Here is a 56,035-nt window from a genome sequence, read left to right as displayed (position 1 = left end):
CGTCGACTAGCAATGGGCGGATCCAGCGTGAAACGGTGCAGACCCGCCTGCGCATCCGGCTGCGCAACGACGCAATAGTGCCACTGCATCGTCTTGATCGCATGACTAGTGGGCTGCTGGCATGTTCGAGCGATCCGGCGACCAGGGGCTTTTACCAGCAACAATTTGCGCAAAGAACAGTGCGCAAGCGCTATCATGCGCTGCTTACCAGGCCACTGGCGGGCTTCGCGGAGTGGCAGACGGTGTCGGTGCCGATGCGGAAGCAGCCTGGTAAAAGGGCAGTCGAGGTGGGGTCTGGCACTATGACGGTGACTCGGGTGCGCACAGTGGGTGGACGGTTGGTGGAATTGGAGCCACAGACCGGGTTCACGCATCAATTGCGGGCGCTGTGTGCATTTCTTGGGGCGCCGATTGAAGGCGATGATACCTATCCGATTGCGGGAAAGCTGCAACTCTATAACTATTCTGAGCAACTCAAACTGTGCGCTTCTCAGCTTGAACTGGGGATTTATCCCAATTACGAGCCTAAGGTGTGGACTATGCCACAGCTTGCCGATCCCGGGTTTTGGCAGGTCGGGTAGTAGGATCTAACGGATATGTCCTGTCCGCCGTGTAAGAAGAGTGACTGTTGAGTAAAAGCGTTCCAGTGTTTCGCGATCGTCTTAAGACGAACACCAGCCAATTCATTAAGTTTGGCATCGTGGGCGGCTCTGGCGTTCCCGTGAACCTGTTGGTAGCAGCGCTTGCCATGAAGATCTCGCTGTGGACGGGCGGGCCCGCATACCACGATGCTGTCATTGACATAGTGGGCACGCCCTTCAATATTCGCGGTTATCACGTGTTCCAGGCCATCGCATTCTTGGTGGCCAATCTCTGGAACTATCAGCTCAACAGGTCGTGGACCTTTGGAAATCTGGAGAAGCGTAGTTGGCTGCGGGGATTCTTCCCGTTTTTAGCCACAGGTTTACTGGCCTTCTTGGTGCAGATGTTTGTTACTACTCTGATGCTCAATCCGACCTCGCCGTTGGCGCTGCCGGAGTTTCTGGACGATTCCTCTGGGCTGAAGAACCGCTTCTACTGGGCGCAGGCGATTTCGATTCTGGTTGCTATGCCGGTGAATTTCATCGTGAACAAGCTGTGGGCATTCCGTACCCGGAAGCCCACACACATTGTGCTGTCTGAAACCCCTAGTTAATCCTCCAGCTCTGCATCCAGGCGGACCTGGTCCCTGTCGTGGAGTTTCTGAGTGATGATTGGAATCAGGAACGCCAACGCCAGTGCCGTGGCCACTGCTCCGACGATGCCACCGACGGCGTAAGCGGCATCGCCTTCGTGGTTAGAAAACAGTGCTGCGAGCCACGCGGTGAGTGCGCCAACCATGAGCGCCCATTCCCAGCGCCACAGGTCCTTAAAGCCCTGGATTTTCGGGCGTACCACACTGCGCTTGAGCCAACTGTTGCTGGTGAAGATCCCCACGTAGCTAGGTAAAAGCGCTAGGAATGACAGGTTTACTAGCTCATCCGGAAGGCTCCATGCCAGGATCGGGGCGACAATTATGCAGGACATTGAGCTCCAGAAGCTGCCCACGGTGGCTGACTTATGGGCTTGGAGCTTTTCAAACTCATCGGCGTAGTACTTCTCTGAACGCTCGATGATGCGATCGTTGAGACTCATTGTGTTAGTTCCCTTCTTGTTCGCGGCCGAAGACGCGCTCGACTGTTTCGTTCAATACGTGGCAGATGTCTAAGGCGAGATGGACGGAAGGGGAGTAGTTCCCCTTTTCGATGTTGGCGATTGTCTGTCTGGAAACCCCGACTTTGTCAGCCAGGTCGCTCTGGGAGAGCTCATTCCAGCGCCTTAGCTTGCGCACCATATTGGCGGTAAGTTCTTCCACCATTATGTAACCAACTCCTTACTATGTAATTAGTGTTGTAGTCATAGTGTAAAGGATAGTTTGCATTATGTCTACTAAAAAGGCCGCCGGTTCCAGTTTTACTGTGGAACCAGCGGCGATTAGCGGGGAACTATTCAGCGGGTAAGGCCCGCTTCTGCCAGGGCGATGCTCCCGCCACCTTTGCGTTGATCAGACTTGCAATGAACAACCCCGTCACCATGATCGCAACGGAGGCGAGCTGGGCGCGTGCATCGGCATTGCTCAACATCAGGGCCGCCAGAACAGCGAGTGCGAGAATAGTTACCCAGGTGAGCACTGGGTAAGCCCACATCCGAACAGACAGCTGGTAGCAGCGCTCGAGTCGCGGGCGTAAACAAAGTTGGGAGACAGCGATGAACGCCCACACGATCAGTAGGGAAGCGCCAGCAGAGTTCAGCATAAAGGTCAGCAACCAGCCAGTGTCCACGAAGTTCAACGCGACCATCACCACGCTCAGGACGATAGAGAGGATGATAGCGGGCAGTGGGACGCCTTGGACTGAAGCGCGAGCAAACACCTTAGGGGCCTCGCCGCGGCGCGCCAAAGAGAAGAGCATTCGGGAACTAGCGAAGATCTGGGCGTTAAAGGCAGATAACAATGCGAGGACGATCACCACTTCCATGGCCGTCGCCACGCCCGGCAAGCCGGCTGTCTCCAGCACGCGGGTGAACGGACTGTCTGCGGCACCTTTAGCTTTGCCCAAGGATGCCCAAGGTAGCACAAAAGTGATCACCAGAACGGAACCGAGATAAAACGCTGAAATGCGCATGATTGTGCTTCGTACTGCACCGATGAGAGAACGTTCAGGATCTTCAGACTCCGCGGCTGCGATGGCCACGACCTCGATGCCGCCAAAGGCGAAAGCGACGGCGAGGATGGCCGTCGCTACGCCGCCGATGCCGTTCGGCATGAAGCCGTCCTGCAGGAAAACGCTCGTGCCCAGCGCGGCATGACCCGGCAACAGCCCAAAGATGAGCAGTGCGCCGATAACAAGGAAGGCGAGAATGACAAAAACCTTGATGAATGCAAACCAAAACTCGAATTCGCCAAAGGTTCCTACCCGCAGCAGATTGACCGCAGCGAAAAACACAACGAAAAGCAGCGCTGGCAGCCAAGGGGCGACATCAAACCAGCCACCGACAAATGTCGCAGCGCCGGTAAGTTCTGCACCGAGCACCGCTACGGTGGCCAGCCAATACAACCAGCCTTGAACGAATCCAGCCCAACGTCCGATGCCCATTTCCGCATACTCGGAGAAACTGCCTGAAGCCGGTACCACGGAGCCAATCTCGCCGAGCATCCGCATGATCAATACCGCGATCGTGCCGGCAAAAAGATACGCTACGAGCACTGCAGGCCCCGCTGCCTTAACTCCGACGCCGGTGCCGAGGAACAGCCCTGCGCCAATGGTGGAGCCGAGTCCCATCATGGTTAGGTGGCGGACTTTCAAGCCGGATCCTAAGTGGGTGGCCTCTTGGGACATAAGTTGCCTTCGCTTTCTTGCGTTAGAGATAACACACAAAGCCTAGTGTGGTCAGGTGCTAAGTGCGAAAGGGTCGGCCGCCAAAGATGCTGGCGCCGACCCTTTCAACTGGGAACTGAGAAGCTAGATCTTTCCCTTGTTCTTGGTGGTGAAGCTGAGGGCTACCAATGCGAGGGTAATCACGGAGACTGAGGTGATCTGGGCACGGGCCGATGCATCGAAAAGCATCAACGCAGTAAGCCCGAGGAGCAGCACCACGGTGAGCCAAGGCAAGAATGGAAAGCCCCACATGCGAACTGAAAGTTCACCATTGGCATCCATCTCGCGGTGCAACTTGATGTGGCTCAGTGAAATCATCACCCAAATCACGATCAGGCAGCCGCCCACGGCATTGAGGAGGAATTCCAGCAGGCCGGCTGGGTTCCAGTAATTCAGTGCCACGGAGAGGAAAGCGAAGACCATTGAGAGGAGGACCGAGTTGTTGGGCACTCTGGCGGAGTTTAGGCGAGCAAAGAAAGCGGGAGCATCGCCCTTGGTGGCCAATGAATAGACGAAACGCGAGGTGCCATAAATCTGGGCGTTGAAGGCCGACAGTAGGGCGAGCACGATCACTATCTCCATGATGGTGGCGACTGCCGGAATGCCGGCATCAGAAAGGATCAACGTGAACGGAGACTCGGCTGCAGACTCGGCGCCACCAATCCGATCAAAAGGCAAGAGGAAAGTGATAGCCAAAACAGAGCCCAGGTAGAACATGGAGATGCGCCAAATCACCGAACGTACCGCAGTTGCGATGGCCTCCGAAGGCTTTTCAGACTCGGCGGCGGCGATGGTGACGATTTCAATACCGCCGAACGCGAAAGCGACGGCGAGGAGGCCTGCCGCGACACCGGCAATGCCATTAGGCATGAAGCCGTGATCTCCGATGAAGTTCTTGGTGCCCACAAAGTCAGTTCCTGGCAGCAAGCCGAAGACCATGAGGAAAGAAATGATCAAGAATGCGATGATGACGAAGACCTTGATGAACGCGAACCAGAACTCAAATTCGCCAAAGCCGCGGACGTTCACCAGGTTGACGAAAGCGAATAACACCACGCACGCAAGGGCGGGGATCCAGGGATCCACGCCAAACCAGCTGCCCATGATTGCGGCAGCGCCGGTCATCTCTGCGCCCATGACCATGATCAGCATGAACCAGTACAACCAGCCCAGTGTGAATCCGGCCCAGTGGCCGAACGCCATTTGAGCGTAGGTGGCAAAAGAACCAGAGGCGGGGCGGGCTGCCGCCATCTCTCCGAGCATTTGCATGACGAAGATGACGATGATGCCAGCGATGATATAGGCGAGAAGAATGGCAGGGCCAGCGAGCTGGATGCCGACGCCCGTTCCTAGAAATAGGCCGGCGCCGATGGCGGAGCCGAGACCCATCATCGTCAGGTGCCGAGTTTTCAGGCCCTGACCCAAGCTTGATTGTGTGCTATCCACGGATGTCATGGCTCAACTATTCCGTGCATGCATAACATTCACCAAGTCAATGCGAAAATCTGGTCCAGAAAATGGGACGACGCGTCCCATTTGCCCCAAAGTGGGGGTGAGGTGACGGCGATTTTATGCAGCGGGATCAATGCTGGCCCGGCGGGCTACCGGTTCCGGATGGCCCGCTTCCTTGGTGACCGCCCAGCGATCCTGGCCCGCGATCGTCTTTGCAGGAGCCAAGGAGTCTGTGTCTGGGAAGTAGAGCAGAGTGTCGGGCTCCAACACGAGGTTCGTGCCGATATGGCAGTAGTCTCCCAGATCTACTCCGATAACTCCGGAGGAGACGCCGAAAGAGCAGCTATCGCCGATGCGGAGGGGGAGCCGGAGACCATGTGGGTCTTGCAATCCCATCAGCACGGCGCTCAAGCCAATCTTGCAGTCTTTTCCCATAACCACGGAGGATGACAAGCGGCCCTCGATTTTTGACGGTCCGAGGCAGCCCGCGTTGAAAGAGACAAAACCCTCCCGTAGGACAGAGGTACCAGGTGCAAGGTAAGCACCGAGACGGACACGTTCTGCCTCGGCAATACGGATGCCAGATGGCACAACGTAATCGACCATGCGGGGGAGTCGGTCTACGGCATAGACGTGGATGAGGCCGCGCGAGCGCAGCGCCTGGCGAACATATTCGAAGTTCGTCGGCAAGCACGGTCCCTTATTCGTCCACACCACGGTGGAAAGCAAAGACAGGATATTGTTCATGTTCATCATGCCTGGCGTTACCTTGCGATGGGAGAGCAAGTGAAGCCGGAGATAGACATCGTGAGCGTCTATGGGAGGCTCCGAAAGATTAGCGATTGTGGTTCGAACTGCCACCTGCTCTACCATGCGGTCTTCGTCCAACCCCACCAGAGAAAGCATCTGCGGGCTCAGATCTTGCGCGCCCAAGCGTACGGTTCCGGTTGGCGGCAGCGTCTCGGCTGTGCGCTCAACTAAAGCAGGTTCCGGGTACCACGTATCCAATACGGTGCCGTCCCCGGCGATATTAGCGATTCCGTCGGCTTGAGCCCCCAAGATTGTCATATAGCCCAGTCTAAGGCTTGGCTGCGGATATCTCGCTTTCGCATCTGTCTCACCGACAAATTCCTACGCCGAGAACTTCGCAGGAGCTATTCGAAGGGCGAATCAGCAAGAAACCGACTAGCGTCGATAGAGCAGTACTTTCATAGTCGGCCAGTCGAGGAAGGTTTATCGTGGCTCCAAGCAGAACCCCAACGGAGGACAAACAGCGCATGCTTCGCGGCCCAGTCCTTCTACGCAATTCCGGTCCTCAAGAGAGCACAACCGACCAGCGTCTGTTGGACCACCAGCACAATCTTGACTGGTTGCACACTGATCCCTGGCGTGTGCTGCGCATCCAAAGTGAGTTTGTTGATGGCTTCGGCGCGCTAGCGGAGTTGCCTTTGGCCGTGACAGTGTTCGGTTCTGCCCGGATACATGAAGGCCATCCCTATTATGAACAGGGGCTCAAAATAGGCCAGGAGTTAGTCCAGGCGGGGTACGCAGTGATCACCGGCGGTGGCCCCGGACTGATGGAAGCCCCCAATCGCGGCGCCTCGGAGGCGGGCGGCCTGTCAGTCGGGCTCGGCATCGAGTTACCTCACGAGCAGCAACTCAACGACTGGGTCGATCTAGGGCTGAACTTCCGGTACTTCTTTGTCCGGAAGACGATGTTCCTGAAGTACTCCCAGGGCTTCGTGTGCCTACCAGGTGGCTTTGGCACCCTGGATGAGCTTTTTGAAGCACTGTGCATGGTGCAGACCGGAAAAATCACGAATTACCCAATCGTGTTGCTTGGCACGCAGTTCTGGTCCGGCCTCATCGATTGGTTGCAAGATCGCTTGGTTGCCGAGGGGATGATCGCGGCGAAGGATACGAAGCTCTTCATGGTCACAGACTCTGTCGACGAAGCAATCGAGTACATCGTGGCTAGCCACAAGCAGATCCGTAGCGAGGGGCGCCTGGCAACCGGTGACCGGCTGGACCCGTCCGAGGTAGCCGCGGGGCGTAGCGACGTCTAGCCCAATGCCAGCACTTCCTTCCAACTTCGCGCACACCGAATACCCCGAGCTCGCCGTGGTGATGGCTATTGTGAATCGCACCCCGGATTCCTTTTATGACAAGGGGGCCACCTTTGCCGAGGAAGCTGCGCTTGCAGCAGTTGCAGATGCGGTGGCGGCTGGGGCACAAATCATTGATATCGGCGGGGTCAAGGCCGGCCCAGGGGAGCACGTCGATGCTGCTGCCGAAATCGATAGGGTGGTGCCGCTCATCGCACAGGCACACCAGCATTTTCCGAATGTGACCCTTTCGGTGGATACCTGGCGCAGCGACGTTGCCGAACAGGCTATCGCTGCCGGAGCCACCCTCATCAATGACACCTGGGCCGGTCACGACCCCGAGCTACTCCACGTCGCTGGCCAACACCGAGTGGGCTACGTCTGTTCCCACACCGGTGGCGCAATCCCGCGCACGCGCCCGTATCGGGTGCATTATGACGATGTGGTAGCAGCAGTCATAGCGGAAACCACTGCACTAGCTGAACGCGCCGTAGCTGCTGGGGTGCCGGAGAATTCAATTCTGATTGACCCAACGCATGACTTCGGGAAAAACACCTTCCATGGCCTCGAACTCTTGCGCCGCGTGGATGAAATTGTTGCGACCGGGTGGCCAGTTTTAATGGCGCTGTCGAATAAAGACTTTGTCGGTGAAGCAGTGGGAAGGAGCGTCGAGCAGCGCGTCGCTGGAACTCTCGCCGCTACTGCCTGGGCTGCAGCCCGCGGAGTGGCGGCCTTTCGTGCGCATCACGTCGCAGAGACCGTCGACGTGATTCGCATGACCGGGGCGATCAGCGGAGCTGCGGCACCGGTGCAATGCGTGAGAGGTTTGGTGTGACGCTGAGTCGGACGAGCGTGATTATCCCGGCGCTCAATGAAGAAGACACAGTAGCCCGCGTGGTAACGCTGGCGCTCGCAGACAACCCACTCGAGGTTATCGTCATCGATTCTGAGTCGACGGATGACACTGCGCGCCGGGCTCGTGAAGCAGGAGCCCGTGTAGTGGATTGGCGGGAAGCGATGCCAATCCACTCGACTCGTCCGGGCAAAGGCGAGGCGCTATGGCGGGGCGTGCATGTAGCGCGCGGAGACTTCGTAGTATTCATCGATGCTGACCTGATTGAACCGCGGCCACATATCGTGCGCGACTTAATCCAACCGTTTCGGAACCCTGGGGTGCACCTGGTTAAAGCGCATTATCGACGCCCCCTCCACAGCAGCCCCACCGGTGGCGGTCGCGTAACTGAGCTGACCGCGAAGCCACTCCTGCGTGCGTTGTTTCCAGAGTTGGCGCAGATCAGGCAACCACTATCGGGTGAGTATGCATTGCGCACATCGGTGGCACGTACTTGCTACTTTGCCGCTGGTTATGGCGTGGAGATCGGACTACTCATTGATGTCTATCTCACCTTTGGTGTTGCTGCGATTGCGCAGGTGGATCTCGGAGTACGCCGGCATCGGAATCGGCCATTAGCTGAACTCGCGCCGATGGCGGAGGTGGTTACGCGCACCGTCCTTGACCGAGTCCCGGGCATCTCGACGGTGGCGCGCGCTCAGGATCGTCCGCCACTTGCTACGCTTTCTTAAGAAAAGCGCGTACCTTTTTCGCATCTATAGGGGGTTCTGGCTGTGACCTGGCTGTTGTACATCATTGGGTTGGTGATCGTAGTTGCCCTGCTCTCCATTGTTTTTGGCAAGCTACTGGGGCGCGGCGAAGTCATGCCACCGTTGGTGGATACATTGCCACTGCAAGAGCTGAATCGTGATGCTATTTCCCATCACAATTTCGCAGCTGTGCGCTTTGACACTGTCATTCGCGGCTATCGCCAAGATCAGGTCGATGCCGTCATCACTCAGCTTGTTGCAGAGCTCGAGGAAGCACGCTCCGCACTGCAGCTGCAGCCAGGCGCGAAGAATTCGCCAACCCCAACTGCCTGATCCTGTTACCTGAGTACCCGGGGCACAGTGATGAACTGCCATTTTGCTGCATTTTCCTTTCGGTCGGCGCAGTTTTGGCCTAGACTGGTTGGTTAAGAACAACAGCATAAGAAAGGGAGCTGACGCATCGTGGCAGCTATGAAGCCAAGGACAGGTAACGGTCCGATGGAAGCAGTCGAAGAAGGCCGCAAGATTGTTATGCGCATCCCCACGGACGGTGGCGGACGACTCGTCGTGGAACTCAATAAGGAAGAAGCCGCAGAACTCGGCGCCTTGCTTGTCGACGTGTCTAGCTAACTAACCACCTACTAGCGGCGCTGCAATCACCAGATTGTGGCGTTCGTTTTCGTTTTAAGCACAAGGAGAATCGCCCATGCTGCAACACGTTATCGATGTCCTCGCAGACCCAGTTGATGGAACTCCGCTCGAGCTTGTCGACGACGGACACCGCATCACCGCAGCCTCTGGACACAGCTATGATGTCGCACGCCAAGGCTATGTCACCCTTGTCGGTGGCGGTGGGCTCAAACACGAGGGCGATGACGTCGCAATGGTGGCTGCCCGAGAAACTTTCCTCGGCCAAGGACACTTTGCCCCCTTCGTGGAGGCGGTTTCCGAACACGTTAACCATGCCTTAGAGCAAAGTGGTGTGAGCGAAGAGCAGCATCCAGTAATTGTGGAAATCGGTGCGGGTACGGGCTACTACCTAGCGCATGCCTTGGATGATGTTGCGGATGCACGTGGTGTCGGCATTGATATCTCCGTACCAGCGGCAAAAATGCTGGCAAAGTGCCACCCTCGGGTTGGGGCAGTGGTTGCCGATGCTTGGCAGCGGTTACCCATCAGAGACGAGTCCGTTGACATTGTGACCGTGATTTTCGCCCCGCGTAATCCGGCGGAGTTTGCCCGAGTCTTGAAGAAGGATGGGCAAGTTGTTGTGCTCACAGCGCACCCAGGTCACTTGGATGAACTTCGAGCACCGCTCGGCATTATTGGGGTAGCAGATGGCAAAGTAGAGCACCTCTTAGAAAAAGCAGAGGGGTACCTCGAGCGAATCGGGAACGACGAGGAAATCGAGTTCCCGATGGAACTGGATCGGGATTCGATCGCCGCCCAAATCGGGATGAGTCCGTCTGCCCGCCACATTCCCGCAGAAGTCCTAGCAGAACGAATTGCGGCGCTACCTGAGAAGATGACCGTCACGGCGAAAGCCCGGATTACGCGACTTCGCCGTAGCGCTCCATCAACTGACTAATCGATCGGGAAAATGGAGGACTGTTGCTCGATGACAGCACTTCCGTAGGCCGTTGCCCGGAACTCCACGATTCGGGACTCGGTGTAGACGCGGCTTGCCATGGTCATTGCTCCACCGTCGGCGAAAACTTCCACAGTCGAGCCGTCCACGATCACGGTAATCGCGTCCGTGTCTGAGGCGATCAGGGGGCCTTCAGCAACGTGATCGCCGGTGTGGTTCGGGTTCATCGAGCGATCCAGAGTCAAAATATCGCCCTGATGAGTTACGAGCGCAGCGACACGACCTTGGTCGTCGATAAGCTCGACGCGGACCTCAGCATCTATTTCAGAGGCATCAATGAGCGCGGTGAACATGCACGCCCGGTCAGACGATCGGATGGCAGCCGAAAGCCCTGCTGCCGGCGTTTGGTAGATCAGGCCGTTTTGTAGCGTGGTTTCTCGGGGGAGGGAAAGGCAATTCACCCAGCCTTCTTCCTTAAGGCTCAAGTGCGCACTCGGGTCATCAAAGCGGCCGATGCCATTCATCAAGCCGAAGATATTTGCGGTGGTGAAGTCCGGCGAATCCGAAGTGTCAGGCAGTGCAATATTGGTATTACGCGGGCGAGTGAAATCGTGGCCGAAGTCAAGTCGTGTGAAGGAAGTCGTCACCTTGAACGTGGTGCCGGTGAGCTGTCCTACCAAGTAACCCGAGATATCGATGCCTTCATGCTCAATAGTGACCAAGAGGATGTCATACACCACGCTATCCACCTCGTCCTGGAGGCGGATGATGCGGGGACTAACCAGCCGCTGTACAGCTTCGAGACCAGACGTGCCGTCGAAACTAAGAGGCCCGCGAAGATTCCATTCACGCCGATCATAAGAATCAAGCACCATCAATCGTGGATGATCTTGGTCGCCACATACGGCGAGCATGAACCAACCTTTAAGCGGCTCACCGCTGACGGCGTCGTGGTCCCAACGTGCCACCACACTAGGGGAACGGAAATCTACGTATTCACCTTGGTCACCCACGACCTGTCCGATGCGACGCACATTTTTGTCCACGGAGAGCGCGTCGTCAGAAATATCGGCCAGGGTTTCATCGATGTCATCAATCGTGGCGACATGGATCGACGTGCCCTCGGGAGTAATCGAGGTGAAATAGAGCTCGACAGCACCACTACGGGTACCGATCACTGCCCCCGCGCGAACCTTTACTTCACCAGCTAGCGGCGCGATGACATCATCGCAGATATCCCAATCAAAAGGCTGTTGATCTGAATATTGGTGTGCCCATCGCGCAGGGGAGTCTAAGGTTGGCTGGTACTGGTGGAATACATGCCAAGTGCCGTGGCTGCGCAAAACTCCTGCGGGAGCGTTAAGAACTCCCTGCTCGGGAGTGATGTGAAGTTCCGGACGATGGGTGAAGTAATTCATAGACTTTCCTTCTGCCAAGCAGCATGCCGTTAGCTCAAATGAGCCGGGCACGCTGCGCTAGCGAGGTCGGGCATATGGACACTTCCAGAGTACCGATTTTCCCTATGCCGGGGTGGTGCCCTCCGCGACTGGAATCGCCTGAGCAGCGGATTCACCACAAGAAACATCTTGCCGTGAGGTGGGTGGAGGAACTACCTCCGCGAACGTGTTCCAGTTTGATACCACCGCTGGGGCTGTCACTTCATAACCCGCGGCAGGGATGCCGGTGCTGCTGAAAGCGCAAGCGCGCCCGGGAATCCCCCGGGCGCGCTGCGATTTAAGGCGACCTGGCTACATCAACGACTGGTACACGTCGACGGTTTGCTGGGCGATAGTTGCCCAAGAGAAGTCTTGGACCGCACGCTGGCGACCAGCCTCACCCATCTTCTTGGCATGTTCGCGGTCAGCAACCATCTTGTTGACGCCTTCGGCGATGCCACGCTCGAAACCCGCCGCGTCGTTTTCGTCATAATGCACCAAGGTGCCGGTAGTGCCATCGACTACTACCTCCGGAATGCCGCCGACATCAGAGGCAACAACGGCAGTGCCACACGCCATGGCCTCAAGGTTTACGATGCCCAGTGGCTCGTAGATCGACGGGCACACGAAGGTATCTGCAGCGGTGAGAATCTCCTGGATCTTGTCCTTGGGCAGGAAGTCCTGCACCCAGAAAACGCCGTCGCGCTGTGCTTGGAGTTCCTCCACCAGCGCCTTGGTTTCCGCAGCAATCTCTGGGGTATCCGGAGCTCCGGCGCACAAGACGAGCTGCACACCGTCGTCGAAAAGCTTGGCGGCCTTGACTAGGTGGCCCACGCCCTTCTGGCGAGTAATGCGCCCAACGAATGCCACGATAGGCCGCGAAGGATCGACGCCTAGCTCGCTAAGCACGGAAGCCGGATTCTCAGCAAAAGTAGCGCGAGGCTGCCACAGTTCGGTGTCAATGCCGTTGAGAACGATGCGGACCTTTTCTGGCTCAATACGCGGATAAGCATCGAGAATTGAATCTTTCATACGCGCTGACACGGCAATAACCGCATCTGCGTACTCCATTGCATTCTTCTCAGACCAAGAAGACACCTCGTAGCCGCCACCGAGCTGCTCCCGCTTCCATGGTCGGTGGGGTTCTAGGGAATGCGCAGTTGCTACATGCGGAATGTCATACAAGCGGGCAGCCAGGTGGCCGCCGAGGCCTGCGTACCACGTATGCGAGTGCACCACGTCCACATTGTTTGCCGCATGAGCCATCCGCAGTCCAGTCGAAAGAGTCTGGATCGAAGGATTAGCGTCCTGCAGCTCAGGATCCACGCCATGAACGTAAACGTTGGCTTCTTCACGCGGTGCACCCATGCAGTGCACATCAACGTCAGTGATTTCGCGCATGTAGCGGGTGAGCTCCGCAATGTGCACACCAGCGCCACCATAGATCTCGGGCGGGTATTCCTTGGTCATCATTCCAACTCGCATACTTCCGAATGTAGCCATTCCCGTGCGTGGGCGCAGACCATGTGGGAAAACGACGATCGGGTGGTGCCAAACGGGGGCGGAAAACAGTCATTGGAAGTTAAGAATTGCTTGCTGTTTATTGGAAAACCGCAGGCAGTTGTGGGGATGACAGTAAAGCGGGATAAAAACATTCACGTGGCTCTGCGCAGCGACTCATTTCCGATTACGTTGGAAGATGTGAGAACTCAACCACATGTCCTAGCAATCGTTCTCGCTGGTGGCGAGGGCAAACGTCTATTTCCGCTGACAGCAGACCGCGCTAAGCCGGCGGTGCCATTTGGCGGCACATACCGTCTGATTGACTTTGTGCTGTCCAACTTGGTCAACGCCGGATTCATGCAGATCTGCGTGCTGACCCAGTACAAGTCGCATTCCCTGGACCGGCACATTTCCCAGTCGTGGCAGCTATCCGGCCTCACTGGGCAGTACATCACTCCGGTTCCTGCTCAGCAGCGCCTGGGCAAGCGGTGGTACACCGGTTCTGCCGATGCCATCTTGCAGTCCCTCAACCTCATCTACGATGAGAACCCTGACTACGTGATCGTTTTTGGCGCAGACCACGTTTACCGCATGGATCCCCGCCAGATGCTGGATGATCACATTAAGTCCGGTAAGTCGGTGACGGTTGCGGGCATTCGCGTTCCGCGTGAGGAAGCAACGGCCTTTGGATGTATCCAATCCGATGCAGACGGCAACATCACTGAGTTCTTGGAAAAGCCGGCAGACCCGCCGGGCACGCCCGATGACCCTGCGGTGACCTATGCCTCGATGGGCAATTACATCTTCACCACGGATGCACTGATCGCGGCATTGACTGCCGATGAGCTCAACGATGACTCCGATCATGACATGGGCGGGGATATCATCCCTTACTTCGTGGACAAGGGGGAAGCGCACGTCTATGACTTCTCTGCCAATGACGTTCCCGGAAGTACGGAGCGGGACAACGGCTACTGGCGTGACGTCGGTACTATCGATGCCTTCTATGAAGCCCACATGGATCTCATTTCCGTGCTACCAGTGTTCAACCTGTACAACCGACGTTGGCCGATCCACTCCACAGAGGATGGAAATTTCCCGCCAGCAAAGTTTGTGCAAGGCGGCATAGCTCAATCCTCGATGGTGGCATCCGGCTGCATCATTTCCGGTGGCACTGTACGCAACTCTGTGTTGTCCAACAACGTGGTGGTAGAAGAAGGCGCAACCGTTGAAGGCGCAGTTCTCATGCCAGGTGTCCGGGTGAGCAAGGGGGCCGTAGTGCGCCATGCAATCCTCGATAAGAACGTGGTCGTCTCCGAAGGAGAATTCATCGGCGTGGACCACGAGCGCGATGCCTCCCGCTTCACCATCTCCGCTGGTGGCGTGGTATGCGTAGGGAAGAATCAGCGCGTATAAAGCTAGGATAGTAACGTAAAAGCCGCGACCTGAATGGTCGCGGCTTTTGTTATGTCGCAGTCAATCTACTTGTGGCAGTAAGCTATTCAGCTTTGTGGACGATAGTTATTCCAGCACCGAGTGGCAGCCGAGTTACCAGTGTCTCGGGGAGATCCCGTAGATAAGCATCCATGTCGCGGGCTGCTGCTGTATCCCGGTCGGTCCGGCTGGTGTCAGATACCGTGCCGTCGAGAAGCGAATCAGCCAGCACCAATACCCCTCCCGCAGAGAGCAGCGGCCAGGCAGAATCGAAGAATGCCCGCTGATCAACTGGTGCAACGTCGCCGTACACCAGCTGATAGGAATCGTTGGCCAGGCGGCCCATAACCTCGAGTGGACGAGAGGGGAGGAAGCGATACTTTGCGGGACGGTAGCCTGCTTCCTGGAAACACGCCTTCGCCTGGCGTTGATGCTCAGACTCGGGGTCGATACACGTCAAGTGTCCCTTTTCGCCAAGGCCTTTGAGCAGGTATAGGCCAACAACTCCAGCGGCAGGGGTAACGGCGATAGCACCAGCGGCTGCAGGGGTGCTGGCGCCCGCTGCCAAGGTGGATAGGAGGGAACCCGTAATCGCATCTGGAATGCGCAAATGAAACTCCTCCGCGTGCTGCAACGCAGTCTCCAAGGCAGGAGAAGTCTCAGTGGTGTCGATGATGTAGGAACGTAGGGTTTCCAGGGCAGTATCAGTCACAAAGCTCAGTTTAGGTCGCTTCCTAGCCAAGGTGGTTGATTTGCGTGCCGTATCGTCGCAAGTTGTGACTGGTGGGCAAGTTGAGATCAATGAGGGAACGTTATCAAGAAGTAACTAGTTACTCAGCTAGTTTTAGGGCAAAGTGGAACAAAGTCTCACCCGCTACAGTTATACATAGTGTTGAGCGCACCGCGGTGAGCTAGCTACAGAAGGCTAGCGAAAGTAAAAGTGGTGCTGAGACAGAAAGATCAGGCACAATACCCTTATGAGTCCATTTGAGTCCACACATGCGCTCGAGCCAGCAGCTGTTGGCCCTGAAGATGCAGTTTTGGGCGAGGAGACAGCACCCCTGACGGGGACTGCAGCCTTCGACGCTGGCCACGCGGATATGCCGACGTGGGCGGAACTCGTGGCGGAGCACGCAGACAGTGTGTACCGCCTGGCGTATCGTCTTTCAGGAAACCAGCACGATGCTGAGGACCTCACGCAAGAAACCTTTATGCGGGTGTTTCGTTCCTTGAAGAACTACCAGCCGGGCACTTTTGAAGGCTGGCTGCACCGCATCACTACCAATCTTTTCTTGGACATGGTGCGCCATCGCAGCAAGATTCGAATGGAAGCTTTGCCAGAGGACTATGACCGCGTTCCGGGAACCGATCTCACCCCAGAGCAGGCATACTCGGTGTCTAACTTGGACCCAGTATTGCAGGAAGCCCTCGATCTACTCAGCCCAGAGTTTCGCGTAGCCGTGGTGCTCTGTGACGTATTGGGGCTGTCTTATGACGAAATCGCCGATACGCTGGGTGTGAAATTGGGAACAGTTCGCTCCCGGATTCACCGTGGACGTTCTCAGATCAGGACATATTTGGAAGCCGCGGCTAAGACGAATGAAGCAGCGCAGCTCCTTCTCCCCACAAGAGGTTAGGCTGGGAAGTACTTGCCAGTAGACCATTCAGAGTGAGGAAGGAGGCGACAACGCAGCATGATTTCCATTCCCCATGGACTTCCCAAAAGGAGTAAGCGCGGGCATCGCGAATTCGCCTCGGTCGAACACCTCAGTTCTGAAGCAGTAGCTGGCTTTGTGGACAATGAGTTGAGCTCCACAGCGATGAACCGTGCCCGCATTCATTTGGTGCACTGTGTAGAGTGTCGCGCCGAGGTCAACCAGCAACGACGCGCATCCGAACAGCTACGCAAGGCTGCCGAGGAAGATATCTCTGTACCTTCGACGCTGATGGCTAAGCTGACATCAATTGCGCAGTCTTGCCCAGAGGGACCCGATGCACAAGAAGTAGCGCACCCTAAAGGGGAAACACTGATTGATCGTGTTGAGGTGTTCTACCGTGCCGTGCGTCGAAATCAAGGTAAATAGCGCGCAGCCGCTGGGCGTGCACGACAACCTCCGCAAAGCAGACTAGAGTAGGAACAGTGTTTAGCGATGTAGGTTGGGGCGAAATCTTCGTCATTTTTGTGGTCGGGCTTATCATCATTGGTCCCGAGCGACTCCCGAAGGTCATTACGGATGTCCGAGCTGCGCTGAATGCTGCCCGGGCCGCCATTAATAATGCGAAAGCTGACCTCAGCGATGAGTTTGGATCGGAGTTTGATGACTTCCGGAAACCCGTTGCGGAGCTAGCCACCTTGACCAAATTGGGGCCGCGAGCTGCGCTGACCAAGACGCTTCTCGACGGCGATGACTCCATTTTCGATGCCTTCGACCCCAAGAAGATCATGTCTGAAGAGGATACGGCCGGACGCACTGAACGCGCTCGAGCTGAGTTGTATGACACTGACCCTGCCACCACGACGTCGCCGGAAACCAATAAGGTAGAACGCCCAGACACTCCGAAGGACGACCGGAAAGATCCGCCAGCTAGCGCCGGATTTTCCTGGGCAGACATCACCTAACCACAAAAATTACGTCGTTTGAGTTGGGTGCTCAAACTGCACTGAAAGCAAATTCGCCTGCATGGGATCCACAATGCAGGCGAATTTGCTTTTAAGTTGCGCCGCTACTCGGCGGTGACCTCCAGGCCGAGGGGTTTGCCTGCGAGGGATTCGCGACGTACCTGTAGCGCCTCCGCAATCGCGAAGATGGCTTTCGCGGTAGGGGAGTCTGGTGCAGAGACTACTACTGGGTCTCCGCTATCGCCGCCCACGCGTAGCGCGGGATCTAGCGGAACCTGACCAAGCAAAGGGACATCCGAGCCGGTCAAAGTGGACAACCGTTCTGCCACCTGTTCGCCTCCGCCACTGCCGAACACATCCATGGTGGATCCGTCGGGGAGCACCATAGCCCCCATATTTTCGATGACGCCTGCCACCTTCTGGTGAGTCTGCAGGGAGGCTGTGCCTGCCCGTTCGGCTACTTCGGCGGCTGCGACCTGCGGAGTAGTTACTACGAGCAACTCAGCTGATGGTAGGAGCTGGCCTACGGCGATAGCGACGTCGCCTGTACCTGGCGGCAAGTCGAGCAGCAAGATATCAAGATCGCCCCAGAAGACGTCGGCGAGGAACTGCTGGATGGCTCGTTGCAGCATAGGGCCACGCCACATCACAGGGGCGTTGCCTTCTGTGAAGTGCGCGATGGAGATCATCTTTACGCCGTGTGCCTGGACCGGCATGATCATGTCGTCGACAGCGGTGGGGCGCTCAGTCGTGCCAAAAAGGCCAGGGATCGAGTGCCCGTAGATGTCGGCATCCAGCACACCCACCTGCAGGCCGCGCTGCGCCAATGCGACCGCGAGATTCGCCGTCATTGAGGACTTACCCACGCCGCCCTTGCCGGAGGCAACGGCGAACACCCGCGTCGTGGACGTAGGCTTTGCGAATGGAATTTCTGGGGTGTCAGCGTGTCCGCGTAGTGAAGTGCGCAGCTCGCGCCGTTGTTCATCACTCATCACGTCAGTGCTGACGCGTACGGCACCGATCCCTTCGATGTCCTTGATAGCGGCTTCTGCGTTGTTCACAATCGTCGTCTTCATAGGACAGCCAGCGATGGTGAGATATATTTCCACTGCAACATCGTTGCCATCGACAGTGATTGATTTCACCATGCCGAGCTCAGTAATTGGTTTCCCGATTTCGGGATCGTCGACGCGGGCGAGGGCCTCGCGGACTTTAGATTCAGCAATCGTTGTACTCACGGAGCCCATCGTACCGCGCGCGGTTACTCGTCCGAACTTGCGTCTGAGGACTTTTCTGCCACATCGCCATGGCGGGGCTCGGAGAGCTCGGAACCATCGGTAAGTGCGGCATCGTGGTCACGCGCGATTCGCGCTGCAGACTCATCATCAAGTTTGGCTTCAATGCGCTCGAGCACGCTGCCGAGTTCCTCCAACTCTCGTCTTAAGTAGTCGCGTGTGACATTGTCACCAATCGCGATACGAACGCTTGCGAGTTCACGCGTGAGGAACTCAGTATCAGCTTTCGTTTCTTCTGCACGTCGCCGATCTTCCGCAAGAACTAAGCGGTCGCGGTCTTCTTGGCGGTTCTGCGCCAGCAGAATCAACGGTGCTGCATAGGCAGCTTGGGTGGAAAAAGCTAGGTTGAGCAGGATAAACGGGTAGGGGTCCCAACTCCACGCCCAACCGCCAATGTTGAGTGCGATCCAGATGATGACAAAAATCGTTTGCCAGAACAGATACTCACCGGTGCCGAAAAGTCGAGCGACTTTTTCGGCGAAGGCGCCCACAGCGTCCGCATCAACGCGCAGGAGACTCCGGCGCTGGCCGACGGCTGGGGTGTCTAGTGTCGCGCGCTTATCAGCCACGGGAGGCCTCCTTTACTGCTGTACAGCGGTGATCGATTCGGAAGAATGTGGGTCTGGTCGCAAACCTACTTCGCGCCAGTCTTCGGGCAGGAGGTGGTCGAGGAGGTCGTCCACGGCGACTGCGCCGAGCAAGTGTTTGTCGTCGTCAAGCACGGGGCCACAGACAAGGTTATACATCGCAAAGTAGCGCGCCGCAGTTTCCTGGGTGTCGTTGGCATAAAGCGGCGGCAGGTCCGGATCTAGAATGCCACCGATGAGTGAACTGGGGGGTTCTCTTAGTAGTTTCTGCAGGTGGACGCAGCCCAGGTACTTGCCGGTTGGGGTGGCTGTTGGCGGCCGGCAGACGAAAATCAATGAGCTGAGGCTAGTGGGCAAATCCGGGTGCCGAGCCATAGCAAGGGCCTCCGCCACCGTCGTTTGTGGGGTGAGGATCAGCGGCTCTGGTGTCATCAGGGCGCCTACGGTGTCGGGGGAGAAAGTCATCAGCCTACGAACAGGGGCCGACTCCTCAGGATCCATCAACTCCAGCAGGACATCTGCTTTAGCATCTGGCAGCTCGCCGAGCAGGTCGGCAGCATCATCCGGGTCCATCTCTTCCAAAATGTCTGCTGCGCGCTCAATGTCCAAGGACTCAATGATCTCTGCTTGGTGATCGTCCGGCATCTCTTGGATGATGTCGGCGAGGCGTTCGTCATCGAGTTCCTCAGCCACTTGATGCCGCTGCAGCGTAGGCATCTCATGCATGACCGTAGCGATGTCCGCTGGGCGCATGTCGTCGAAAGAGGCGATAATCTGCGCGGTAGCATCGGTGGAACCTAGGCCACCCGCAGTAACTCCCAACACATGAGACCACGGAACTACATGCAGGTCGGCTCGACGGCCAAACTTTGGACGCTCGCCAAAAACTGCGAGTCTAGAGATGACCCAGTCCCGCGTGCGCGTGCGCTCCAACTCCACGTCCGCGATTTCCACCGGCTTGCCATGCAGTTGTGGAAGCTCTGGATCATCAATATGAACTTTTGCCCCGATGAGGTCGTTCAAAACGGTGGATTCACCGGAGCGCGGCTTGAACTGGCGCATGGATACCGAACCGGTGGCCAAGGTGATGTCCGCTGGGGCAATATCGGCCACCCGCAACAATGGCACGAAGATGCGCCTTTTGTTGGTCATCTCCACCACCAAGCCGAGGGCGCGGGAGAGATGTGAGGTGGGCCGGATGCTGACCACCACGTCGCGTACCCTGCCGATCGCTTCGGCATCGGGGCCACGGACGATCATTCCATTCAGGCGGCCAGCGTACACGCGGGTAGTAGTGCTCATAACGTGCCATTCTACTTCAGTGCGGCACTGGGGTTGCTTCTTAAGAAGTGGAACCAAAGCCAGGCATTAGGCGTTGTTCCGATGAAGCACAATAAACCCCTGAAGGAATAAACGATGACTACCGCTGGCCCCACACCACTCGATCCCCGCCCGTTGCCGACCGGCTGGCCCGTCGGCAGCTTCACTTCCTACGTGGAAGCCCAAGCGGCCGTGGACATGCTTTCAGATAAGGGTGATTTTCCGGTTAGTGAGCTCACTATCGTAGGCGTCAACCTCATGGAAGTAGAGCGCGTAGTCGGGCGGTTGACATGGAGCCGAGTTCTTGCCGGAGGCGCAGCTTCGGGCGCGTGGATGGGCGTGTTCTTCGGTCTACTCATCGGCTTGTTCAACGACGCATGGCTCGCACCGCTGATTGTTGGCATCATCATGGGCGTGGTCTTTGGCGTAGTCTCTGCTGCCGTTAGTTATGCCAGCACTCAGGGAAAACGAGACTTTAGTTCCCGAACCCAAATTGTGGCGGGGCGTTATGACGTCCTGTGTTCCCCTGAACACGCCCGCGTCGCGCGAGATGTCATCGCCCGCGCGAACCTAGGTGGAAAGCTAGCCGAGTAACTAGAGCCACTTGTTCTTCTTGAAGAACGCCCACATGAATAAAACAGACAGCAACATCAAACCCAGGACGATGAAGTATCCGTACTGGGTCTTCAGTTCTGGCATGTTCTCAAAATTCATGCCATAAATGCCGGCGATCATCGTCGGGACCGCGGCCATACCAACTATGGCGGACAGGCGACGCATATCTGCGTTTTGCTGAATAGATACCTTTGCCACACCCGCGTTAATCAGCGAAGACAGCCGCTCGTCGTGCGAGGCGATGTGATCCATGGCAGCAATTTCATGGTCCAGCACGTCCACGAAGTAGCTACTGATCTGTTCGGAAAGCAACCCGTGTTGGTTTGCGGTCAACGTACGTAGTGCTGGTGCCAGGGGGTCGATGGCATGACGCATCTCTAGGATCTCTCGCTTGAGACGGTAGATCTGTTCAATGTCGAAACTGGAGTCGGGGGAGAAGACCTCGTTCTCCAACTCGTCGACGTCGTTGGAAAGCAGTCGGGCGATGCGGATGTAGTCGTCGACAAGCACGTCCGCAATCAGCCAAGCCACGGCAGAGGGTCCCAGCGCACACTGTTCAGGGTCGCGCTCCAGGCGTTTCTTGAGTCCAGTGATTGTGGACTGTTCACCGTGGCGAACAGTGATAATGAAATCAGGGCCCACAATCATCTGGACCTCGCCAGTTTCGATAATCTCTTTGGCGTTATTAACCATCGCGTCATCGGTGTACTTCACGTTGCGGATGACAAAGAAGAACTGGTCACCGTAGCGTTCCACCTTAGGGCGCTGCCGAGCGCCGACGGCATCCTCAACTATCAAATCGTGGACATCGTAGGCTTGAGAGATTGACACCATCTGGTGTTGGTCCGGCTCGTAGAGTCCCAGCCACACGTAGCCCTCACCAGTACGGCGAACCTCCTCCAACGCTTCGCGGTAGTTGAACGCGCCGCGTACGGGCTTGCCATCGCGATAGACCACACAGCGTTCGATCGCTCTTTCTGCCGGTATCCGCAACCTGCTCAGTGCTTCGGGGGACTCCGATAGCGGCACCGCTAGTGAGCGTGGCCGTTTGGACAGCGGGAAATTATTCGCCATAAAATTCCCTTTCCCCTGACCCAGTGGGTCAAGCGCGATGTGAAACTGCGACTAAAAACAAGAAGACTTTACAACTCTAGGCCACCAAGTGGTCAAGTGACAGCAGCGCGCAATTGCCGAAAGAATTGTGAAAGCAACTGATTCTCGTAAGATGTAGACCTAGTCAATCTTCCCACCCTTCGGAGTGAACAAACAATGCAACAGCCGAGCAGCACCTCCTTAAGTGGCATCATGCCGCTGCGTCAATGGCTGACATTCGGATTAGCAGCGTTGGTGCTGCTGGGGAGTACTGTGACTGGGGGCACGCCCCAGCCTTCCGCTAGGCCACGCGAAGCAGAAACAGATTCGATCACTGTTTCCATCAACGGTGACCGATACCAACAAAAGGCCTTGGGGGAGGTAGTTACCGGGGCCTTTGTGCGCAGTGGCAAGGAAGCATACCTGGAATCAGAAACCGCTTCTGATAGAAAACCGCGCCTCGAGCGTCTCCAAAGCGGAGATGCCGACCTAGTGCTCGGCTGCACTGGGGAGCTGCTGTTCTACCTCGATCCCGCACTGGCGCAGGAGCTGTCAGCGCAGTATCAGCGCGATAAGGAAAAGGGACTTGATCCCAACGATGGCACGTGGCGCGATAAGGTCTACCAGGCGATGGTCGGGTCACTACCTAACACGATGATGGCTACCGACCCTTCGAACGCCACTGGTTGCAATGGCTACGATGGCCCAGAGTTGCCGCAGAATGTTGTGCCAGTATTTCGGGAGACTGCGCTGCAACGTCGGGATCGACTCACACTCAATCAGATCTCCGGTGGTATCACCACCAAAGACCTTGATGAGCTGTTTGCAGGGCCGCGTGATGACGATGCCACGAAGGAGCGGGCGCAGAAGCTGCTCTCCAAGCTTGATTTTTAACTCCAGACTCACAAGTCCAGACCCATAAGTGCGCGGGCGCTTGGCTGGGGAGAGCCATCTGTAGCAGCCATGGGCCTGAGCTTGCTCATAAGTGGTTAAACCCGCGGCGATTGCCAGCAATCTAAGCCCAGTTATGCTGAAAAGCATGCAACGCTGGGTGCTACATATCGATATGGACGCGTTTTTCGCCTCCGTCGAACAATTGACTCGCCCTACGCTGCGTGGCCGACCTGTGCTCGTCGGCGGACTGTCCGGCCGTGGGGTAGTGGCGGGCGCTTCCTATGAGGCAAGGGCATTCGGTGCCAAGAGTGCGATGCCCATGTACCAAGCACGGGCATTGGTCGGTTTTGGGGTAGTCACAGTCCAGCCACGCCACGCGGTATATGCAACAGCTTCGCGCCGGGTATTTGAGATCATTCGGGCGCGGGCAGGGATCGTCGAGCAACTCTCCATTGATGAGGGATTTATGGAGCCAGCGGAGCTGGTCGGGGCGAGCCCAGAAGAGGTACGCGAGTGGTCCGAGGAGCTGCGTGCGTTGATCAAAGCGGAAACAGGGCTACCGGCGTCGATAGGCGCGGGCTCCGGCAAACAATTTGCCAAGATCGGCTCCGGCGAGGCGAAACCAGACGGGGTGTTTGTAGTGCCAGTGGATCGGCAGCATGAGCTGCTTGATCCCCTGCCAGTGCGCAAATTATGGGGGATCGGTCCCGTTGCGGAGGCGAAGCTCAAACAACAAGGCGTGGCGACGATTGCGGACTTTGCGGCCATGAGCCGCAGGGACGTGGAGATTTCGCTGGGCAAGAATGTCGGTGTGGCATTGTGGCATCTTGCCCGCGGAAACGATGACCGACCCGTGGCGCCACGTGCCGAGGCGAAACAAGTATCGGCGGAACACACCTATCCAGAGGACCTCACCACGCGTGCGCAAGTCGATGCCGCCGTAGAACGTTCGGCTCGATCAGCGCACCGGAGGTTGCTTCGCGACGGCCGTGGCGCCCGGACGGTAACAGTGAAGACAAAACTGGCTACCTTCGCGAGCGAATCCCGCTCACTTACGCTGCCTTATGCCACAGACGACCTGAGCACCTTGCATGCAAGCGCGCGCAAGCTAACTCGATACGCAGAGGAAGTAGGTCCGATCCGGCTCATCGGAGTGTCCTTCTCTGGGTTGGAGTCCGAGCGTCAAGACGTGCTGTTTCCTGAATTGGATCAGAATGTCGTGGTAGTGGAGTCGCAGGAATATGAGGCTGGGGTGAGAGACACCAATGCGGGAGGAGTGGTGTCGGTAACTAGTAGTACCTCCGCCAGCCCGGCCGGGGACGCGGTGTGGCACAGCACGCAAGATGTGTACCATCCCGAATTCGGGCACGGCTGGGTACAAGGGGCAGGACACGGCGTGGTATCCGTGCGTTTTGAAACCAGAAGCACCGACCGGGGGAAGACGCGCAGCTTCGCCATCGATGACCCCGACCTGGTGGCAGCCGATCCGCTAGATAGCTTGGATTGGGAAGATTGGTTTGCTACACAAGAGTCGCCAGGTGACGGCCACTAGCAACTGAAATGGCGAGCAAGACTCGAGCTTGCGGCGCCCGGAAGTAGCTGCTCCACAAGGCGCCCTTTTGAGCCAACTCTGCGGCGCCACTGTATGTGGAAGCCACTTCGCCACGTGGAACGCGGGTGCTAATCAGAACGGGGACGCCGGCAGCGAGCACCTCGGTCAGCCCTTGAGAAAACACGGACCCAACATTGCCGGATCCCATGGCTTCGACGACGATGCCGTCTACGCCCTGCTCGCGATAAAGATCCAGAACTTCTCGTCCTGCACCGGGATAGGCGGTGACGATTGGAACATTGACTTTGGCTAGCGCAGTGGCCGGTACTGGATCCGGCCGAGTGGGCTCTTCCGGCCCATTCGTGGCGAATGCTAGTTCATCAGTGGTGTGCCACTTGGTGGCGCCCCGAACCGCGAGGACGGCGCGTCCGAATACGATAAGACAGCCGATGTCTCGTGCGGAGGCATCACTTGCCACGATGAGCGCTTCGAACAGGTTGTTCAGGCCGTCGGCTTCTGGGTGATCGAAGGGCTTTTGCGCTCCGGTGAATACCACTGGCCGAGAGTCATTATGGAAGGTATCAACGGCTACGGCGGTTTCTTCCATAGAGTCGGTGCCGTGGGTGACCACAACACCGGAAACGCTCGGATCGCGGAGTGCATCGCCGACAGCGTTCACTATGGCGTCGATATCTGCAAACGTCATGGTGGAAGAATCGATGCACTCCAATTCACGTACCTCCACCGCGATGGTGCCAGGCGCGAATCGACGTGCAACTGGCCGGAGCAAATCCTCCCCAGATACAGTGGCGTTGAGCACACCGTGCTCGTCCGTTGTGCAGGCGATTGTGCCACCTGTGGTGAGCACAACTACTTTTAAAGGCGCGTTCTCAGCAGACATACCACTAGGGTGCCACACTTGCGGGCACAGGTTTTACCTAGGGACACTTAAGTTACACGTGTTATTATCGTCGACACGCCTGCGGTGAGTTTTGTATAGACCCATAGCCCGAGAATCGCTCACCGCCCATTACTTACAAGGAGATTTCGTTGAAGTTTTCCACCACAGCAGCTGCTGCAGCCGTCCTCGCCGCTGCGCTTTCCCTCACCGCTTGTTCCGGTGACGATGCCTCAGGAAGCAAAACATCGACTTCCTCCGCTGCTAAGTCGACCTCCGCTAAGGGGGCAGCTCCGGCTCAGCCAAGCGCTGCGGACCTCAACGCTGTGCTGGCTAAGGCAACTGATCCGAGCGCAAGTGTGGAAGAGAAGATCGTAACCGTTCAAGGTGGCGATACCGCGCCAGAGCTTTTTGAAACCATGACCAAGTCTAAGGCCGAGTCCGGCGCAGACTTCCAGGTAGTAGATCCGATCCTGCCTGGCTACACCCCAGATTCTGTTCTTGCGACGGTGAACTTCAGCCTTCCAGACCGTGAGCCACAGGCCGCCGACAATGTGGAGTTTATTTACGATGGTGGCACCTGGAAGCTCTCCCAGAGCTGGGCTTGTACTTTGATCACCAACACGGTTGCTCCCGAACAGGTTCCGGCAATGTGTAAGGATCAGGCCGCTACCCCAACTCCTTAAGTGTGATCACGAGGACACTGATGAGGACGTGACACCTATCTCTATGTAGTTAGAAGTTAGTCAAAGCGTTCTAAGATTTCTGCATGACTAAAAACGAAGGAACCATTGACCGCACTCTTCGCGGTGTGCTCGCTATCGTTGCTGGTATTTGTGCAGCAACCGTTGCTACCGGCCCCCTGCAGGTGATCCTCTGGGCGCTGGCAGTACTTATGGCAGTTACTGCAGCAGCAGGGTTTTGTCCGCTATATCGAGCCCTCGGGATGTCTACCTGCCCGTTAAAGAATTAAACCCCCAAATTTCGAGATCCCGCCCGGTCCACAATGTGGCCGAAGGCGGGATCTGTTGTTTGTGGGGAGGAATCCTCAAGAAATCTCGTTGTCAGCCGACAGCGGTGAAATCTCAACTATGCCTGCCGGCCAGCGGTTACGCAGCCAGCGGTCATGGCTAGCAATCAGACACACGCCCGGGTAGTTGACGAGTGCGTGTTCCAGGTCTTCCGCTAGAGCCAAGGCGATGTGGTTGGTGGGCTCGTCGAGAAGCAGGACTTCTGGTGGGTCAACTAACACCATGCCGATCGCTACGCGACGCTGCTGTCCCAGAGATAGCTCCCGCAGTGGCTTGTGCATGCGATCCTCATCCAGCAGCCCAAGCTCGACCAGTTCTGGGCAAAGTTCGCGTGGAGTCGCCTCCAGCGATTCCCATTCAGAGTCCTGTGTCAGGTATCCGATCCGCACCCCCTCCGCTAGCACTCGCTCGCCAGAGTCCGGGGAGAGCAGCCCCGCAGCAATTGCCAGCAACGTCGATTTACCCGCACCATTGGGGCCGATGACGAGCCGAGTATCGCCCGCAAACATCTCCAGCTTCACTGTCCGCAACCGCCCAGTAACGGCTACCGAATCTAGGCGGAGCAGGGCCTCTGGGCGGGGTTTGAAAGCCACAGACAACGCTCCGGTGAAGGACAACTTAGGCGGTGGTGGCGGAATTTCGAAGCGCTCCAACTCCTCGAGGCGATTCCGGGTGGCTTTGAGCCGGTTGCCGACAGTCTTAGCGGCGCGGTCTGCAAAGAACTTCTGGGACACCCGCGTTTCAGACTTGGCCTCTGTGGAGTGAAAGATGTCGCCTTCGCTAATGCCGAGCTTTCCTTCCAGCTCAGAGCGATTTTGCTCCTGAATGGAATAGTCATGTTCCCAGCGGGTGCGGGCAGCAGCTCGCCAGGCAAGATACTCGCTGAATGAACCGTGGAACAACGCACCTTGCCGGGAATCTTCCCCGTAGCCGCCCTCGGCACCGAGCGCGGGGTCGAGATCAATGATGTCTGTGGCACAGTGATCGAGAAACCAGCGATCATGGCTAGCCGCAATGATGGGGCCCGGGAAGCTGGCGAGCTCGGCCATCAGGAAGTCCACGGCGGCATCGTCGAGGTGGTTAGTTGGTTCGTCGAGCAGCATGGCGTCTACGGGGCGCAGGAGGAGCGCCGCCAGTGCATAACGACGTCGTTGACCACCGGAAAGCTGATGGATCGGAGTCGCAGGATCGATATCACTGAGGCCGAGGCCCGCGCGTACCTGCTCGATTCGGGAATCCAGTGACCATAGCTGAGACTGCTCAGCCCGAGAAAGCGCGCGATCGAATTCCTCGGTGACATCACGAGTGGACATCGCGGCGCTGAGCTCTTCAATCTCCGTTTCCAACTGCCGGATCTCCGCGACGGCTTCGTCGATAAGCGCCCCGACCGGCGAATCAAACGCCAAGGTGGTTTCCTGCGTGATGAAGCCGAGCCTATCGGGGACAGTGAAGGTGCCAGCATCCGGTTTTCCGCCTGCAAGCAACGAAAGCAGGGTGGATTTCCCGGCACCATTTTCTCCGATAAGGCCTGCGATCTCGCCAGCATTGACGGTGAAAGAAATGTCAGTGAGGACGCGGCGGTCAGGATAAGAGAAGCTGACGCGGTCGGATTTAATGAAAGAAGGCATAACTGAGTTTCCTAAGGTCGAAGCGGATGGTTGCTCGGGGTATTAGGAAAATGCCATGACTTAAATTCTAGCTAGGAGTAGTCAATTTTGGAAATGAAATCCTGGAAAACACGCGCGGGTTTGTCATCCTCGCCATAAAGCACTCGGGTAGCAAGGTCAACGGAGCCAGCTACCGGCAGCGGTTTCCGCAGGTCTACCTGTAATGAGCCAGAACCTGTGGAGTGGGTACCCACAACCTTAAGTTCAGAATTGAGGCCTTGATCAGCCAGGCTCAAGGCAGCTACTGCCGGGCGTTCGGAGACTTCCACGGCGATATCTGCGACATCTCCCTCGCGGGAGTTCAACGTGTACGTAGTGCTGCGTAGCATCGTGGAATCACCAGTGACACGGTTTTCCACCGTCCATTTTGCGCCTGGAGCAATGGGTTCGCTGGGGAAAATCACCGGCTGCGCCAACAGCTTCATCAAATAGAGCTCGGCGATCGCACGGCCCTGATCAGTGGCTGCAGTTGGGGCAGACAGCCTGACCGTCTCAGCGCGTCCTGTTGGTTGGCCGGTCCAGGCGAGTTCGAAACCCTCTGTCGACTGGGTATCCGACGCAAACTCGGGCTTAGAGTGGGTTGGGCTCAGCAACTTGAGTGTGACATCTCGGGGAGACTGCGCAGAGACAGCGGCATCGAGCGTGGCTTTCAGCGTATCCACGTTGGCATCAGTGGCAGGTTCGGCAGCAATATCCGCCGCGGTACCCGTGCCCTGTTCAAAACCATCCGAGATCTCAATCGCGGATTGTTGGGTTGCGCCGGAATCGTGAAAGGCCAGGACCTGTGCGTCGCCTACACCGGCGTCGATAAGCGCCACCTTGGGGGCGTCGACCGGCAACGACACCGCCTTTTCTTCGCTTTGCTGTGGGGCATCATTACCGCACGCAGTGAGCGCAAAAACGGACAGGGTGACGGCGAGACAGGACGCGAGCGACTTCTTCATAAGTGACTACGGTACTAGGTTCGGGCAGGACTGCTGGCGAGGACCGAATAGAAAATCCACCCCGAGATAGGGAATGATGGAACGCGTGAGTGCTACAGGTAGGAGCTATGTTATTCCGATGGCGGCGATAGCCATCGTGGCGGCAGCGGTGGATCAAGGCACCAAAGCCATCATGCTGAACCTTCTGGACCCCGGGGTTGCTATGCCAATCCTTGGCGATTGGTTCCGCTTCTACCTGCTGTTCAACCCCGGTGCGGCGTTCTCGATGGGGGAGAACTCGACATGGCTATTCACCACCATCCAGCTGGTGTTCGTTTTGGGGATCGCAGTGTTTGCCCGCCGAGTACGCCAGCCGTGGCAGGCCACAGGACTCGCCCTCATCGCAGGTGGCGCCCTGGGAAATCTCATCGACCGGCTCTTCCGGGAGCCTGGCTTCTACTTTGGCCACGTGGTTGATTTCATTTCGGTGGGTAGCTTCGCGGTGTTCAATATTGCAGATTCCTGTATCACTGTTGGTGTGCTCTGCTTCATCATCAGCGCTTTTAGAGAGGAGCAGCATGCGTGAGAACCGTCAGTTACCAGTGCCAGAAGGCCTCGTAGGGATGCGCGTGGATGCGGCATTGGCTAAGCTCCTGGGCCTGTCCCGCACGATAGCTGCAGAGCTGGCCGAGTCCGGCGATGTGCTTGTCGACGGCCATAGCGTCGGAAAATCCGATCGCCTCAGCGCCGACGCGTGGCTCGATGTCACGCTTCCGGAACCGGAACAGCCCCTACTCCCAAAGGCAGAATTGGTCGAGGGGATGGATATCCTCTACTCAGATCAGGATCTCATTGCGGTGAACAAGCCCGTCGGTGTGGCTGCGCATCCCACTGTCGGTTGGGAAGGCCCGACCGTAGTAGGTGGACTGGCCGCCGCGGGTTTCCGAATTTCCACTTCGGGCCCGCCGGAACGCAAGGGGATTGTGCAGCGACTTGATGTCGGTACCTCGGGAGTGATGGTGGTGGCCGCCTCGGAGCGTGGCTATACCGTTCTCAAGCGTGCTTTCCGCGATCGCACCGTGTCGAAGACGTACCATGCTTTGGTGCAAGGCCACCCGGATCCGCTCACGGGCACCATCGATGCCCCGATTGGTCGGCATCCTTCAGCTGGTTGGAGATTCGCCGTCACCACCGGCGGTAAGCCCTCAGTGACGCACTACGAAACCATCGAGGCATTTCGGGAAGCAACCTTGCTTGAGGTGCACCTAGAAACCGGGCGCACTCACCAGATCCGCGTTCACTTTTCTTCCCTCCACCATCCGTGCTGTGGCGACCCGATGTACGGTTCTGACCCTAAGCTCAGCAAGCGCTTGGGACTATCACGACAGTGGCTCCATGCGGTGAAGCTCGGGTTCCACCATCCCGCCGACGGCCGCTACATGGAAGTTGAATCGCCGTATCCACCAGATCTCCAGCATGCCTTGGATGAGCTGCGCTCATGACAGCGGCCAGAGTGCGAAAGGTGCTTGCACTGCTCTGCACCTTGTTAATCATCGGCGCTGTGATAATGGCCAGCTTTGATGATCGCACCTCCAAACCGATGCTGAAAAACGGCGACGTGCTCGGTCAAGATACTGGCGAGAGCTACAGCCAGTATCAGCAGCGCGCTGACCACAGCCTAGTCGGAGCCTCCGGAACCTCCTGGGCGATGATTACTTTCGCCGAGCCGTTGCCAGCTGAGCACGCCGGGGCGCTTGTTGAGCAGCTCCACTTAAAACGCGTGAGTGGGGTGGTCTTTGCAGACGAAAAGCCGCAAGCACTTCCGGAACCAGTTGCCCCGGAAACCCGAATCGAGGTATTCGAGCGCTGGACCCCGCCCGCGAAGAATATCGTCGGGGTGATCGCTTATGACGATGCTGAGCTCTTCCGCGGACTGGCTGACAACCCGCAGCTCGGCGCAATCGAGGTATTGCCGCAAGGGGCAGCTTGGGGGCGCTTTGGTGTCAGGCCGGTTGCCGTCGATTAGCGCGCGTTGCTCGGCGCTGTAGCCAAATGTCGGTGAGGAAGATGCCCACCGAGACCCAAATGATTCCGAAGCCGAGCCATCGCACCGTCTCCAACTGCTCTTGCATGATGCACACTGCCCACAGCATTTGCATGGTTGGCGTCATGTATTGGAGCATTCCGATGGTCGACAGTGGGATGAGTTGCGCGGCCTTATTGAAGAGCAATAGTGGAAGCGCGGTGATGATGCCAGAGGAGATCAGGAGCGCGACATGTCCCGCGCCGTGCCCCGTAAACGTTGACGTGCCCTGCAGCGTGAGGTAACCGAGATAGCCCAGCGCCACCGGAAACAACACCACCGTCTCCGCTGCCAGCGAGGCCTCCGGGGAGAGCTGAATCCGCTTCTTGATCAAGCCATAGATGCCAAAGGAGAACGCGAGTGTGAGTCCCATAAGCGGCGGTTGCCCGGACAACGCAGCCAGCACAATGACGGCAATCGCCGCAATAGCCACACTGAGCTGCTGCAGTGGACGCAGCCGCTCCCGGAGCACCAGCATGCCGAGCACGACATTGACCAAGGGGTTAATGAAGTATCCCAATGCGGCCTCGGCAACATGCCCGGAGTTCACAGCGATGACATAGGTCAGCCAATTCACCGCGATGAAAACTGCGGCAAGTACCACTAGGAGCCAGGTAGCTCGGTCGGCGCGTCGCAGTTCTTGCGCTGCTTTGGTGACAAAGATCAGGGCAACCATCACCACGGCGGTCCACACAATGCGGTGCGCCAGAATCTCCACGGGAGTCGCAGGCTCGAGGAGTGGGAAGTAGGCGGCAAAACCGCCCCACATTAGATAAGCCAAGACCGCGTACCACATGAGCACAGACCTTACCCCGGTTCGATCGTTAAAGTTGTGGCTTTCCTGGCGCTTTCGATTGGGGCACAGCACTGCTGGCGGTGGCGGGATGCCCGGGGTGTGGGCAGGTCAATGAGGATAGTCGAAGCCGGTTGCTTATCGACGCCCCTGATTAAGTAGACTCACCCTTTATGGGCAACTCTTCCTTCGTTCACCTGCATAATCACACTGAGTATTCCATGCTCGATGGTATGGCCAAGATCGATATGTTGGCTGATGAGGTGAATCGCCAAGGTATGTCTGCCGTTGGTATTTCAGATCACGGCAATATGTATGGCTCCGATGCTTTCTACCAGAAGATGACCTCTTCCGGCATCAAGCCCATCATTGGAATCGAAGCCTATCTTGCGCCCGAGTCACGCCTGAACAAGCAACGCATCCGCTGGGGAGAACCGCACCAAAAATCCGATGACGTTTCCGCCTCGGGCGCCTATCTCCATCAGACGATGTGGGCAGAAAACGTTGAGGGGCTACGGAACCTGTTTTACCTTTCCTCGATGGCCTCTTACGAAGGCCAGCTGGGCAAGTGGCCACGTATGGATGCGGAGATTATCGCGGAGCGCGCCTCTGGCATCATCGCCACCACTGGATGTCCATCGGGCGATGTTCAGACTCGGCTCCGCCTGGGACAGTTCAATGAAGCTCTCGAGGCTGCCGCGATGTGGCAGGACATTTACGGCAAAGAAAATTACTTCCTTGAGCTGATGGACCATGGCCTGGACATCGAAAACCGGGTGCGCGCGGAATTGCTCGAGATCGGCCGGAAGCTGGATTTGCCGCCACTGGTGACCAATGACTGCCACTATGTGCTCGAATCCCAGGCCCAGGCTCACGAGGCGATGCTGTGTGTGCAAACCGGCAAGACCCTGCATGACGAGGATCGTTTCAAGTTTGATGGTACTGGCTACTACATTAAAACCGCCGCAGAGATGCGGGCCGGCTGGGACCACACTGTCCCTGGGGCCTGCGATAACACCCTGCTCATCGCGGAGCGTGTGGAGGATTACAGCGAGATCTGGGAAGCTCACCCACACGACCGGATGCCGGTCGCTGATGTTCCGGAAGGTGAAACCCCGACCACGTGGTTGCATCATGAAGTGATGGCGGGCCTGCAGGATCGTTTCCCGGGTAAAGAAGTTCCACAGGAATACATCGATCGTGCTGAGTACGAGATCAAAGTCATTGATATGAAGGGGTATCCTTCTTACTTCCTCATCGTGGCGGAGCTGATCAAGCACGCCCGATCCATCGGTATTCGCGTGGGCCCCGGGCGTGGCTCGGCGGCAGGCGCACTGGTGGCCTATGCGCTGACGATCACCAACATTGACCCGATCGAGCACGACCTGCTGTTCGAGCGCTTCCTCAACCCGGAACGACCTTCCGCTCCCGATATTGATATCGACTTTGACGACCGTCGTCGCGGCGAAATGATTCGTTATGCCTCTGAGCGCTGGGGCGAGGACAAGATCGCCCAGGTGATTACCTTCGGAACGGTGAAGACCAAGCAGGCACTGAAAGACTCAGCTCGCGTACAGTTCGGCCAGGCTGGCTATCAGATGGCAGACCGTATTACCAAAGTGCTGCCGCCGGCGATCATGGCTAAAGACATCCCATTGTCCGGAATTACAGATCCGGAGCATCCGCGCTATGGCGAGGCCGGCGAGGTGCGAAACCTGATTGAGACTGATCCGGATGTTCGCAAGATTTATGAGACGGCTCGTGGCCTCGAAGGCGTGGTGCGTCAGGCTGGTGTCCATGCTTGTGCCGTGATCATGGCGTCCGTCCCGCTCCTAGACTGCATCCCGATGTGGAAGCGGCAGCAGGACGGAGCGCTCATTACCGGTTGGCCGTATCCGGCCTGCGAGGCAATCGGCCTGCTGAAAATGGACTTTTTGGGTCTGCGAAACCTGACCGTGATTGGTGACGCGCTCGAGAACATTAAGCGCAACCGTGGCATCGAACTCGACCTGGAAAACCTGACCACGGATGACCCCGCAACCTATGAACTGCTTGCTCGTGGCGACACCCTGGGGGTGTTCCAGCTCGATGGCGGTGGCATGCGGGAACTGCTCAAGCGTATGGAGCCCACCGGCTTCGATGACATCGTTGCGGCACTTGCGCTGTACCGTCCGGGACCGATGGGTGTGAACGCTCACCTGGACTACGCCGATCGTAAGAATAGCCGTCAAGAGATCAAACCGATCCATCCGGAATTGGAGGAGCCGCTCAAAGAAATCTTGGGGGATACCTACGGCCTGATCGTGTATCAGGAGCAGATCATGCGTATTTCCCAGAAGGTTGCCAATTACACAGCGGGCCAAGCAGATGGCTTCCGTAAGGCCATGGGTAAGAAGAAACCTGAAGTGTTGGCGAAGGAATTCGTCGCATTTGAGGCTGGCATGTTGTCCAATGGCTTCTCCAAGGAAGCGATCAAGGCCCTGTGGGACACCATCGAGCCTTTTGCTGCCTACGCCTTCAATAAGTCCCATGCTGCAGGCTATGGTTTGGTGTCTTTTTGGACGGGGTATCTCAAGGCCAACTACACCGCAGAATATATGGCGGCGCTGCTTACTTCGGTGTCTGACAAGAAGGACAAGTCGGCTATCTATCTCGCAGACTGCCGGCACTTGGGCATTAAGGTTATGCCACCAGACGTAAACGAGTCCGTGCTGGACTTCGTGGCTGTTGGCGAGGACATTCGCTTTGGCCTCGGTGCTGTCCGCAACGTTGGCGAAGATGTGGTGGAGTCCATCGTTGCCTCGCGTGCGGAAAAGGGGCACTTCAAGGACTTCTCAGACTATCTAGACAAGATCGACACCGTGCCGTGCAACAAGCGTGTCACCGAATCACTTATTAAGGCCGGAGCCTTTGATTCTCTGGGGCACAGCCGCAAGGGGCTGATGCTGGTGCATGAGGACGCGGTGGATTCCGTAACCGCCACCAAGAAGGCGGCCGACAAGGGGCAATTCGATCTTTTTGCTGGCTTCGGTGGCTCCGAAGACGGGGAGGCGGAGAACTTCTTCGCAGTGCAGGTCCCAGAAGATACTTGGGAGCGCAAGCATGAGCTAGCACTGGAGCGGGAGATGCTCGGCCTGTACGTCTCCGGCCACCCGCTGGATGGCTTCGAGGAGGCCCTCGCGGCGCAAACCGATACGGCGCTCACCACGATTTTGGGTGGGGAGCTGCGGCACGGGGCGGAGGTGACTATCGGTGGCATTATTTCGGCCGTCGATAGGCGTTTTAGCAAGAAGGACGGTTCACCGTGGGCGATCGTCACAGTGGAGGATCACAATGGTGCCTCCGTGGAGCTCCTGGTGTTCAACAAGATCTATAACCTTGTGGCAACGCAACTGGTTGAGGACAACATCATCCTGGCTAAGGCCCACATCTCCATTCGCGATGATCGTATGAGCCTGTTTTGTGATGACTTGAAAACACCGGAGCTCGGTGCCGGAAACGGTTCGGGTTTGCCTCTCAAACTGGTGATGCGTACCGATCAGTGCACGATGGAGAATATCGCCCGTCTGAAAGAGGTGCTGCTGTCCAACGCTGGCGAGTCCGACGTTTACCTCAAGCTTGTCGACGGCAATAATTCGACGATGCTGGTCCTCGGTGATCATCTGCGCGTAAACCGCTCGGGCAATCTCATGGGCGATCTCAAGGCGACTATGGGGCCGGGAATCCTGGGTTAGGAGTGCCCAGCGTCGAATGACTGCATTCGATACCGCGCTGTTCCCTGTGAAGAATACGGACCCCATAATCCATTTGTGGGATACCTATCCCACTAGGCGGGCGGTGGGGAGGGTAGGATGTGATCATGACCGATCACTTAACTCAGGAAAATACGTCCCTCGCTGGAGAAAACGCCGCCATCCGTGCGGCAGATATTCAACTGGCGCAGGCACGAATTTCCGCAGTGATCGCACCCACCCCCCTGCAATACTGCCCCCGACTTTCCGAAGCAACCGGGGCGCAGGTCTACCTGAAGCGGGAGGACTTGCAGGATGTGCGCTCTTACAAGATCCGCGGAGCCTACAACAACATCGTGCAGTTGGACGAAGCAGAGCGCGCCGCTGGAATCGTAGCGGCCTCTGCCGGAAATCATGCTCAAGGCGTCGCCTATGCCTGCCGGTCCTTGGGCATAACGGGCCGCATCTTCGTGCCAGAATCCACCCCGAAGCAAAAGCTCAGTCGCATCCTGGTGCACGGCAAGGGCGCAGTGGAACTCGAGTTGAGGGGCGCAAGCTTTGATGAGGCGGCCGCCGCCGCGCGTGCCTACGCCGCCGAGACCGGGGCGACTTTGGTGGAGCCTTTTGATGCTCGTGACACCATCATCGGGCAGGGCACTGTCGCAGCCGAGATCCTCTCCCAGCTCACGGCTTTGGGCAAACACGCGGATTCCGTAGTAGTACCAGTCGGCGGTGGTGGCCTGCTTGCAGGAGTATTGTCCTACCTGCGAGACATGGCCCCACTCACGGCAGTTATTGGCGCAGAGCCGCTCACCGCAGCATCCATGCAAGCGGCATTGCAGAACAACGGGCCGATCACCCTAGAAGACATAGACCCCTTCGTAGATGGTGCGGCAGTAAAACGCGTCGGAGACTTGAACTACCAGGTGGTGGATAAGCAGCGTTCACGATTGCACATGGTCTCGGTCTCCGAGGGGGCAGTGTGCACTGAGATGCTCGACCTATATCAAAACGAGGGCATCGTCGCGGAGCCGGCGGGAGCACTGTCAGTAGCTGTCCTGAAATCGCTCGCGATCAAACCGGGCGAAGTGATCGTATGTATCATTTCCGGGGGCAACAATGACGTCCTGCGCTACAACGAAATCGTAGAACGCTCCCTCGTTCACCAGGGACTGAAGCACTACTTCTTGGTGAACTTCCCGCAGGAGCCCGGCCAGCTGCGCCACTTCCTCAACGACGTCCTCGGCCCTGAGGATGACATCACCCGATTCGAGTACCTCAAGCGCAACAACAGGGACACTGGGGCAGCGCTGGTGGGCATTCAGCTAGGAAAAGCAAGCGACCTTGCCGCGCTGTTGGAACGCATGACAGCCTCCAAGATCTACTGCCAGCAGCTTGAGCCCGGAACATCGGAATATGAATTTCTGACCTAGGTGAGGATCGCGAATCCCCACGGGTCGAGAACAGTCTCGAACTGTCCTACCTGCGGCGCGGTGAAGGTATAGCGCAGCTCACCACCGAAAGGTACGCGCACCTGCGCGGCGGAGAAGTTCGCCACGATGCGCACGTCCTCGTGCCCGAACGCTAACCAGCTCTCGCCGTATTGCACGTCCAAATGCTCCAAATATGGGCGAGCAAGGCGCAGTTCCTGCCGCAGTGAAAGCAACGTGCGGTAGGCCTCCAAAATCCCGGCTTGTTCCGCATCAAAATCCCAGACGAGTCGGGAGCGTTCAAAGGTGTCGGGGTCGGCTGGATCAGGGACCAGCCCCTCATCCCAACCATTGCGCTTGAACTCGTTCATGCGACCTTCCCGGGTCAAGCGGCACAACTCGGGGTCAGAGTGGGATACGAAGAAACAAAATGGTGTCTTCGCACCGAACTCCTCACCCATAAACAGCATTGGGGTAAACGGAGCACAGAGCACAATCGCAGCTTTCAACACTTGTTGCTCCGGCGTCAGATTCATAGACGGCCGGTCACCAGCTGCGCGGTTACCTACTTGGTCATGAGTGGTGGTGTAGGTGACGAACTTGGAGGCTGGGACGATAGTGGTATCGATCCGACGTCCGTGGGTGCGGCCACGGAAGGTAGAAAACGTTTCCGCATGTAGGAATACGTTCTTTAGAGTTTCTGCCAGCACCTCGGTAGTGCCGAAGTCCGCGTAGTAGGCGTGTTGTTCCCCGGACACCAGCGCATGGAGTGCGTGGTGAACATCGTCTATCCACTGCCCATCAAGGCCATAGCCACCCGCTTGCTGGGCGGAAACCAGGCGGGGATCGTTTTGGTCTGATTCTGCGATCAGAACGCGGGGGATCCCCGTCGTGGCCTCGACGTCATTCTTGAGGTAAGTCAGCTGCTCCAGCAGGTGGATCGCGCCAGGATCATAAAGGGCATGAACAGCATCAAGCCGAATGCCGTCCACATGGAATTCCTCGAACCACATCCGGACCGCGTCTTGAATGTACGCACGGACAGCATCGGACCCGAAGCCCATCAGGTTGATGGTGTCTCCCCAGCCGGTGTTGCTCGGCTGGGTGTAAGGGCCGAACATCCCGTTGTAGTTGCCTTCAGGGCCGAAATGATTGAAGACGCAATCCATCATCACTGCAAAGCCGGCGTTGTGCGCTGCGTTGATAAAACGCTTAAAGCCAAGGCGGCCACCGTAACCTTCGTGAACGGCGTGCCAGAGGACGCCGTCGTAACCCCAGTTGCGGTCACCAGCAAAGGGCTGCACTGGCATGAGCTCGATCGTAGTGACACCTAGTTCACGCAGGTAGTCCAGCTTGTCTATCAAGGCATCGAAGGTGCCCTCGGAAGTGAATGTGCCAACGTGCAGCTCATAGATCACTTGTCCAGGAAGGATGCGGCCCGTCCAGTTCTGGTCGCTCCAATCGAATCCTTGCTCGCTGACCAGTGACAGGCCATGCACGCCATCGGGCTGTGCGGTGGAGCGTGGGTCAGGAAGCAGGGGAGACCAGCTAGTGCCGTCGAAAAGCGAGAAACCGTAGCGCTGACCGGGGTGCTTTTCGACGTCACTGGTCCACCACCCGTGTTCGCTAGCGCGCATCGGGTAGCTTGTTCCATCCACCTCCACAGCAGCATCGGTAGCGTTTGGGGCCCACACTTCAAAAACAGACATACTTCATAGGCTAAACCATCACCTGGCATGGCACTAAGGGGAAACTTGGGAAACCTGAACCAGTGCGACTGCAGTGAGGTTCGTTGATGCACCAGGTTGGTAGCCTTGTCTCCATGAGCGATACTGCAGCCGAATTTGACGTGTGCGAGGAACAACAAGTGCCAACCGTGGTGCTCACACGTAACGGCGTTCCTCCCGAAGGTATCGCTGAACTTTATGATTCGGCCTTCGCTGCTTTTCGTACCGCCATCGCTGCCGGCGAGGTAAGTCCCACCGGACCCGCTACCGCTGTGTACCTTCGTATGGCAGAAACCGTAGATGTGGAATTGGGATTTCCGGGCACCTTGCACGGGGCGCACCCCCGTTTCGTCCGATCGGTGCTGCCGGGCGGACTCGTAGCTCGCCACACTTATCTCGGCTCCTACCAAGGTCTGGCCGTGGAGTGGATGCAGTTTGTTAGTGAATTACATGCGGCGGGCTGGGAAGTCGCCGGCCCCTGTTGGGAAAGTTACGTTACGCAGCCGACGAAGGACATCGATCCAACTACACTGCGCACAGACCTGTGTTGCCTCGTTCATCGTGGACAGCTCTAGGCCCTAAGATGCAGCCAACTATCTATCGACGCCCAGCGCAGGGCGAGGTATTCCGCAGCGAATTCGAAATCAAGCGTTCTAAATTTCTCGGGTTCATCGCCCAGGCTACGTGCGAAGGAGAAGCGCGGGCTTTTATCGCGGAGATCAAATCGCAATTCCCAGATGCGAGGCATCATTGCAGCGCGTTCCGGTATCACGTTGCTCATGCCAATCCTGTCGAGCGCTCGAGCGACGATGGCGAGCCATCAGGTACCGCAGGGCTACCGATGCTCGATGTGCTGCGGGGAAGTGGGTTGCTGGATGTGGTCGCGGTCAGTGTGCGCTACTTCGGGGGCATCAAGTTGGGTACCGGCGGGTTGGTCCGCGCCTACTCTGAATCTACGCAGTTGACGCTGGAGCAAGTACGCAGCGAAAGCCGCGGATTGCGGGAATTGTATCGCTTGGAGGTCGGGCACGATGTAGCCGGCAAACTTGAAGCGGAGTTACGCCGGCATGACTTTGCCGTCGTCGATGCTGAATACGGCGCGAAGGTGGTGCTGACTATTGGCGTGTCACCCGGGCAACGGCCAGAGCTAGATGCCATGCTCGCCGAAAGTACCCAGGGGCGGGCTGACACCAAGCTCATTGGCTCAGAATGGATTGATTTACGCTGCTAAAGTTGATGCCATGACGATGCAACAGTACCCACGCAACCCAATCGAACAACGCAAAGCCGCAGTGCGAAAATACTCCCGCAATGGTGTGCTGGCAGTCGCTACGGGCCTCGGCGGTGGCGTCGCGCTGTGGTTGATGGCGGATCAGGCCGCCTTCCTGGTGGTGGGGCTGGTGCTGGCCGTCATTGGTGGCTTCATTAACTACCGACGTGTACAGAAAATAGTTAACTACCGCGACGAGTACTAGAAGAGCTCTAACAGTGGAATCAGCACGCATCGATGCGTGGGTGTGGGCGGTACGGCTCATCAAGACCCGTTCGGCAGCGGCCGAGGCCTGCAAAGCTGGACACATCAAACTTAACGGCACCGCAGTAAAACCGTCTCAGCTAGTAGTGCCGGGGGATCGAGTTCGAGTATGGGTGGACCATAGGGAACACGACGTTGAGGTGGTGCAGACCATTAAGAAGCGGGTAGGGGCAGCAATCGCACGTACCTGCTACGTGGATCACTCGCCACCGGCACCGCCGAAAGAAATAATTGCCTCGATCCCGAAACGGGAACGAGGCGCGGGCCGACCTACTAAGCGGGAACGCCGGGAGATCGACCGCCTCATGGGGCGAGGCTGAACTTACATGTTCAGTCCCCAGTCCGCTGGTGGGAAATCAATGCCACGCTCGCGGAAGAAATCAGCAACGGTCAGCGCCCAAACATGCAGCGCATCGGCGAGCTGAGGGAAATCATGCAACGTGGAAACCATCAGGTTTGACTCCTATGTATCTATGCGGCTTATGTGTTGACTATAAACCTACTCGTTTTCTTCAGCAATCCCGGCGGCGACCATAGTATTCAAGCGATTTTTCAAGCGATTAGTGCGTTGGGATGCATGCCGCCCAGAATCCTTCGTGCGATCGATGTGCAATTGGCCGAAACGACGCAGTAGCAAGTCATCGATGATGCGGATTTGGCCTGGAACAAACTGGTACTTCATCGCAGTCTCCACGACCTTAATGTCGAGGTCAGAGAGCAAAGTGCGCAACTCGCTAACGGTTGTAATGCCGTTTGCTGCCAGGATTTCTTCGAGCCAAGAGTAGTACTCGGAGCGTGAGCGCGGGAAGCGGTTGCCGACGAGCATCGCAAGTACTCCTGGCAAGGTCTCTGCGGTGAGTTCTACTTCATCCGCCGGAGCAGGAGCTTCGCCTTGAATCCGGGCGATTTGGTCAAACTGCTGGTCAGCAAGCTCAATCAATCCGGCGGCGAGGGTAAATGCACGATCCACTCGCGGGTCTAGGGTCTGGGCACCTTTGTAACGAATGTCATGTTCAAATTCTGCCCAGGCGTGCTGCAGGACGGTACGGACCTGCACCTCAAAAGTCATGCCACGGTACTCAGCGAGGTCTTCTGCATCTTCCGGTACTTGGACGATCAGGTGGTAAGAACCGTATCCAAAATCGCCCGCGATACGAGTCTCCGCCGCCTTATCGACGCTCTTGATCACCGTGAAGGCCTGGCTCAGCACATCAAGAACAACAGGGATATCGGCAGAGAAGTAAGTGGTGATGCGAATACCGATGATGTCTTTCACATCGCGCCAGGGATCTGGATACTCGAAGGCTCCGTTGACGTGGCGTTGCATGGCTTTGGTCTTTAGCGACCGCCACGTCTTGATCCGGGCAGCAACTCGGTCAAAGGACACACCGGCATCCACGAGTAGTTCCTCAATCACTTCGCGGAAATCGCTGGCAGCGTTGGGGTGATGGCGCACCCACTCGTGGTAAACCGATCCGAGCTGGGAGATACGTTTCTGGCTCATGATTTAGGGTTTCACCAGCACAAGTAACGCGGTGGGTAAGGTTTCCAGCAGCTGACTTACTAAAACGTCACCACTGAACTCGCGCCCCGATAGTTTGTCGCACCAGGTTCCTGCTGGCAGGGTCACGGTGGTATCTCCCCAGCCACCGGCGCGCTCCAGCTGGATAGGCTTGCGGGTTGCGACTGCGATGACCTGCAAGTCACGCTGAGATTTTCCACGAGCCATGCCGACCAGGTGAGTCTCATTTGGGCCAACGGCGTACACAGCTTGGTAGTCGGCGCCTTCGAAGGATTCTGGGTGTTCCAGTCGGGTGTGCAATGCAGCATTGACCACGGCAAGCTTGGCCATGTCGGCATCAGCAGCTAGCTCAGCATCAAGGGCCCCGTTCTCCTGCAGTATGCCCAGCTTTTGGCTCCGAGCGGTGTAGTCGACAAAAGCGCGATTGTCGGGATCTACCAAAGAGTCGGTGAAAAACTCGTTGCCTTGGTAAATGTCGGGAATTCCGGGTCCGATGAGTTGTAGCATCTTGCGTCCCAAGGAGATCGTCGTGGCAGCTGGGGCGAGCAGGGAAACGAACTCGTTGAGCTGCGCAGTGGCAGGACCGTCGAAAAGCGCGTCGACCCAATGGGCAACATCAGATTCGAAAGAATCATTCGGCTCCGTCCACGCGGTGTGGACGCCAGCCTCGCGCACAGCCTTGAGCGCATAAGCTTGGAATCGCTTGCGAAGGGTATCGCTTGGCTCGCCATCAGCCGGCCAAATGCCCACCAAGTTTTGCAGCAGGAAGTGACCCGTTGCGCCGTCTGGGGGCGGGGTAATCGCGGTGACTTTGGTGATGAACTCAGCGAACTCGCTCGGTACTTCGGAGATTTCGATGATTCGGGCGCGAACATCCTCGCCACGTTTGGTGTCGTGGGTGGAAAGCGTAGTCATGGAGGCAGGCCACAGGAGAGCCCGCTCGTGTTGGAGCATGTGGAATTCAGCCGCTGAGACGCCAAACCTTCCGGGCGCGCCTCCGACTTCCTGGAGGGCTACCAGCCGTGAGGCGCGATAGAACATCTTGTCTTCCACGCCCTTAGCCATCACCGCACCACAGACTTGCGCGAAGCGGGTCGCCGCCTCGCCGTCGGCAAGCAGCGCTGCGGCGATGATATCGAGCGCATCGCGGTGTGAAGGGTAGCGCTGCACCATTTCGGCGATCACAGTGGCAGTGGTACGGGACAAGGAAATATAGTCGGCGCGATAGACCGGCATGAATGCAACCAACTCGACCAAGGACGCGATGAGTTGTTCTTCGCTGACGTGCGGCCCTGCTGTGGAAAAATTGTCACGGCGGATCGCGCGGGCGAGGCGCCGGACCTCGGTGCCCAGCTCACTCTGTGCTACCTCACTCTTCAACGCATGCTCGTTAGCTTCCAGCGAAGCCGCGTCCCAAGGGGAACCGGTGTGCTGCATAGCTAGCATGGACAGCGTGTCTACGCCTTCACGGGCGATGAAGACCCCATCGAACTCGCGGAGAGCGTCATAACCGGTCGTACCGTCTACGGGAAGACGGGGGTCAAGTGGCTCCTCCACCCCAAGGATCTTTTCAATGATCAACCAGCGATCTGGGCCAACAACGTCACGGAGGCGCTTGATGTAGCCGAAAGGATTGGCCAATCCGTCTGGGTGATCCACGCGCACGCCGTCAATCAAATCCAGGGCAACCAGTTCGCGCAGCACCTGGTGCGTGTGTTCAAACACAAGTGGGTCTTCCTGGCGGAGGCCAGCTAGCCCGTTGACCGAAAAGAAGCGTCGGTACCCGATCACGCCGTCACGCCAGTACATCAGGCGGTAAGACTGCTGCTGATACACCGCGATGGGGTCATCGCCTTCAGTGCCTGGTGCCACCGGGAAAATATGATCAAAGTAGCGCAGGACCGTCTCGTCCTCGTAAATATCCAGTACCAATTTCTCTTCGTCGCCATGCGCGCCCAGCACTGGCAGTCCTAGTTTTCCGTCAGCGCCATTGTCCTCGTGCCAGTCGATATCAAAGAAGTGCTCATACTGCGAGTCTTGACCATTCTTAAGTACGTCCCACCACCATGTGTTCAGCTCCGGCTGTGCGATGCCCACATGGTTCGGCACGATGTCGATGATGATCCCGATTCCGGCCGCTTGGGCCTGTGCCGCGAAGTCCTGAAACCCCGCCATGCCACCGAACTCAGGGTTGATCGTCGTTGGATCGGTAACGTCATAAGAGTGGTTCGAATCTGGAACCGCGGTCAAAATAGGGGACAGATAGACGTGGGAAACACCTAGCGCGGAAAGATACTCGAGCTGGTTTGCGGCCTCAGCGAACCCGAATGCGCGACCAGATTCTTCGGCTTTTGGTCCGCGCAGCTGCAGGCGGTAAGTAGCGGTGATCGGGCGACGCATGATGAATCAAATTCCTCCGTTGTCAGGGGCACGCACGTGAATACCGCTACAAGTTTAGGTAGGTTTGGCCGGCTTTGCTGTCAGCAACTAACCGGCAGTGCCCCCTAGTGGAATCAAAGGGCGTGGTTAGCGGGTGGAAATGAGCTCTGGAAACCCCTCGTGGTACATCAGTGGTCCGACTGCCCCAGGTAGTGCCGGTAGGTCAGCATCAGATAGCGCGGAATTGACGGCTATGAGGAAATGAGGACCGCAATAATAAAAGTGAATGCACGTAGTGTTGAGATACTGACGAGCACAACCAAGCAACCGGGAGAACAACTCGGGGTGTGCTAACCAGGTCGAGTCGTCTCCAACACTGGGACGGATTTGTATCGCGGTTCCAGTGGCGTTGATGCTGCGGACAAAGAAGCGTGCGGCCCCCAATTCCGTTGCTCGGTGAATCACGCCTTTTGCCACGCAATCCCAGGCTTTCAAGGCGGTAAACCCAAGGTCAGATAACGCACGGTGGCTTAGCAGTGTCTCCGAGTTGGCGTGCGGATCCCGAAATCCCACTCTGATCTCGGCAGACAATGCCACCGTTGCGGGTGATTCCGCGAAGGCGGAGTCGCTGAGCGCGGCGTCCACCTCCTCGGTTCTGCAAAGGGCAAAACTTAAGTGGTTGGTGTCGATCGTGGTGTTGGATTTATGCAGTACTGCGGTAGACATTTTCACTAACCCCCAATTAGCGAGAAAACGGTTCTACTTATATAGACTGAGCCAGCACTGCAAAAGGTTCCATCGGGGAGCGGATTATTTCTGCTAGAACGGCGGTTGCTCGTTTAGACCCAGCGCTGTGAACAGTTCCTTGTCGGTCCAAATGGCGATGTCTTGGCCCTTTTCCTGAAGTTCTTCGGCGCGCTTCTGCTTAGAAGTTTTGGTAGCCCAGGGGCCACACACCAGGATGGTAGTTTTCTTGGTGACGTTCTTCCCCACGCTGCCACCAGACTGGGCGATTCGCTTCCACAAGTCACCCTTCTCATAAGGCTCGAAATCACCAGTGAGAGTGACACACTGGCCGAACAACACACCGGAGGGGTCCGCGTCGGTGTTTGGCTCGGGAATAACCTCCGGGGTGGACACTCGTGACCAGGGCGCAGGTTGGCGTTTTGGTGTGGAGCTTTCAGGCGAAGCAATCGCTGCAGCTGTGTCATCTGGGCTCGGATCTGCGCCGAGCTTTTTGCGCTGTAATGCGATTCCAGCACCACTGCGATCGCGCAAGACTGGGTAAACACGATGCGGCTCCAGGATTCCCATAGTGAACCCGTTGGAATACATAAATTCTTGGCAGCTGCCGGCAAAACCGGCGCGCCGGGCGAGTGCGACGAAGATCCCGCCGCAGGCGGCAGCGTCCGCCGTGGCATCGTGGTGTTTGGTGAGGTCAACGTCTAAGCCGGCAGCCACCGTGGGTAGGCGATTATTGGCTAGTCCGAGTTTGGCGGCACGAGCTAGCAATAGGGTGCACCCAAAAATCATCGTTGGGGGAGTTATCTCGCAAGCAAGGCTGGCTCGGGAGAGTGCTGTGAAATCAAACTGGGCATTGTGAGCGACCAGCGGTAGGTCACCAACGAATTCGGTGAGTTGTGACAGGCGAGTAGGGAAGTCTGGCTGGCCAGCGACCTGATCTGGAGTAATCCCGTGAATCGCGATGTTGTCCTCACCGAAGTGTTCGAGCCCAGGGGGTGGGGTGAGCAACCAGGAGACTGAATCGGTGGGCTGGCCGTCAATAAACTTTACGGCTCCGATTTGGCAGATGGATCCCCAATCTGCGTTTGCGGTTTCCACGTCGAAAGCGACAAAGTTCATCCCGCGTACTGCGCCCTGCGAGGTAGGTGCTTTACCTTCGCGCGCTGCGGAGATGTCAGCTATCAGGGCACTGACCTGCTCGCGCTGTCGCGGGCTGAAAGTGACGCTCACATCAGCACCTGCAAGGTGGACCCATCCGCTGAGTAGATCGGAGGGCTCTTGTACAGAAACATCAGTGATGGTGTGCAGCGGCACGGATGCGGAGTGATACTGCAGCGCCTCCATCAGCGGGGAGTAATTAATTTCCACGCTGGTTGCAGTTACTTGAACGCGGGCACCGTGCGCTGCAATCACAAAAATCCTCTTCTGTGGGTTACCGGAAAACTCCCTACGCCGGGCAGTACCATTGCTGCTGTGCGCGGGGAGCCGAACTTAGCTTTCGAGTCTACTGGCTATCCGGAGTGCTCTCAGCAACGGGAGTGGCCGGAGCTTCTTCCGCTGCTGTTGCGCTGTCTCTTGCTGGAACTGGCGGTGTCATCTGCTTCAGCAACATGGCGCTGCGACCAGGGACGACCAGATGGCCCGTAGCTTCGAAAACCTCGTCACTCAGTGGGATTCCGGTTTGCTCCGTCGTGTCGATCTGGAGCTTCCAGCTTCCGCCGAGACGAGCGTCCGGCAGGGTGAAGTCGATGTCCTCATGGTAGGCGTTGAAGCAAAGCAGGTAGGAATCGTCGACCACGCGCTGCCCACGGTCATCTGGCTCAGCAATGGCGTTACCGTTGAGGTAGACCATGATCGACTTGCCGGAGGTAAAACCCCAGTCCTCATGAGTCATGAGGCGTCCTTCTGGGTTCAGCCACGCGATATCGCGCTCGGGCATGTCATCGCCGAGTGGACCGCCCGCGAGGAAGCGGCGACGTCGGAACACAGGGTGGTCGCGGCGGATCTCGAGGAGTCGCTGGGTAAAGGAAATGAGGTCGTGGTTGTCTTCGACCTGAGTCCAGTCGATCCAAGACAGTTCGGAGTCTTGGCAGTAGACGTTGTTATTGCCCTGTTGTGTGCGTCCCATTTCATCGCCGTGTGCGATCATCGGGGTGCCTTGAGACAGCAGGAGAGTGGTCAGGAAGTTACGGCGTTGCTGGCGGCGCAGTTTGAGGATTTCTGGATCCTCAGTGGGTCCCTCGGTGCCGCAGTTCCACGAGCGGTTGTGGGATTCTCCGTCGCGGCCACCCTCACCGTTGGCGTCGTTGTGCTTTTCGTTGTAGCTGACCAGGTCATTCAGGGTGAAACCGTCATGCGCGGTCACAAAGTTGATGGATGCGGTAGGGCGACGGCCGTTGTTGGCGTACAAATCGGAAGAGCCGGTGAGTCGGGATGCGAATTCTCCGAGGGTAGCTGGCTCGCCACGCCAGAAGTCGCGCATGGTGTCGCGGTATTTGCCGTTCCATTCGGTCCACAGCGGCGGGAAGTTGCCGACTTGGTAACCGCCTTCGCCGATGTCCCAGGGCTCTGCGATGAGTTTGACCTGGGAGACGATGGGGTCCTGTTGGACGAGGTCGAAGAATGCCGAGAGGCGATCGACGTCGTGTAACTCGCGGGCGAGGGTGGATGCGAGGTCGAAGCGGAAGCCGTCGACATGCATCTCGGAGACCCAGTACCGCAGGGAGTCCATGATCAGCTGCAGCGAGTGTGGGTGACGCACATTCAGAGAGTTACCGGTGCCGGTGTAGTCCATGTAGTGCTGGCGGTCGCCGTCAACCAAGCGATAGTAGGCCTCATTGTCAATGCCGCGGAAAGCGATGGTCGGGCCCATGTGGTTGCCTTCGGCGGTGTGGTTGTACACCACGTCGAGGATGACTTCGATGCCTGCCTCGTGGAAAGCGCGCACCATTCCCTTGAATTCCGAGACCGCGCCTCCGGGCTTGGTAGCGGCGGCGTAGTCCTGGTGTGGTGCGAAGAAACCGAAAGTGTTGTAACCCCAGTAGTTACGCAGTCCGAGGTCGCGCAGACGGTCATCCTGCAGGAATTGATGGACCGGCATGAGCTCGATGGCGGTGATACCGAGGTCTTTTAGATAGTTAATGATGGCCGGGTGTGCGAGACCGGCGTAGGTGCCACGCAGTTCTGCCGGGACATCAGGGTGCGTCATCGTCATGCCCTTGACATGAGCCTCGTAGATCACGGTCTCGTGGTACGGGGTCTTCGGGGCGCGATCGTTGGCCCAATCGAAGAACGGGTTGATAACCACGGAGCGCATGGTGTGGAGCAAGGAGTCTTCAGTGTTGCGCGCGTTGGGATCATCAGGGTTGTTGATGTCGTAGGAGAACAAAGACTGGTGGCCGTCAAACTCGCCGTCGAAAGCCTTGGCATAAGGATCTACGAGGAGCTTATTGGGATCGCAGCGGTGACCATTGGCAGGATCATAAGGACCGTAAACGCGGTAGCCATAGCGTTGTCCAGGCTGTACGCCAGGAAGATAACAATGCCAAATGTGGGCATCTACTTCTTCAAGATCGATGCGCTCTTCGTTTTGATCGCGGTCGATGAGACACAGCTCAACCTTCTCGGCAACATCCGAGAACAGCGCGAAGTTTGTTCCCGCCCCGTCATAGGTGGAACCGAGTGGGTATGCGTCTCCGGGCCAGATTTGTCGGGTGGTTGTCTGAGGTTCAGTCATGTGAAATACCTTACCTAGCCAAGGACAGAAACACCCGCCAGGATTAGTTCAAGACCAGCATGGAATTGTTTCTCGTAACTGCTTTCAGCTGCAGCTTGGGCGCCAATCGCTGCCTGCAATTGCTTCGTTGATTGCTCGTGCATCGTCGCTCCCATTATGAAGTTCAACAAGGTAATGGCGACGGTTTGTGACGTGTCAGGAGGCATTTTGCTCAAAGTATCGGTGGCATTCAGGGCGTCGATAAGCTGCTGTGCCATGGTGCCGACGGGCAGCGCAGCACTGACAACCTCGGCGCCGTCACGATGGGCGATCATTGTGGCCCGCAGGCGTGCACATAACTCCAGCGCCGACTGCTTTTCGACGCCCGCAGTATCCAAAACCGGTGCCAAGATCTGCGCTGCGATCGCTTCGATCAGGGACTGCTTGTTGGGGATATGCCAGTATAGGGCGCCGGGCACCACCTTGAGATGTTTCGCTAGCCGACGCATGGTCATATCGCCCAAGCCATACTCGTCAAGAATCTCGATCGCTGCCGTAATTATGCTCTCGCGGGTTAATTGCACGGCTTCCAGAATAGATGGTGCGCAGACATTGTGGTGTGGAGGCCGGTCACACTTAGATTGGTGCCGGTGGCTGAAGTTGAGTTGTGCCTTTACACTGGAATGACTTTCATCTCAGGTTAGATCTATTTCAAGGAGTTTCCGCGATCGTGAATGCAGCGCTTAAGACACAAAAGTCCACGGCCATTCTAATGGGCGTGTGCGCGGTCACCGCTTTTGCGCTCACCGCCTGTGGCGATGAAAAGGACGTGGACGCAGTTGCGCAGAGCACTGCAGCGGCTAGTGCAAGCAGCTCAAGCGCTGCTGTGGCAGCTGCTACGACGACGGCACCCGTGAATACGGCGGAGCCTACTGCTGAGGTAACTCCAGTTGAAACTGCGGAGCAAGGGCCGAATGCAGATGGTGGTCTGCCGCAACAGCCTGCTGATTCGGTACAGGTGGAGCCGCTGGCAGGTGGTCGGCCAGCGAGCGACGAAGAAGTTGCGGAGCTTACCGCGATGCTCAAGCGCCAAGAGGAACAAACCACCCTGCACGGCTACATGAACACCTTCGTGGACAGTATGTGTTCTGAGCTCATTAATGAAAAGGGAGGGCCTGAGGCCTTCAGTCTGCAAGGCGTTCCAGATGCGCCGTTGGCGCAGATTCCGGGCTACCAGCAGGACGCGACGAAGGTAACTGGCGTGAACAACATGATCGTTGACGGGGATTCGGCATCCGCGGCGGTTACTACCGTCACCGGTGCTGGAGAATCCGCGACGAACACAATGCGATTCCGCTCCGAGCAGGGGCAATGGAAGTTGTGCCGTTAGGGGAGATTGTGAGAACCACCCAATCTTGAACACAGTTCAAGTTGCGGTGTAGTGTGAGCGTGTACACAATTTGCGCGCTGCCTAGTTCAGCGCTGCCATCCCCACGCACCCTAAGGATCAAGCAGCCCATGACCACCGCGACCGTTGACGCCACCCGCACCGACATTCTTCAACTGGCCCGAACCAAAGTACTGGAACGCGGCGAAGGACTGAACAAGGAAGAAACCCTTGCCGTACTGCAGCTCGACGAGGAAAAAATCCCCGAACTGCTCGAGCTGGCTCACGAGGTCCGCCTGAAGTGGTGTGGCGAAGAAGTTGAGATGGAGGGAATCATTTCCCTCAAGACCGGCGGCTGTCCGGAAGACTGCCACTTCTGTTCGCAATCCGGGCTCTTTGATTCCCCAGTGCGCTCAGCATGGCTGGATATTCCTGCTCTCGTAGACGCTGCCAAGCAAACCGCCAAGACTGGCGCCACGGAGTTCTGCATTGTCGCTGCGGTTAAGGGGCCCGACGAGAAGCTCATTCAACAACTGGAACAAGCAGTCGCCGCAATCAAGTCCGAGGTAGACATCGAGGTGGCTGCCTCCATCGGTATCCTCACCCAAGAACAGGTCGACCGGCTGGCCAAGGCCGGGGTGCACCGCTATAACCACAACCTGGAAACTGCGCGCTCCTTCTTTCCAAACGTAGTGACCACTCATTCCTGGGAATCTCGACGCGCCACCCTTGCAATGGTTGCCGATGCCGGGATGGAAGTCTGCTCCGGTGGCATCCTAGGGATGGGAGAGACCCTGGAGCAGCGTGCGGAGTTCGCCCAAGATCTCGCAGAGCTCCAGCCCACAGAAGTCCCAATGAACTTCCTTGACCCACGCCCGGGCACCCCCTTCGCTGACCGGGAAGTGATGCCGGCACCGGACGCCCTGCGTGCAATCGGTGCCTTCCGACTCGCGCTGCCAAAAACGATCCTTCGTTTCGCAGGCGGGCGAGAGCTCACTCTCGGCGACCTAGGGGTAGAGCAGGGGCTGCTTGGCGGTATCAACGCCATCATCGTGGGCAACTACCTCACCACGCTCGGACGACCACTCGAACAAGACCTAGACATGATGGGCAAGCTGCGTCTGCCTATCAAAGCCCTCAACGCAACGGTCTAGGGTGTTCGTGTGAGAACTCCGAACAATACCGAGTTGTTAGAAGCCCTGCTCACCGGTGCTGCGCCGAAGTTTCACCCGAACACCGGCGAGCAGATCCCTGCAGCAGGAGAGTTGAAGATCCAGCTTTCCCCTAGTGCACGTGCCGGACTGGAAGCTCCGCGTTACTGCCAAATCTGTGGCCGTCGAATAGTGGTGCAGGTGCGGCCTGATGGGTGGGATGCTAGCTGCTCGCGGCACGGCGCAGTCGATTCCAAATTTCTCGAGCGCTAAACTCGGTGGCACTATGAACGCCACCGCCACCTCAGACTCCCGACTTCGAGTACCGCCGATCATCGGTTTCTATGCTCAAGTTTTCCTCGTCACCATGGTGATGTTTGGCCTCGGTGGCGTGGGGTGGGGGTTGTGGCGGCCGTCGATTAGCGGCACGGTAAGCGACGGCGGCAGCGTTGAACTCACAGACCCCGCTCAAAGCGCCACTAATCCCGAGTTCAGCACCTTCGCTGTGCTTGCCATGCTCTGCGCTGGCCTCGGTTTGATCGTCGGCATCTTCGCCGCCAAGCGCGCGAGGCAAAATCTTGGGGTCATGACCATGCTGTGGACCAGCTGCGTGGCGTGGCTCGGCGCGCTCGTGTGCTACTTCCTTGGGACGCAGCTGGCACAGCACCTGGTAGGAACACCAGACCTAGATACCCTGCAGATCGGCTCCGTTATTACCTACCTGCCCGCCATTAGGCCCGGAATCGGGCTGCTGTTAGCGCCATATACTGCGATGTTTGGCTTTTGGGCGTCGGCAGCTTTTGCACTGACAGAGACGGGATCGCACACCCAGCTGGCAGCCGAAGAACCGCATGCTAACGTTTCACATTGATTGTATTTTACTGTTTAGCGACGAAGGGGCAGTGCGGACATGTCAGCACCTACTTCACGCCACAGTCGGCTCAAACGAATCGATTCGCCACTTCGTGGCGCAGTGACCAGCACTGATAATGGGTACACGGGAGTCGTCGCAGACGAGGCTTGGCGCCAAGAAATCCAGCGACTCAAAGAGCTGCGCGGCGCCGTCATCTTGGCTCACAATTATCAGTTACCCGAGATCCAAGACATTGCAGATTACACCGGTGATTCGCTTGCGCTTTCTCGTATCGCCGCTGACACGGATGCGGATCTCATCGTCTTTTGTGGCGTGCACTTCATGGCAGAAACCGCAAAAATCTTATCGCCTGAAAAGACCGTCCTGATTCCGGATGCGGCAGCCGGATGTTCCCTGGCAGATTCCATCACCGCAGAGCAGCTGCAGGAGTGGAAATCGGAACACCCGGGGGCGGTGGTCGTGTCTTATGTCAACACCACTGCCGCGGTGAAGGCGCTGACGGATGTCTGCTGCACCTCATCAAATGCCGTCGATGTGGTGGCTGCCATCGATCCCGAAACTGAAATCTTGTTTTGTCCGGATCAATTCCTCGGTGCGCATGTCATCAGAGAGACCGGACGAAAGAACGTGCGGACTTGGGCCGGTGAATGCCATGTTCATGCGGGCATCAGTGCCCGCCAACTCGAAGATGCCGTGCACGCCTATCCACATTCCGAATTGTTCATCCACCCCGAGTGCGGCTGTGCTAACTCCGCGATATATCTCGCCGGAGCAGGAGACATCGACTCTAAGCGAGTACACATGTTGTCTACCGGAGATATGCTGGCCTCGGCCCCGACGGTGGCAAGTGGCGGCACTGTCCTCGTAGCAACAGAACTCGGCATGCTGCATCAACTCAAAAAGGCAGCGCCAAACGTAGACTTTCAGCCGGTCAATCATCGAGCCGAATGCGGCTTCATGAAGATGATCACCCCGGCTGCACTGCTGAAGTGCTTGGCCGACGGCACTGATGAAGTGGATGTTCCAGAGAAGTTGGCCACACTGGCGCGGGCCAGCGTGACCAGAATGATTGCGATCGGAAAACCAGGCGGTGGCGAATAATGCCAGAACTAGTACTCGATATGGAAAACGCACGCCGGGTAATCGCAGTCGCGCTGGCAGAAGACCTCGCTCATGGCCCGGATATCACCACGATGGCTACCGTTGGTGAGACACAGCGCAGCGTCGCCCACATAGTGAGCCGCGAGCCAGGTGTAATAGCTGGAACTGCGCTTATTGCTGCCACCTTGGAGCTGGTGGATCCAGACATGTCCTTTGACCTTAGGGTGCACGTGTCCGACGGTGAAAAGGTCGCCGCTGACGAGCGGGTTGCCACCATCGAATGCCCCACAGCGCAGTTGCTCACCGCAGAACGTACGCTGCTGAACCTCATAACTCATCTCAGTGGGGTGGCTACCGGAACGGCAGCCTGGGTCGGCGCAGTCAGCGGAACCAAGACTAAGATCCGCGATTCCCGCAAAACTCTTCCAGGTATGCGAGAGTTGCAAAAATATGCGGTGCGGGCCGGAGGCGGTGAAAACCACCGAATGGGCTTGGGTGATTGCGCAATGATCAAGGACAATCATGTTGCTGCCGCCGGATCTGTCTCGGAGGCGTTGCGTCGAGTCCGGCACGATTATCCTGACACGTGGTGTGAGGTGGAGGTGGATACCTTGGCGCAGTTGGACGAGTTGCTCACCGTCAACCCCGATGAGATCCTGCTGGACAATTTCGATCTTTGGGAGGTCCAAGTCGCGGTACAGCGTCGGAACGCGCTCTCTCCGGACACCTTGCTCGAAGTTTCCGGAGGTCTCACCCTTGATCGCGCGGCCGATGTCGCCCGATGCGGGGTGGACTATCTCGCGGTTGGGGCGCTGACGCATTCAGTTCGGGCGCTAGATTTAGGGCTCGACTTCGAATAAGCCCTCTGCTGCCTATTGTTCGGGCCAGTGCACTGCCGAGGAGCCGCTGATCTCCACACTGAGTAGGTCAATGGCCTTCAGGATCGCTTGGGTGGAGTCGTTCACGACTTCAGCCAGCTGATCCGCGGTAAGACCATAGGAGGTGGGCAGGGCGCATTCCACCCGAAGCTGCAATCCTTCTTCTTCCTCTACCCACAGGGCACGCGTCCACGTTGAGGTACGGTTCCAGTCGTTGCTGATCAGGAACGCCTTTAAATGTTGCTCGGCGGGAAAGCTGCAGTCCCAGTGTCCGCGCAACAAAATCGACGGACCGTTGTCAATGAAGGCCGCCATCAGGATGTTGTTGATCCCCGTGATGATGAAGTCCTCGTGCTTTTCCACGTTGTCAATGCCGCGTTTTGCCCACGCGGAGGCGATGAGATCGATGGAAACCTCTTCCAGCTCCTCGCTGAATACCGCTGGTGGTTCTGCGGAATCCAGGAATAGTTCCATCGTGGTGGGATCTTCGAAATGCGTGTCGGGATCGCCGTCGATGTTGCGCGGATGCAGCAGCGGTTGGCGCAGCGCTTTGTCGTCGTCGCGGGCTGCGATGAGGTCGTCGAAGGAGAAGATGTTATCTCCGAGTTGCTCGATGAGCTGAGTCATCGCCATCTCGGTAACTTCGCAGCTGCGGAGCATGAAGTCGCTTACCTGGGCAAAGGATGCCCCGGCGGCCAAAGGGAAGTAGGTACTGAATTTGAGGGTCAAGTCACCGTCATCCGTCATATACATGGCGGCCGAAGGGTTGATCCGTTCGGAATTCCAGGTTTCCACGAATGTGACAACCTGATCCATGAGGGCCATGTTGATAGGGCACCGGAGCTCGGAAATGCACAGAATTGCTGGCCTAGGGTGGGTGACGATGGCAAAGAGCTGACGGTGAAATTCCCAGGGCGCGAGAATACGGTCAGCGCCTTCAATGATGTTGATTCCGATGTGCGCTGCCGCAGCTACCAGGGTGTCAATGGTGGGGAACATGACTATATCCCCAGGGTCCTCGCTGTATTGTCCGCCTGGATCAAATATGAACTCGGATCCGTCGTCTGCACTGAGGTCGGCCATGATCGTTCCTCCTCTCCACGCCGGCTGTATAGTTTGCAGCAAGTTGGAAACTATACTGACTTTGGCGGTACTCGGCCTGCTGTGCCCCTGAAATGGGCCAACCAGCCGATTAAGTCACCACGAGTTTAAGGTATGAGCCCCGCCAACACCTAGAATGAACTAGATCTACCAGTATGCCAGTCCAACGACCAGCCCTTGAAACTAGGAGGCTAAACCTGATGCTAAGCACCATTGATGTGCGGGGACAGCAGGCCAGCTTGAGTGTGTTGCGACGCACCCTGCCACGCGCCCAAATGGATGTCGATGCTGTGCACGACACGGTGCGGCCGATCGTTGACGATATCAAACAGCGTGGCGCCGCTGCGGCTCTGGAATATGGTCAGAAATTTGATGGGGTGACGCCACAGTCCGTGTTAGTACCGGCGGACGTCGTCAAGCAAGCGCTGTCCACCCTGGACCCTGCAATCAAGCGAGCTTTGCAAACCGCCATTGATCGGGTGCGCACAGTGCATGCAGCGCAGAAGCCCGCGGGAGGAACGGTCACGCTCGGGGACGGCGCCGTCGTCCGCGAGGAATTTGTGCCGGTGCAGCGCGTAGGGCTGTATGTTCCTGGTGGCAACGCAGTGTACCCGTCCTCAGTGATCATGAATGTAGTTCCGGCGCAGGAAGCTGGCGTGGAATCGCTCGTCGTCGCCTCGCCGCCGCAACAAGACTGTGGTGGCTGGCCGCACCCGACTATTCTTGCCGCCTGTGCGCTCCTAGGCGTCGAGGAGATCTGGGCCGTCGGTGGAGCACAAGCGGTAGCGCTGCTTGCCTACGGTGACGCAGCCCTCG

58 protein-coding genes (2 of these 58 only partly in view) are annotated in these 56,035 nt (G+C 57.4%); 33 read left to right on the top strand and 25 right to left on the bottom strand.

What is annotated here, in order from left to right; all coding sequences use genetic code 11:
* Together WG915_RS02415 and WG915_RS02410 are read left to right on the top strand one after the other, a co-directional pair.
* Window positions 1-581, top strand: the 3' portion of a protein-coding gene (locus WG915_RS02415; RefSeq protein ID WP_339563774.1) for a pseudouridine synthase. 274 nt of this gene lie to the left of the window's left edge; only the last 581 of its 855 coding nucleotides appear in the window; its start codon lies beyond the left edge, outside the window; its stop codon occupies window positions 579-581.
* 65 nt (window positions 582-646) lie between these two features.
* On the top strand, window positions 647-1,195 hold the full coding sequence (locus WG915_RS02410; protein ID WP_339563773.1) for a GtrA family protein: 549 nt from the start codon (window positions 647-649) through the stop codon (window positions 1,193-1,195).
* Here WG915_RS02410 and WG915_RS02405 read toward each other — a convergent pair.
* The 5 genes from WG915_RS02405 to WG915_RS02385 all read right to left on the bottom strand — a co-directional run bounded on the left by WG915_RS02405 (window position 1,192) and on the right by WG915_RS02385 (window position 5,975).
* Entirely contained in the window at window positions 1,192-1,674 is a 483-nt protein-coding gene (locus WG915_RS02405) for a hypothetical protein (protein ID WP_339563772.1), read from the bottom strand. The two genes, WG915_RS02410 and WG915_RS02405, sit on opposite strands and share 4 nt — an antisense overlap.
* Window positions 1,675-1,678: 4 nt before the next feature.
* A complete protein-coding gene (locus tag WG915_RS02400) occupies window positions 1,679-1,897 on the bottom strand; it encodes a helix-turn-helix transcriptional regulator (protein ID WP_339563771.1) in 219 nt (72 codons plus the stop codon).
* 127 nt (window positions 1,898-2,024) lie between these two features.
* Complete coding sequence (locus WG915_RS02395; RefSeq protein ID WP_339563770.1) at window positions 2,025-3,416, bottom strand: amino acid permease; 1,392 nt, start codon at window positions 3,414-3,416, stop codon at window positions 2,025-2,027.
* 123 nt (window positions 3,417-3,539) lie between these two features.
* Window positions 3,540-4,901: an amino acid permease gene (locus WG915_RS02390; RefSeq protein ID WP_445227771.1), complete on the bottom strand. Its 1,362-nt coding sequence runs from the start codon at window positions 4,899-4,901 to the stop codon at window positions 3,540-3,542.
* A 123-nt stretch (window positions 4,902-5,024) separates the two neighbouring features.
* Entirely contained in the window at window positions 5,025-5,975 is a 951-nt protein-coding gene (locus WG915_RS02385) for a DapH/DapD/GlmU-related protein (RefSeq protein WP_339563768.1), read from the bottom strand.
* Between the two features lie 170 nt (window positions 5,976-6,145).
* On the opposite strand from WG915_RS02385, the gene WG915_RS02380 reads away from it, so the two are divergent.
* The 6 genes from WG915_RS02380 to WG915_RS02355 all read left to right on the top strand — a co-directional run bounded on the left by WG915_RS02380 (window position 6,146) and on the right by WG915_RS02355 (window position 10,202).
* A complete protein-coding gene (locus tag WG915_RS02380; RefSeq protein WP_339563767.1) occupies window positions 6,146-6,973 on the top strand; it encodes an LOG family protein in 828 nt (275 codons plus the stop codon).
* A gap of 4 nt (window positions 6,974-6,977) precedes the next feature.
* Window positions 6,978-7,847 carry a dihydropteroate synthase gene (folP, locus tag WG915_RS02375; RefSeq protein WP_339563766.1) on the top strand — a complete coding sequence of 290 codons (870 nt, stop codon included), beginning with the start codon at window positions 6,978-6,980 and terminating at the stop codon, window positions 7,845-7,847.
* Complete coding sequence (locus WG915_RS02370; RefSeq protein ID WP_339563765.1) at window positions 7,826-8,596, top strand: glucosyl-3-phosphoglycerate synthase; 771 nt, start codon at window positions 7,826-7,828, stop codon at window positions 8,594-8,596. Before folP ends, WG915_RS02370 begins: the two co-directional genes overlap by 22 nt.
* A 42-nt stretch (window positions 8,597-8,638) precedes the next feature.
* Window positions 8,639-8,947 carry a DivIVA domain-containing protein gene (locus WG915_RS02365; protein WP_339563764.1) on the top strand — a complete coding sequence of 103 codons (309 nt, stop codon included), beginning with the start codon at window positions 8,639-8,641 and terminating at the stop codon, window positions 8,945-8,947.
* A gap of 129 nt (window positions 8,948-9,076) precedes the next feature.
* Window positions 9,077-9,244 carry a DUF3117 domain-containing protein gene (locus WG915_RS02360; RefSeq protein WP_339563763.1) on the top strand — a complete coding sequence of 56 codons (168 nt, stop codon included), beginning with the start codon at window positions 9,077-9,079 and terminating at the stop codon, window positions 9,242-9,244.
* A gap of 76 nt (window positions 9,245-9,320) precedes the next feature.
* Window positions 9,321-10,202, top strand: coding sequence for a methyltransferase domain-containing protein (locus tag WG915_RS02355; protein WP_339563762.1), 882 nt, complete (start codon window positions 9,321-9,323; stop codon window positions 10,200-10,202).
* Here the strand turns inward: WG915_RS02355 and WG915_RS02350 are convergent.
* Both WG915_RS02350 and glgA read right to left on the bottom strand, forming a co-directional pair.
* The gene (locus WG915_RS02350) at window positions 10,199-11,620 is read right to left on the bottom strand and encodes a GH32 C-terminal domain-containing protein (protein ID WP_339563761.1); all 1,422 of its coding nucleotides are present in this window, start codon (window positions 11,618-11,620) and stop codon (window positions 10,199-10,201) included. The genes WG915_RS02355 and WG915_RS02350 overlap by 4 nt on opposite strands.
* Before the next feature lie 330 nt (window positions 11,621-11,950).
* Entirely contained in the window at window positions 11,951-13,123 is a 1,173-nt protein-coding gene (glgA, locus tag WG915_RS02345; RefSeq protein WP_339563760.1) for a glycogen synthase, read from the bottom strand.
* Window positions 13,124-13,339: 216 nt separating this feature from the next.
* Here glgA and glgC point away from each other — a divergent pair, with 216 nt between their 5' ends.
* Window positions 13,340-14,557 carry a glucose-1-phosphate adenylyltransferase gene (glgC, locus tag WG915_RS02340; protein WP_339563759.1) on the top strand — a complete coding sequence of 406 codons (1,218 nt, stop codon included), beginning with the start codon at window positions 13,340-13,342 and terminating at the stop codon, window positions 14,555-14,557.
* 82 nt (window positions 14,558-14,639) lie between these two features.
* Here glgC and WG915_RS02335 read toward each other — a convergent pair whose 3' ends face one another.
* A complete protein-coding gene (locus WG915_RS02335; RefSeq protein ID WP_445227764.1) occupies window positions 14,640-15,287 on the bottom strand; it encodes an O-methyltransferase in 648 nt (215 codons plus the stop codon).
* A 265-nt stretch (window positions 15,288-15,552) separates the two neighbouring features.
* On the opposite strand from WG915_RS02335, the gene sigE reads away from it, so the two are divergent.
* The 3 genes from sigE to tatB are packed head-to-tail and all read left to right on the top strand — an operon-like array spanning window position 15,553 to window position 17,195.
* Window positions 15,553-16,212 carry an RNA polymerase sigma factor SigE gene (sigE, locus tag WG915_RS02330; RefSeq protein ID WP_339563758.1) on the top strand — a complete coding sequence of 220 codons (660 nt, stop codon included), beginning with the start codon at window positions 15,553-15,555 and terminating at the stop codon, window positions 16,210-16,212.
* Window positions 16,213-16,269: 57 nt separating this feature from the next.
* A complete protein-coding gene (locus tag WG915_RS02325) occupies window positions 16,270-16,659 on the top strand; it encodes an anti-sigma factor family protein (RefSeq protein ID WP_339563757.1) in 390 nt (129 codons plus the stop codon).
* A 56-nt stretch (window positions 16,660-16,715) separates the two neighbouring features.
* A complete protein-coding gene (gene tatB, locus WG915_RS02320) occupies window positions 16,716-17,195 on the top strand; it encodes a Sec-independent protein translocase protein TatB (RefSeq protein WP_339563756.1) in 480 nt (159 codons plus the stop codon).
* Window positions 17,196-17,299: 104 nt separating this feature from the next.
* On the opposite strand, the gene WG915_RS02315 is transcribed toward tatB, so the two are convergent.
* From WG915_RS02315 to WG915_RS02305, 3 genes are read right to left on the bottom strand one after another with little or no spacing between them, the layout of a single operon-like run.
* Complete coding sequence (locus WG915_RS02315; protein WP_339563755.1) at window positions 17,300-18,433, bottom strand: Mrp/NBP35 family ATP-binding protein; 1,134 nt, start codon at window positions 18,431-18,433, stop codon at window positions 17,300-17,302.
* A gap of 23 nt (window positions 18,434-18,456) precedes the next feature.
* Window positions 18,457-19,059, bottom strand: a complete 603-nt coding sequence (locus WG915_RS02310; RefSeq protein ID WP_339563754.1) for a DUF1003 domain-containing protein — start codon at window positions 19,057-19,059, stop codon at window positions 18,457-18,459.
* 12 nt (window positions 19,060-19,071) lie between these two features.
* A complete protein-coding gene (locus WG915_RS02305) occupies window positions 19,072-20,379 on the bottom strand; it encodes a magnesium transporter MgtE N-terminal domain-containing protein (protein ID WP_339563753.1) in 1,308 nt (435 codons plus the stop codon).
* A 114-nt stretch (window positions 20,380-20,493) separates the two neighbouring features.
* On the opposite strand from WG915_RS02305, the gene WG915_RS02300 reads away from it, so the two are divergent.
* A complete protein-coding gene (locus WG915_RS02300) occupies window positions 20,494-20,991 on the top strand; it encodes a general stress protein (protein WP_339563752.1) in 498 nt (165 codons plus the stop codon).
* On the opposite strand, the gene corA is transcribed toward WG915_RS02300, so the two are convergent.
* Window positions 20,992-22,086, bottom strand: a complete 1,095-nt coding sequence (gene corA, locus WG915_RS02295; protein ID WP_339563751.1) for a magnesium/cobalt transporter CorA — start codon at window positions 22,084-22,086, stop codon at window positions 20,992-20,994.
* Between the two features lie 195 nt (window positions 22,087-22,281).
* Here corA and WG915_RS02290 point away from each other — a divergent pair, with 195 nt between their 5' ends.
* Both WG915_RS02290 and WG915_RS02285 read left to right on the top strand, forming a co-directional pair.
* Entirely contained in the window at window positions 22,282-22,998 is a 717-nt protein-coding gene (locus tag WG915_RS02290; protein WP_339563750.1) for a hypothetical protein, read from the top strand.
* 145 nt (window positions 22,999-23,143) lie between these two features.
* Entirely contained in the window at window positions 23,144-24,550 is a 1,407-nt protein-coding gene (locus tag WG915_RS02285) for a DNA polymerase IV (protein WP_339563749.1), read from the top strand.
* Here WG915_RS02285 and WG915_RS02280 read toward each other — a convergent pair.
* The gene (locus tag WG915_RS02280; protein ID WP_339563748.1) at window positions 24,519-25,451 is read right to left on the bottom strand and encodes an asparaginase; all 933 of its coding nucleotides are present in this window, start codon (window positions 25,449-25,451) and stop codon (window positions 24,519-24,521) included. The genes WG915_RS02285 and WG915_RS02280 overlap by 32 nt on opposite strands.
* Window positions 25,452-25,600: 149 nt before the next feature.
* Here WG915_RS02280 and WG915_RS02275 point away from each other — a divergent pair, with 149 nt between their 5' ends.
* Entirely contained in the window at window positions 25,601-26,134 is a 534-nt protein-coding gene (locus WG915_RS02275; protein ID WP_339563747.1) for a hypothetical protein, read from the top strand.
* A gap of 83 nt (window positions 26,135-26,217) precedes the next feature.
* Window positions 26,218-26,421, top strand: a complete 204-nt coding sequence (locus tag WG915_RS02270; protein ID WP_339563746.1) for a YgaP family membrane protein — start codon at window positions 26,218-26,220, stop codon at window positions 26,419-26,421.
* Window positions 26,422-26,496: 75 nt separating this feature from the next.
* Here the strand turns inward: WG915_RS02270 and WG915_RS02265 are convergent, their stop codons facing one another.
* Window positions 26,497-28,107, bottom strand: coding sequence for an ABC-F family ATP-binding cassette domain-containing protein (locus tag WG915_RS02265; protein WP_339563745.1), 1,611 nt, complete (start codon window positions 28,105-28,107; stop codon window positions 26,497-26,499).
* A gap of 71 nt (window positions 28,108-28,178) precedes the next feature.
* Window positions 28,179-29,090, bottom strand: coding sequence for a DUF6263 family protein (locus WG915_RS02260; RefSeq protein ID WP_339563744.1), 912 nt, complete (start codon window positions 29,088-29,090; stop codon window positions 28,179-28,181).
* A gap of 76 nt (window positions 29,091-29,166) precedes the next feature.
* On the opposite strand from WG915_RS02260, the gene lspA reads away from it, so the two are divergent.
* From lspA to WG915_RS02245, 3 genes are read left to right on the top strand one after another with little or no spacing between them, the layout of a single operon-like run.
* Window positions 29,167-29,655, top strand: a complete 489-nt coding sequence (gene lspA / locus WG915_RS02255; protein ID WP_445227770.1) for a signal peptidase II — start codon at window positions 29,167-29,169, stop codon at window positions 29,653-29,655.
* A complete protein-coding gene (locus WG915_RS02250) occupies window positions 29,648-30,571 on the top strand; it encodes an RluA family pseudouridine synthase (RefSeq protein WP_339563742.1) in 924 nt (307 codons plus the stop codon). Before lspA ends, WG915_RS02250 begins: the two co-directional genes overlap by 8 nt.
* Window positions 30,568-31,095 carry a hypothetical protein gene (locus WG915_RS02245; RefSeq protein WP_339563741.1) on the top strand — a complete coding sequence of 176 codons (528 nt, stop codon included), beginning with the start codon at window positions 30,568-30,570 and terminating at the stop codon, window positions 31,093-31,095. Before WG915_RS02250 ends, WG915_RS02245 begins: the two co-directional genes overlap by 4 nt.
* Here WG915_RS02245 and rarD read toward each other — a convergent pair.
* Window positions 31,073-31,948, bottom strand: a complete 876-nt coding sequence (gene rarD / locus WG915_RS02240) for an EamA family transporter RarD (RefSeq protein WP_339563740.1) — start codon at window positions 31,946-31,948, stop codon at window positions 31,073-31,075. The genes WG915_RS02245 and rarD overlap by 23 nt on opposite strands.
* 170 nt (window positions 31,949-32,118) lie before the next feature.
* Between rarD and dnaE the strand changes: the two genes are divergently transcribed.
* Window positions 32,119-35,679, top strand: coding sequence for a DNA polymerase III subunit alpha (gene dnaE, locus WG915_RS02235; RefSeq protein ID WP_339563739.1), 3,561 nt, complete (start codon window positions 32,119-32,121; stop codon window positions 35,677-35,679).
* A 125-nt stretch (window positions 35,680-35,804) separates the two neighbouring features.
* The gene (gene ilvA, locus WG915_RS02230; RefSeq protein WP_339563738.1) at window positions 35,805-37,109 is read left to right on the top strand and encodes a threonine ammonia-lyase IlvA; all 1,305 of its coding nucleotides are present in this window, start codon (window positions 35,805-35,807) and stop codon (window positions 37,107-37,109) included.
* Here the strand turns inward: ilvA and treZ are convergent.
* Window positions 37,106-38,815 carry a malto-oligosyltrehalose trehalohydrolase gene (treZ, locus tag WG915_RS02225; RefSeq protein WP_339563737.1) on the bottom strand — a complete coding sequence of 570 codons (1,710 nt, stop codon included), beginning with the start codon at window positions 38,813-38,815 and terminating at the stop codon, window positions 37,106-37,108. The two genes, ilvA and treZ, sit on opposite strands and share 4 nt — an antisense overlap.
* Before the next feature lie 113 nt (window positions 38,816-38,928).
* On the opposite strand from treZ, the gene WG915_RS02220 reads away from it, so the two are divergent.
* From WG915_RS02220 to WG915_RS02205, 4 genes are read left to right on the top strand one after another with little or no spacing between them, the layout of a single operon-like run.
* Window positions 38,929-39,408 (top strand): hypothetical protein, encoded by a 480-nt coding sequence (locus tag WG915_RS02220; RefSeq protein WP_339563736.1) that lies wholly within the window; start codon window positions 38,929-38,931, stop codon window positions 39,406-39,408.
* An 8-nt stretch (window positions 39,409-39,416) separates the two neighbouring features.
* A complete protein-coding gene (locus WG915_RS02215) occupies window positions 39,417-40,064 on the top strand; it encodes a YigZ family protein (protein WP_339563735.1) in 648 nt (215 codons plus the stop codon).
* Window positions 40,065-40,074: 10 nt separating this feature from the next.
* On the top strand, window positions 40,075-40,308 hold the full coding sequence (locus tag WG915_RS02210) for a hypothetical protein (protein ID WP_339563734.1): 234 nt from the start codon (window positions 40,075-40,077) through the stop codon (window positions 40,306-40,308).
* A 13-nt stretch (window positions 40,309-40,321) separates the two neighbouring features.
* Window positions 40,322-40,687 (top strand): RNA-binding S4 domain-containing protein, encoded by a 366-nt coding sequence (locus WG915_RS02205; RefSeq protein ID WP_339563733.1) that lies wholly within the window; start codon window positions 40,322-40,324, stop codon window positions 40,685-40,687.
* A 2-nt stretch (window positions 40,688-40,689) separates the two neighbouring features.
* On the opposite strand, the gene WG915_RS02200 is transcribed toward WG915_RS02205, so the two are convergent.
* From WG915_RS02200 to WG915_RS02170, 7 genes are all read right to left on the bottom strand, one after another.
* A complete protein-coding gene (locus tag WG915_RS02200; protein ID WP_339563732.1) occupies window positions 40,690-40,818 on the bottom strand; it encodes a hypothetical protein in 129 nt (42 codons plus the stop codon).
* Between the two features lie 48 nt (window positions 40,819-40,866).
* Window positions 40,867-41,871: a GTP pyrophosphokinase gene (locus tag WG915_RS02195; protein ID WP_339563731.1), complete on the bottom strand. Its 1,005-nt coding sequence runs from the start codon at window positions 41,869-41,871 to the stop codon at window positions 40,867-40,869.
* Between the two features lie 3 nt (window positions 41,872-41,874).
* Window positions 41,875-44,289 carry a malto-oligosyltrehalose synthase gene (treY, locus tag WG915_RS02190; RefSeq protein WP_339563730.1) on the bottom strand — a complete coding sequence of 805 codons (2,415 nt, stop codon included), beginning with the start codon at window positions 44,287-44,289 and terminating at the stop codon, window positions 41,875-41,877.
* A gap of 126 nt (window positions 44,290-44,415) precedes the next feature.
* A complete protein-coding gene (locus tag WG915_RS02185) occupies window positions 44,416-44,994 on the bottom strand; it encodes a hypothetical protein (protein ID WP_339563729.1) in 579 nt (192 codons plus the stop codon).
* A gap of 93 nt (window positions 44,995-45,087) precedes the next feature.
* Window positions 45,088-46,425 (bottom strand): exonuclease domain-containing protein, encoded by a 1,338-nt coding sequence (locus tag WG915_RS02180; RefSeq protein WP_339563728.1) that lies wholly within the window; start codon window positions 46,423-46,425, stop codon window positions 45,088-45,090.
* 91 nt (window positions 46,426-46,516) lie between these two features.
* A complete protein-coding gene (glgX, locus tag WG915_RS02175; protein WP_339563727.1) occupies window positions 46,517-48,748 on the bottom strand; it encodes a glycogen debranching protein GlgX in 2,232 nt (743 codons plus the stop codon).
* Between the two features lie 14 nt (window positions 48,749-48,762).
* Window positions 48,763-49,311: a TetR family transcriptional regulator gene (locus WG915_RS02170; protein ID WP_339563726.1), complete on the bottom strand. Its 549-nt coding sequence runs from the start codon at window positions 49,309-49,311 to the stop codon at window positions 48,763-48,765.
* A gap of 146 nt (window positions 49,312-49,457) precedes the next feature.
* Here WG915_RS02170 and WG915_RS02165 point away from each other — a divergent pair, with 146 nt between their 5' ends.
* The 6 genes from WG915_RS02165 to nadC all read left to right on the top strand — a co-directional run bounded on the left by WG915_RS02165 (window position 49,458) and on the right by nadC (window position 54,100).
* The gene (locus WG915_RS02165; RefSeq protein ID WP_339563725.1) at window positions 49,458-50,117 is read left to right on the top strand and encodes a hypothetical protein; all 660 of its coding nucleotides are present in this window, start codon (window positions 49,458-49,460) and stop codon (window positions 50,115-50,117) included.
* Between the two features lie 128 nt (window positions 50,118-50,245).
* On the top strand, window positions 50,246-51,268 hold the full coding sequence (gene bioB / locus WG915_RS02160; RefSeq protein ID WP_339563724.1) for a biotin synthase BioB: 1,023 nt from the start codon (window positions 50,246-50,248) through the stop codon (window positions 51,266-51,268).
* Between the two features lie 9 nt (window positions 51,269-51,277).
* Window positions 51,278-51,538, top strand: coding sequence for a biotin synthase auxiliary protein BsaP (gene bsaP, locus WG915_RS02155; protein WP_339563723.1), 261 nt, complete (start codon window positions 51,278-51,280; stop codon window positions 51,536-51,538).
* Window positions 51,539-51,551: 13 nt separating this feature from the next.
* Window positions 51,552-52,136, top strand: coding sequence for a hypothetical protein (locus WG915_RS02150; RefSeq protein WP_339563722.1), 585 nt, complete (start codon window positions 51,552-51,554; stop codon window positions 52,134-52,136).
* A 39-nt stretch (window positions 52,137-52,175) separates the two neighbouring features.
* Window positions 52,176-53,240 carry a quinolinate synthase NadA gene (gene nadA / locus WG915_RS02145; protein WP_339563721.1) on the top strand — a complete coding sequence of 355 codons (1,065 nt, stop codon included), beginning with the start codon at window positions 52,176-52,178 and terminating at the stop codon, window positions 53,238-53,240.
* Window positions 53,240-54,100, top strand: coding sequence for a carboxylating nicotinate-nucleotide diphosphorylase (gene nadC, locus WG915_RS02140; protein WP_339563720.1), 861 nt, complete (start codon window positions 53,240-53,242; stop codon window positions 54,098-54,100). The genes nadA and nadC overlap by 1 nt, the downstream gene beginning before the upstream one ends.
* A gap of 12 nt (window positions 54,101-54,112) precedes the next feature.
* Here nadC and WG915_RS02135 read toward each other — a convergent pair whose 3' ends face one another.
* Window positions 54,113-55,201, bottom strand: coding sequence for a YbjN domain-containing protein (locus tag WG915_RS02135; RefSeq protein ID WP_339563719.1), 1,089 nt, complete (start codon window positions 55,199-55,201; stop codon window positions 54,113-54,115).
* A 218-nt stretch (window positions 55,202-55,419) separates the two neighbouring features.
* Here WG915_RS02135 and hisD point away from each other — a divergent pair, with 218 nt between their 5' ends.
* Window positions 55,420-56,035 carry the beginning of a histidinol dehydrogenase gene (hisD, locus tag WG915_RS02130; RefSeq protein ID WP_339563718.1) on the top strand. The gene runs 689 nt beyond the window's last position, so only the first 616 of its 1,305 coding nucleotides appear in the window; its start codon is at window positions 55,420-55,422; its stop codon lies beyond the right edge, outside the window.

The sequence above is a fragment of the Corynebacterium sp. H128 genome, assembly GCF_037482625.1.
In the GTDB taxonomy this organism is placed as follows: Bacteria; Actinomycetota; Actinomycetes; order Mycobacteriales; family Mycobacteriaceae; genus Corynebacterium.
The sequence above is the reverse complement of the archived record's forward strand: the minus strand, read 5'-3'. Positions and strand labels throughout refer to the sequence as shown.

Bases quoted from the DNA above. Each gene is read 5' to 3' on its own strand.
- WG915_RS02405 (WP_339563772.1), bottom strand. From the start codon at position 1,674: ATGAGTCTCAACGATCGCATCATCGAGCGTTCAGAGAAGTACTACGCC.
- WG915_RS02400 (WP_339563771.1), bottom strand. From the start codon at position 1,897: ATGGTGGAAGAACTTACCGCCAATATGGTGCGCAAGCTAAGGCGCTGG.
- WG915_RS02395 (WP_339563770.1), bottom strand. From the start codon at position 3,416: ATGTCCCAAGAGGCCACCCACTTAGGATCCGGCTTGAAAGTCCGCCAC.
- WG915_RS02385 (WP_339563768.1), bottom strand. From the start codon at position 5,975: ATGACAATCTTGGGGGCTCAAGCCGACGGAATCGCTAATATCGCCGGG.
- folP (WP_339563766.1), top strand. From the start codon at position 6,978: ATGCCAGCACTTCCTTCCAACTTCGCGCACACCGAATACCCCGAGCTC.
- WG915_RS02370 (WP_339563765.1), top strand. From the start codon at position 7,826: ATGCGTGAGAGGTTTGGTGTGACGCTGAGTCGGACGAGCGTGATTATC.
- WG915_RS02355 (WP_339563762.1), top strand. From the start codon at position 9,321: ATGCTGCAACACGTTATCGATGTCCTCGCAGACCCAGTTGATGGAACT.
- WG915_RS02350 (WP_339563761.1), bottom strand. From the start codon at position 11,620: ATGAATTACTTCACCCATCGTCCGGAACTTCACATCACTCCCGAGCAG.
- glgA (WP_339563760.1), bottom strand. From the start codon at position 13,123: ATGCGAGTTGGAATGATGACCAAGGAATACCCGCCCGAGATCTATGGT.
- sigE (WP_339563758.1), top strand. From the start codon at position 15,553: ATGAGTCCATTTGAGTCCACACATGCGCTCGAGCCAGCAGCTGTTGGC.
- WG915_RS02325 (WP_339563757.1), top strand. From the start codon at position 16,270: ATGATTTCCATTCCCCATGGACTTCCCAAAAGGAGTAAGCGCGGGCAT.
- WG915_RS02305 (WP_339563753.1), bottom strand. From the start codon at position 20,379: ATGAGCACTACTACCCGCGTGTACGCTGGCCGCCTGAATGGAATGATC.
- WG915_RS02300 (WP_339563752.1), top strand. From the start codon at position 20,494: ATGACTACCGCTGGCCCCACACCACTCGATCCCCGCCCGTTGCCGACC.
- corA (WP_339563751.1), bottom strand. From the start codon at position 22,086: ATGGCGAATAATTTCCCGCTGTCCAAACGGCCACGCTCACTAGCGGTG.
- WG915_RS02290 (WP_339563750.1), top strand. From the start codon at position 22,282: ATGCAACAGCCGAGCAGCACCTCCTTAAGTGGCATCATGCCGCTGCGT.
- WG915_RS02285 (WP_339563749.1), top strand. From the start codon at position 23,144: ATGCAACGCTGGGTGCTACATATCGATATGGACGCGTTTTTCGCCTCC.
- WG915_RS02280 (WP_339563748.1), bottom strand. From the start codon at position 25,451: ATGTCTGCTGAGAACGCGCCTTTAAAAGTAGTTGTGCTCACCACAGGT.
- WG915_RS02270 (WP_339563746.1), top strand. From the start codon at position 26,218: ATGACTAAAAACGAAGGAACCATTGACCGCACTCTTCGCGGTGTGCTC.
- WG915_RS02265 (WP_339563745.1), bottom strand. From the start codon at position 28,107: ATGCCTTCTTTCATTAAATCCGACCGCGTCAGCTTCTCTTATCCTGAC.
- WG915_RS02260 (WP_339563744.1), bottom strand. From the start codon at position 29,090: ATGAAGAAGTCGCTCGCGTCCTGTCTCGCCGTCACCCTGTCCGTTTTT.
- lspA (WP_445227770.1), top strand. From the start codon at position 29,167: ATGGAACGCGTGAGTGCTACAGGTAGGAGCTATGTTATTCCGATGGCG.
- WG915_RS02250 (WP_339563742.1), top strand. From the start codon at position 29,648: ATGCGTGAGAACCGTCAGTTACCAGTGCCAGAAGGCCTCGTAGGGATG.
- WG915_RS02245 (WP_339563741.1), top strand. From the start codon at position 30,568: ATGACAGCGGCCAGAGTGCGAAAGGTGCTTGCACTGCTCTGCACCTTG.
- rarD (WP_339563740.1), bottom strand. From the start codon at position 31,948: ATGTGGTACGCGGTCTTGGCTTATCTAATGTGGGGCGGTTTTGCCGCC.
- dnaE (WP_339563739.1), top strand. From the start codon at position 32,119: ATGGGCAACTCTTCCTTCGTTCACCTGCATAATCACACTGAGTATTCC.
- ilvA (WP_339563738.1), top strand. From the start codon at position 35,805: ATGACCGATCACTTAACTCAGGAAAATACGTCCCTCGCTGGAGAAAAC.
- treZ (WP_339563737.1), bottom strand. From the start codon at position 38,815: ATGTCTGTTTTTGAAGTGTGGGCCCCAAACGCTACCGATGCTGCTGTG.
- WG915_RS02220 (WP_339563736.1), top strand. From the start codon at position 38,929: ATGAGCGATACTGCAGCCGAATTTGACGTGTGCGAGGAACAACAAGTG.
- WG915_RS02215 (WP_339563735.1), top strand. From the start codon at position 39,417: ATGCAGCCAACTATCTATCGACGCCCAGCGCAGGGCGAGGTATTCCGC.
- WG915_RS02210 (WP_339563734.1), top strand. From the start codon at position 40,075: ATGACGATGCAACAGTACCCACGCAACCCAATCGAACAACGCAAAGCC.
- WG915_RS02200 (WP_339563732.1), bottom strand. From the start codon at position 40,818: ATGGTTTCCACGTTGCATGATTTCCCTCAGCTCGCCGATGCGCTGCAT.
- WG915_RS02195 (WP_339563731.1), bottom strand. From the start codon at position 41,871: ATGAGCCAGAAACGTATCTCCCAGCTCGGATCGGTTTACCACGAGTGG.
- treY (WP_339563730.1), bottom strand. From the start codon at position 44,289: ATGCGTCGCCCGATCACCGCTACTTACCGCCTGCAGCTGCGCGGACCA.
- WG915_RS02185 (WP_339563729.1), bottom strand. From the start codon at position 44,994: ATGTCTACCGCAGTACTGCATAAATCCAACACCACGATCGACACCAAC.
- glgX (WP_339563727.1), bottom strand. From the start codon at position 48,748: ATGACTGAACCTCAGACAACCACCCGACAAATCTGGCCCGGAGACGCA.
- bioB (WP_339563724.1), top strand. From the start codon at position 50,246: ATGACCACCGCGACCGTTGACGCCACCCGCACCGACATTCTTCAACTG.
- WG915_RS02150 (WP_339563722.1), top strand. From the start codon at position 51,552: ATGAACGCCACCGCCACCTCAGACTCCCGACTTCGAGTACCGCCGATC.
- nadA (WP_339563721.1), top strand. From the start codon at position 52,176: ATGTCAGCACCTACTTCACGCCACAGTCGGCTCAAACGAATCGATTCG.
- nadC (WP_339563720.1), top strand. From the start codon at position 53,240: ATGCCAGAACTAGTACTCGATATGGAAAACGCACGCCGGGTAATCGCA.
- WG915_RS02135 (WP_339563719.1), bottom strand. From the start codon at position 55,201: ATGGCCGACCTCAGTGCAGACGACGGATCCGAGTTCATATTTGATCCA.